Genomic DNA, 57552 nt, shown 5'->3' on the forward strand with positions numbered 1-57552 from the left:
CGAAAAGACCGGGGTTCCAGCCTTCATTCTTTGCCCAGCCGATCAGCGTCTTTGCTTCCTCCTCTGTCAATCGACGGATTTCTGTAGTCATGAGGTCAAAAGCCGTGAGGGAGAGAAGTCTTCCATCGAACCTCTATAGAGCTTGTCTATCGGGGTGGCGTATGCACCACGTTTGGCGGTGGAGAGGCCGAGCGAAACAAGCGTTTCTGCATGCCTGACGGCTGCAGAAACGCCATCGATCACAGGCACGCCAAACTCTCTGGAAAGGTTCGCAGCAAGATCGGCCATGCCAGCACAACCCAGCACGATGGCTTCGGCCTTGTCTTTCAACAGCGCTGCTGCGATCTCGGCCCGCAGGCGAGGCAGCGCGTCGGAGGAGGGGTCTTCGAGCGAAAGAACCGGGATGTCGGCTGCACGGACCTTGGCGCGCGTTCCCATGCCGTAGCGATGAACGAGATGCTCCACCGGAAGCCTTGAGCGCTCCATGGTTGTAACGACGGTAAAACGCTGGGCAATGAACGCTGCTGTTGCAACGGCCGCTTCACAGATCCCGATCACCGGGATGGTGGCTAGCGCGCGTGCTGCATCGAGCCCGGTATCGTCGAAACACGCGATGACAGCTGCTTTCGCTCCGAGCTTTTCTGCTTTTGCAACTTCGATGAGCATGCCTGGTATGGCGAAAACCTCGTCGTAATAACCCTCAATGGAGACCGGCCCCATGGTGGAGGTTACTGCCAGGATTTCGGTGTCGTTGCTTGCCGCGCGCGTCGCAGCATCGGCAATCGTTGCCGTCATGGATTGCGTGGTATTGGGATTGATGACGAGAATGCGCATGTTTCGTTTCTTTAGCCGCGTGAATGGCGGCGGTTCATGTAGACGATAAGGCCGAGCGTAGCGGAAATCACGATGAAGGAAAACAGGGTGGTGACCGCGCCAAGGGCATAAAGCACTGGCGTGGTGACGTTTGTCGTCATGCCATAGATCTCGAGCGGAAGGGTGTTGTAAGTGCCAGATGTCATCAATGTTCGGGCAAACTCGTCGTAGGAGAGGGTAAAGCCGAACAGCCCTACACCGATCATGCTGGGCGCAATCATTGGCAAGACAACATGCGCGAATGTCTGCCAGGAGGATGCTCCAAGGTCGCGCGCAGCTTCTTCATAAGAGGGCGAAAAGCGGTTGAATACGGCAAGCATGATCAGGACCCCGAAAGGCAACGTCCAGGTGAGATGAGCGCCGAATGCTGATGTATACCAGGACGGTTCCAGTCCAAGCTGCTGGAAAAGCACGCCGATACCGAGAGAGATGATGATTGACGGGACGACAAGGCTGGCGACCGAGAGGTAAAAGAGCGGTGTTGCGCCTATGAACTTGCGACGAAAGGCAAGGCCCGCGAGAAGCGAGACAAGCACAGTTACGACCATAACCATCAAGCCCAGCCCGAACGAGCGACGGAAGGAGCCGCCGAAATCGCCGACGGCCTGCTGCTCAAACAGATTGCCGAACCAATGCAGTGAAACACCATTCAGTGGGAAGGTGAGGCCCCCGTTCGGTCCCTGAAACGCGAGGATCAAGATCGCGGAGAGTGGACCGTAGAGAAACAGCACAAAGAGAATGAAGAAGAAGGACAGGATATAGAATTCGCGGCCACGTTTTTCGGAGTGCATAGATCAGAGCTCCTTGCGGATGTCGACGATACGCAGGATGCCAGCGACCATCAGGAGAACAAGGATAAGCAAAATGACAGCATTGGCTGCCGCAGCAGGATACTGCAGCAGAGACATCTGGTTCTTCATCATCAGTGCTACAGACGCACTTTGTCCCCCGGACATCACCTGAACGGTTGAGAAATCCGCCATGACGAGCGTCACCACGAAAATGGTCCCAATTGCCATTCCGGGTTTGGCGAGTGGAATGATGACGTTGGACAGGATCTGCCAACTGCTTGCGCCTGCGTCCCGTGCGGCCTCTATCAACGATTTGTCGATACGCATCAGCGTATTGAAAATCGGGGTCACCATGAACAACGTATAAAGGTGGACCATCGCAAGTACGACAGCGAAATCCGAATAGAGCAACCATTCGATGGGTGCTGGCACGATGCCGGTGCCGACGAGCGCGCTGTTTACGAGCCCGTTTCGACCAAGCACGGGTATCCATGAGATCATCCGGATGATGTTGGATGTCAAAAAGGGGACGGTGCAGATCAGGAACAGGACCATCTGCATGGTGGTGGTTCGAATATGGAAGGCAAGGAAATAGGCGACCCAGAAACCGCAAAAAAGCGTGATTGCCCAAACGATGGCCGCGAATTTGAGCGTGTTGATGTAGGTCTGCCAGGTGACCCACGACCCCATGGTTTCCGTGTAATTGAACGTTACGAAATCAGGATACATCTGGGCGAAGTCATAATCCCAGAAGCTGACGACAGCGATCATGATGATCGGCAGAAGCAGGAAAAAGCCGAGGATCAGGAATAGTGGTGTCGCCTGAATATAGGAGACCAGTTTTTGCGGCAGCACGAAAGCGCGCTCCGGTCTGTCCTTCTTTTCGCTCACACCGATGAATCTGACTGTCACCAAGGTTTATCTCCCGCAATAGGGCCGGGTTGGGCCAGATACGCGGCGTAAATTCGCCGCGCATCCGTTTTCTTGCTAACCTTTATGATCAGGCTGCGATGAACTCATTCCAGCGGCGGACCATGTAGCGGTCTTCGTCCATGACTGAGTTCCAGCATGCCACCTTGCCCATGCGCTCCTCGAAGGAGCCGCCATCGCGAACCGCACCGGCCTTTTCCATGACCTTGCCGTCGGGCGCAACGATGTCGCCCTGAGCGGGCTTTCCTTCGACCCAGTAGCCCCATTCGTCAGCAGACATGTGCTCCTTAGCCGTCTCCATGGCTGCGGAATAATAGCCTTGGCGGTTGAGGTAGGCACCGACCCAACCGGATGTGTACCAGTTGATGTATTCATAGGCTGCATCGAGCTTTGCGCCTGAGAGGTGCTTGGCAAGACCGAGGCCACCACCCCAGGACCGATACCCCTCCTTCAGTGGCTGGTATTTGCAGGCGATGCCCTTGGAACGAACGGCTGCAACAGCCGGTGACCACATGGACTGGATGATGACTTCGCCCGACGACATGAGATTGACGCTTTCGTCGAAGCTCTTCCAGAAGGCACGGAACTGTCCATCCTTCTTGGCCTTGATGAGGAAATCGATCGTCTTGTCGATCTCTTCCTTCGTCATGTTGCCCTTGTCGGCATATTTGATGTTGCCCATGGCTTCCATGATCATCGCCGCGTCCATGATGCCGATCGAGGGGATGTTCAGAATGGACGTCTTGCCCTTGAACTTCGGGTCCATGATATCGGCCCAGCTCGTGATGTCGCGGCCGACAAGATCCGGGCGGATGCCGAGTGTATCAGCGTTATAGATCGTTGGGACCATGGTGAAGTAGTCTGTCTCGCCCTTCGCGAAAGACTTGTCGCCAGGCTTTTCGACAAACCCGACCGTGTGCGGCGCCGTGCCCTGCGCGACGACGCTGTCCGGCTTCAGCTTGCCGGTTTTAAACAGCGGCACGATCTTGTCGTAGTATTTAAGCTTCTTGATTTCCATCGGCTGGATAACGCCGGCCGGATAGACCTTTTTCAAAATCCAGTATTCGATGTCGGCGATGTCATAGGAGTTTGGCTGGGTGACAGCGCGCTGAGCGGCTGCGTCCGAATCTGTCGCGGTCATTTCAAGCGTAATGCCAAGGTCGGCCTTGCACTTTTCGGCAATGGCATTGAGGTTCGATACGCCGGTACCGAACTGGCGAAGCGTGATCGGGTTTTGCGCCCAGATGGTCGGGAAGCCGGTGATCAGGCCGGAACCGATCGCTGCACCGGTTGCGGCAGCACCCGCTTTAAGCAATCCGCGGCGGGAAAGTCCGCCCTTGGTTTTGGAAGTGTCGGTCATTTCAAAGTTCTCCTCTGGTTATTTTTTCGGGTCACTTCTCTACGCGACCGAGCACAATGGCATCGGCCGTATTCCATGAGAGCGGGATCGCGTCGCCGACCTTCACCGGCGCCTCGAAAAAGGCGACATCGCTCAAAATGACGTTGAAGTCTTCAATACCTGCGCCGGTCACCGCAATCTTGACGCTACCGCCGCGATACTCGACGTTGGACACGATGCCGGTGAAGCCAAGACCAGGTTTTTCAGGTTCGCCGACACGCACACGGTCAGTCCTGACGGCGATATCCATGCGGTCACCATTCGGGACAAGGCCATTACCGACGAAGGTTCCTCCGCCCGCGACCTCCATCGTCACGAACTCGCCGTCGTTGTCCTTAAGACGGCCGGAAATGACGTTGTGGTCGCCCATGAAACGGGCAACAAACGCTGTCGCCGGTCGCTCGAAAACCTCGCGTGGTGTAGCAGCCTGTTCAATACGACCGTCGTTCATGACAACGATGATATCGGCCAGCGCCATGGCTTCTTCCTGGCTGTGGGTGACGTGAACGAAGGTGATGCCGAGCGACGTTTGCAGCTTCTTGAGTTCGGCCCGCATGCGGATTTTCAGAAACGGATCGAGTGCCGAGAGTGGCTCGTCCAGCAACAGGGCTTCCGGATCGGTGATCAAAGCACGCGCCAATGCAACACGCTGCTGCTGTCCGCCTGACAATTGGGCGGGGCGGCGGCTTGCATAAGGCTCCAACTGCATCAGTTTGAGCATGTCGAGTGCCTTGCTGCGACGCGTTTCCTTATCCATCCCCTTCATCTTGAGGCTGAAGGCGACGTTGTCGACGAGATCAAGGTGCGGGAAGAGCGCATAGGACTGGAACATCATCGCGGTGCCGCGTTTGGCAGGAGGCAGGTCCGTAACCACCGTATTGCCGAGCCTGACATCGCCACTGGATATGCTCTCATGGCCGGCAATCATCCGTAGCGTGGAGGTCTTGCCACACCCCGACGGACCAAGCAGGCAGCAATAACTACCCGCCGGTATCTTAAGGCTGATGGCATGGACCGCAGTCGTTGTGCCATAGATCTTGGAAACGGAAGCGATGTCGATTTCAGCGGCCTTGCTCATGCATTTCCCTCTTTTGATCGGTTCATGCGTTGCATAAGTCGTGCCAGTTCGCTTTCCGCGCGCTAAGGCCATGGAATTCCAAGACTTAATTTTTGCGGAAACAGAGGGTGCATTCTCATGGAGGGTTGCATGCACAAAAAACGCGCTTTCGTTTTCACGAGTGCACAAAATTGTATACAATAAATTCGACGATGACTGGACGATTCCTGTTTGCGCCGGGCACGCTTCGCGTTAGAACAGAGGGGAAACAGGACGAACCAATGAGCCTCGCCCAGATTGCCCCACCATCAGATCCGACACAGGAAGACCGTGCACAGGCCATCCGCGACACTTTGCGTGATGCCATCGTTGATCGGCGGCTCGCGCCTGGAACAAAATTGTCTGAGTCAGAAGTCGGAACGCTGTTCGACGTCAGTCGAACGGTGGTGCGTGCAGCCCTCCAGATGCTTGCCTTCGAGGGCCTGGTTCGCGCTGAGCGCAACCGTGGTGCATTCGTATCCAATCCAACACCCGACGAGGCAAGGCAGGTTTTTGCAGCGCGCAGACTAATCGAGCCGGGAATTGTCGATGCTGCCATCGAGCGGTTGACGCCTGCCGCGGTCAAGCGGCTCAAAGATCACCTGATGGAAGAAACGCGGCATCAGCACGAGCGCGGGCCAAGCGCCAGACGAGCGGAAATCAAGGCGTCGGGCGATTTTCATCTGATGCTGGCTGAAATTTCCGGCAACGCGATCCTTGCAAAATTCATGGACGAGCTGGTTGCACGCTCGTCTCTTGTCATTGCGCTTTACGGCCGATCAGGCGTTTCGAGCTGCGGACACAATGACCATGCTGATCTACTTGACGCACTTGAAACAGGCGATGTGGAAAAAGCCCGCTCATTAATGCTGCATCATATCGACCACATCGAGGCAGATCTCGACCTCCGCATGAAGGAGGGTCTCGCACTCAAGGATGCGCTGGCGCTCTAGACTGATGTCATCCTCGGAATGAACCCGAGGATGCCACAACGTCTGGCGTAACGCTCAATCATGCCGCATAGCGACTGATCGCAAGATCGTGCGTGTCGATTTCCGGCTTCTCGCCGCTGATGAGATCGGACAATACCCGGGCGGAACCGCACGACATTGTCCAGCCGAGCGTGCCGTGACCGGTGTTGAGATAGAGGTTGTCGTAGCGCGTCGCTCCGATAACGGGCGTACCATCAGGTGTCATCGGGCGAAGTCCACACCAGAATTTTGCTTGTGACTGATCGCCTGCGCCACCAAAAAGGTCCTCAACCGAATGAGTTAGCGTTTCTTTCCGGACGGCCGGCAGATCCTTGCTGAACCCGGCAATCTCCGCCATCCCGCCAACACGGATGCGTGAGCCGAGGCGTGTAATGGCAACCTTGAATGTTTCATCCATGACGGTCGAAACCGGGGCCCGTTCCTCTTTCACGACCGGCACGGTGATGGAATACCCTTTCACCGGATAGACTGGCAGGTCGAGCCCAAGCTGGCGAACGAACTGCGGTGAATAACTGCCAAGCGCTGCGACGAAGACATCGGCCTCTATCAGCCCTTTTGTAGTCTCCACTGCCTTTATACGGTTTGCTTCAACGATGGGGCGCATGACACCCGTATCGTAGATGAAGGTGACGCCCGCCTCTTCGGCCATCCGGGCAAGTTCTGTCGTGAACATGAAGCAGTCGCCGGTTTCATCGCCGGGCAAGCGCAATCCACCGACAATCTTGCCCTTCGCAGGCGAAAGTCCGGGCTCGATCGCAGCGCAGCCATCCCGGTCGAGAATTTCGAAAGGCACGCCGCCAGCTGTAAGAACATCGACATCCTTTCCGATAGCATCGAATTGCTTCTGGGTGCGGAAAACCTCCAGTGTTCCCTGCATGCGCTGGTCGTACTGAATGCCCGTCTCGTCACGCAATGCCATCAGGCAATCGCGGCTATATTCTGCAATGCGGACCATCCGGCTCTTGTTGATTGCATATCGTGCTGATGTGCAGTTCCGCAGCATCTGGGTCATCCAGCGCCATGCGGCAGGGTCTGTTGTCGGGCGAATGATAAGGGGGGCATGTTTCATGAACAGCCACTTCATCGCCTTGACCGGAATGCCAGGTGCTGCCCAGGGAGACGAATAGCCCGGGGAAACCTCGCCTGCATTTGCGAAGCTTGTCTCCAGTGCTGCCGCCGGCTGGCGATCGATTACCGTTACCTTGTGGCCCGCCTTTGCCAGGTACCAGGCGGAGGTCACGCCGACAACGCCGGCTCCCAGAATTGTGACGTTCATGATCGTCTCACTTGTCTTTTGTTGTCGTTGAAGCAGAGGCTGCGCTCGAGCGCGGTTGAATATAATGTCGGCGGTAGCGGCGTCCGAGGCCGGTCAGGATTTCGTAGGCGATGGTGCCCGCAGCCTCGGCAATGTCTTCAAGCGTCTGGTCAGGGCCAATCATCTGCACCAGACTGCCTTGCGTCAATGTCCCTTCTGGCAGAGCAGAAATGTCGACAATGATGCTGTCCATCGATACACGGCCGATAATGGGCAGGCGGACGCCGTTGAACCATACCGCGCCGCTGTTGCTGAGCGAACGGGGAAGGCCATCGGCATAGCCGGCCGCAATCGTCGCGAGGCGCTTTTGCGCCTCGACGCGGTATGAGCCGCCATAACCGACCAGCGAGCCCGCAGATACTGTTCGGGTTTGGATGACTGCGATGTCCAGTTTTACGACTGGTTTCATCGGGTTGGGTCGGGTCGTGGACGGAGCCCCGCCATATAGAGCGATACCAGGCCGCATAAGTTGATGGTGGTAACCGGCGCCCAGAAAGATACCTCCGGAGTTAGAAAAGCAGACGGGTGCTTGTGGGAACGAGGCTGAGGCTTCGTGCATCGCAGCAAGCTGTGCGGCGTTTGCGCCATGTTCCGGCTCGTCAGCACAAGCGAGATGGCTCATCACAAACTGGATTGCGATTTTCTCCAGCGGCTTTGGATTTGACAGGAGGAATGCGAGTTCATCGGGCGACAGGCCGAGGCGGCTCATGCCCGTATCGATCTGCAAGGCTGCGGGAAGGGGGACGCCCTGCTTTTCTGCAAGCGTCGACCATTGCGTGAGTTGCTCAAGCGAATTGAGCACGGGGATGACATCCATTTCGACACAGGACGCCTCGTTTCCGGGCTGAAGGCCATTCAGGACGAATATTCGAGCGTCCGAAGGAATGCGCAATCGAAGGGAAAGTGCCTCATCAATGTGGGCGGTGAAGAAGTTTCGGCATCCGGTATCATAGAGCACGCCTGAAACGGTATCGGCCCCGAGCCCATAAGCATCGGCCTTCACAACGGCTGCAGTAAGTGCCTCGGGCGCCATCGCGCAAAGTGCCAGATAATTATCCTGTACGGCGCCGAGGTCGATCGTCAGATACCCACTCGCTCCACCGGCAGCCTGTTGGCGGCTGATCTGCATGTCCATGGTTGTTCACCCTCATTATTATCCGAAGAGGGTATTGCAACGATTGTCGAATATCTTGGTAATTGTCAGAATAAAGTGCGAATGATGATAATTATGCGCAATTTTCGTCTAAGAATTGGAAGGATCTATGCCCGTACTCGATGCTACCGATCGCCACATCATTCGTCTGCTTCGGCTGAATGCCCGTATCAGCAACGCCAAGCTCGCATCAGAGGTTGGGCTCTCCGCTTCAGCCTGCCTGCGTCGCGTCGATATTCTCGAACGCGAAGGCATCATTCGTGGCTATACCGCACTGACGAGCGGGCTTGCGGGAGGCGAGGTCATCTCGGTTATCGTTCAGATTACCCTCGATCGTCAGACCGAGGACTATCTCAACCGTTTTGAACATGCCGTGCGCCGCTATCCGGAAATACGTGAATGTTATCTGATGACCGGCGGATCTGACTATTTTTTGCGCTGCGAGGCGGAAAGCGCCGGTGACTTCGAACGGATTCACAAGGAAATCCTCTCGAAGTTGCCGGGCGTTTCGCGCATTCATTCAAGCTTTGCCATTCGCAACGTGCTCGCAACACCGAAGCCAAGATGACGATCATCGGAGGCCGGAGCGGCTCGACGATCCCGTTTCACCTCCACATGCGATAGAAGTGATGCACCGGACCTCGTCCTTGCCCAACAGCAAGATCTCGTCCGGCTTCAAGCGCGCCGTGCAGATAGTCTTTCGCCAGGCCGACTGCGTCGTGCAACTGATGACCTAGCGCCAGATACGCGGTGATTGCAGCAGCGAGTGTGCAACCGGTGCCGTGGTCGTTTTTCGTTTCAAGACGTGCTGCTGAGAGGGCGTGCATCGCTCCATCGGTGAAAAGATAGTCCGTGCTTTCCTCGCCGGTGCTGTGTCCTCCCTTGATGAGGACGGCTTTTGCACCAACCTGCAATATGGCTTCAGCCTGCTCGATGATCTCATGTTTTGACGCGGCGAGCGGCCTTCCTGTCAAAAGGGCGGCTTCTGGCAGGTTCGGTGTGACAATGGTGGCGATTGGCAACAGTTGCTGGCGAAGCGTTTGAATTGCATCCTGGTGCAGCAGCCTGTCACCTGAGGTTGCCACCATCACAGGATCGAGCACCACGGGCTGGGGCTGCACGCGAAGCCGTGCGGCGATCGCTTCGATGGTTTCAATGCGCGATACCATGCCGATCTTGACCGCATCGACCTTCAGATCCGAAAAGACCGCATCCATTTGGGCGCTGATGGTACTAACGGATATATCCTCGACGGCCGTTACGCCCTTCGTATTCTGGGCTGTGATTGCAGTGATGACACTGGCGGCATAGACACCGAGCGCCGAGAAGGTTTTGATATCCGCCTGGATACCAGCGCCGCCACCGCTGTCTGAGCCTGCAATTGTCAAGGCAATGGCGGTCATGACGCCCTCTCTTTTAGCGAATTGTCGATCAGGGCACGGAAGTCACCGGCAGCCTTGGAGATGTCGGTGGCGCGGAATATCGCCGATATGACCGCGACGCCGTCGGCGCCTGCGGCAATTACGGCTGGAACGCGTCCAAGATCAATGCCCGCAATTGCGCCTACCGGCATGTCCGGCCTTTGCTCGCGCAAATAGGCTCGGAGTGTTGAGAGACCCTCAATGCCGACGGGCACATCGGGATTGACCTTCGAGACGGTTTCAAAAACGCCTCCAATGCAAGCGTAGTCGGCCGGCATAGCAGCAGCCCGAACCGCATCCGCCATGTTCTTGACCGTGAGACCGATGATGGCGCTACGACCTAGAATTTGTCGTGCAGTCTTTGCGTCCATGTCGTCAACACCAAGGTGTACACCGTCTGCTCCCGAGGCGAGCGCTACATCCACGCGATCGTTGATAACCAGGGGAACACCCGTGCCAATAATAGCTTCGCGGATCGCCCGTGCATTTTCGATCATGGCACGGGTGGAACTGGTTTTATCGCGATATTGCAGGATGGTTGCGCCGTTGAGCGCTGCACAAAGGGCAAGTTCCGATAGCGGGGCAATGTCAGAAAGACTGGCGTCGACCAGCGCGTTAAGGCGGTAATCAACTTGGGTCATGTTCGATCCTCGCGTGCGTTAGAATGTCGTTGCCGGAAAGAGCTGAAAGCGCGTCCAGAAATGCCGGCTCAAAGCTGCCCGGCCCATTGGAATATTGTGCTGCAAGCTCAGCGGAAACGCCCGTCACGCTAAGGGCTGCGCTGGCTGCGGCGAGCGGATCTTTTTCAACCGCCATGAATGCAGCGATGACGCCACCGGAAAGGCAGCCGGTTCCGGTCACCTTTGCCATCCATGGGTGGCCGTTTACGATCTTTGCGGCCCGATCTTTGGTTCTCAGGCGGTCGACTGGCCCAGTTTCGATGCTGACTATGCCAGGTAGATCGCCGATAAGGCTCATTTCGGCGTGATTACCACGCACGATGGTCGGCCCGAGTGCAATCAGTTCTCGGGCGAAGGCCAATCTGGAGGGCGAGTAGTCGCAATGAACGGGATCGATGATCCACGGCTTTCCTTCAGCATTGGCTATATCGACGGCCAGTCTGATAACTTTACGGCGCTCCGCATCGAGAGTACCGAGATTGATCGTTAAGGCATCCGCCTTGATAACGAAGCTCTCGATCTCCTCGAGCGACGTGGTCATCGATGGAATTCCGCCGACGACTGTGATGCCATCCGCCGTGAATTTCTGAACCACCGTATTCATCAGGCAATGCACACGGGGGCGCATCTGCCTGACGGTTTCGAGAACCTCGGCCGCTTTCGCGGCTGTCGGTATTGTTTCTGCCACGGATGTCGTCATCATTCCAGTTCCACTGCGATGTCACTGACTGCAGGCGCCTTTTTGATCAGCTGCATCTCCTGCATGAATGCGCCAAATTTGGCGTAACGTTTGGTGTCGAGCGCGGCCGGGCGTTTGGCAAAACGCGGCAATGTATCGAAAAATGCGGACTTGTTCAGTTCGTCATCAAGGTTCGGATAGGCCTTGATGAAAAGTTGCCACGATTCCTGCGGGTGGTTGGTGACGAAGATGGAAGCCTGCTCAACTGCGTCGAGGAAACGTGGCAGGCGGCTATCTGAGGCGGTCTCACGGTGTGCGACGAAAATCAGTTCGTCGTAAGCTGGAACACCGTGTTCCTCCGGGAAAAACGAACGGCCCTCATGGCCTTCAAGCTTCATTTGGGTCAGCTCGAAGTTGCGGAAACCGCCAAGCGTTGCGTCGACCTTGCCAGCAATCAGGGACGGGGAGAGCGAGAAATTCACATTAATGAGTTCAACGTCGTCTTTTTTCAGTCCGTCTTTCTCCAGCATTCGCTTCAGCATAGCATCTTCGAAGCCAGAGACCGAGAAGCCGACCTTTTTGCCCTTCAGATCCTTCAGGCTCTTGATCGGCCCATCGGCCAGCACCGTGATCGTGTTCAGCGGTGTTTCGACGAGCGTTCCAAAGCGGACAATGGGCAGCCCTGCGTCATGATCGAGATAAAGGTTCGGTTGGTAATGAACACCGATATCGGCTTGTTTTGCCGAAACGAGACGCGGTACGGCAGACGGGTCGGCAGGCGGGATCAGTTCAACATCAAGCCCTGCATCTGCAAATAGTCCGCGTTCCCTCGCGATTACCATGGGAGCGTGATCGGGATTTACGAACCACTCAAGGAGAACCGTCAGCTTGTCAGCCGCTTGCGACTGGGCTGGCACAAGCAAACTTGCTGCGGCAAAGAGGAGTGGCAAAAAAATTCTTTTCATGGTTCGGATTTCCTCCGCAAGTTTCAAGAATAAATAGGTTTTTTGACTTCGTGCGCCCAGGGAGCGAAGCCCTTGGTGGCTTGGTCGACAATCAGACGAAGCAGCACCGCCATCGCTGCCAGAATTGCCATCGCGGCAAACATGACGTCTGTTTGCATCCGGGCGTTTGACTGGATCATGACGAAGCCAAGGCCAGACGACGCTCCGACCCACTCGCCGATGATCGCGCCAAGCGGAGCAAGTGGCGCAGCAACGCGCAACCCGGAGACGAGCGATGGAAAAGCCAAGGGTACCCTCAACATGGTGAGGATCTGCCAATCGCTTGCCTGGGTCAGGGAGGCAGCATCCAGGATGTCGCGATCGGTTCTGCTGAGACCGTCGCTGAATGCGGATGCGACAGGAAAGAAGATGATCATTGCGGTCATGGCAACTTTCGAGGCCATGCCGAAGCCGAACCAGAGGACAAGGATCGGAGCAAGGACGAATACCGGAAACGCTTGAAGGACAATCACCATTGGCCACACAAGGCGTCCCAAACGTGGCATGGCGGCGATGAAGAATGCCACGGCAATCCCGCTGGCAATGCCCAATGCAAGGCCAATAGCCATCTCCGCCAAGGTCACGGCGGCCTGACTGAATAGGAAGCCGGATTGGCGCATGAAAACGCTGAAGACGTCGAATGGCGTCGGCAATATGTAGCGGGGAGGCGAGAGCAGCCATGTGCCTGTCTGCCATACAATCAGCAGGACCAGCACGCCGTGCAACGCATGAGCGGCTCGCATGTGACTAGCGGCAAACGGATCTAAGGTGTCGCGTGACAAGCAAACGGTAATGCAACATCATCAATCGATCTCCAGACATGACAATCACGGAGACCCAGGCAGAGCGGAGAAGAGAAAGAGTGTCCCATTGTAAGGCGACAGTTTCCGTTCCTACGCCGGTATGACCCGGATCAGGTTCAAGGGTCCGGCTCATCGCCATCTCAGCACCGTTCGGTGCTCCCCTCGGAATGGGTCGGAAACTGTCGCTTTTTTAGCTTTCTGTCAACGGCTCAGATCGTTAGTACGGCTTTGAAAATTGAGCTGAATGCACTTCCGGCGCGATAGAATACTGCTGGCTTGCCGAGTGGGGCATCTACTGTGACATTCTGGCCGCCCGCATAACGCTCACCGCTCCAAAGGTGCACCCAGTCAATATTGCCTGGCAGGTATAGCGATCGTTCATTTTCACCTGCTTTCCATACCGGAGCGACGAGCAGGTCTGCACCATAGAGATAGCTGTCCTGGATGGCGTAGGTTTCTCGATCGCTCTCAAAGTGCAGGAAAAGCGGACGCTGAACTGGCAGGCCGGTCTGTGCTGCCTCCGACGAAAGGGATTTCAAATACGGTGCAAGTGCAACGTAGATCGCCGTCATCCTTGCAAAGTGCTCAAGGACTTCGTCATCTTGGTCAATTTGAATGTTGTCACGGGGTCTGTTGCCTTCATGGGTTCTCATGACGGACGTAAAAGCAGCCATTTCCGCCCAGCGCATGAGCAGTTCCGGTGTCCTCACATTTCCGAACAGACTGGTGTAGCCACCAATGTCGGAATGGTGATAGGCGTTGCCAAGCAGGCCGGAGGAAAGCGCCCCTGACATGACCGTGACAAGGCCATCGTGTCGAGAAAAATCGACCGATTGATCTCCGCCCCACAGAAGCGGGCAGTGTGCCTGAACCCCGGTGAAGCCTGCTCGCATAAAAAACAGTGTCTCACCGGTCTTGCCGCGACTTTCAACAGCTCTGGCATTAACCTCGGCCCAGAGAGTTGGCCAGGCATTATGCATCAGTTTTGCATCCACGCCGTTGGCCAGGTGAATGTCGATCGGCAGGTATTCGCCGAAATCCGCCATCCAGCCGGACAGACCGAAGTCGAGCATATTCTTGCCGATGATTTCTTCGGCAAACCAGGTTGCTGCATCTGCATTGGTGAAATCGACAACGCCGCAGTCGAACTCCCCAAAATCGACCAGTGCAGTCTTTCCGTCATTGTCGGTTGCGAAGTAACCAGCTTTTTCAGCAATCGGAAACAGCGGGCCGTCAACGCAAAGGTAGGGATTGACGTAGCCGAGGAAACGAATGCCTTGATCGGCAAGTTCGGCGATCTTCTGGCGCAGATGCGGATAGCGTGTCTCATTGGCCTGCCAGTCCCAGAACAGGCGCGCACCGAACGAGGTCTGACGAAGGCCAACCCAATCTTCACACCATAGGCCGGAAACCTTGGTGCCAGCAGCCATGATTTTTTCCAGCCGCGCAAGGGAATTCACGCCGTCCTTCAAACCAATGATCGCGCCGTTATAAACCCATTCCGGCAGTTCGGGCTGGCGACCGAAACGCAAAGAGAGCATCGAGACGATATCGGCAAAGCTATCGGCTGAGAAAAACTCGATCTTTTCCGGAATTGCCCAGATCTCCAGCTCGTGAAAATCATCGCTCCGGAAATCGAAGACGGAATATGCGCTGGTCTCTATGTGGAGGGCGTATCTGCGAGACGAGAGGTAGGTCGGTTGGGGGTAATTGGTGTTGTAATAGTCACCCCCTGCCTTGCCACTGACGTCAGACTTGAATGTGATCTCTGTCGTCTTGTCGCGACCGACGCCCGGTTCGGAGGTCCAGAGCGGAAAACGCCGGCCACGCATGTCGAAGTAGGACATTTGCTCGCCACCACCCCACACATGCTCGTCAGTCTCCGCAACAGTCCGCAGCCAGAGGCGATTGATGCTTTCGTCAAGTGTCGTGAAGCGAAGGATGTTGCCGTCCAGCGTCAGTTGCAATCGCGGCGGCTGTCCCTCCGCAGATGCCAGCGAGATGGTATTGCGATCGACATCAGCGTGATGAAGCGGCGAACGTTCGACGACATAGTCTTCGATATCGAAGTTGCCGCGATACATATCCATCCGCTCCTGACCGAAACCGGCAAAGAATGCGGGGTTTTTTTGGGTATGGGTCAGGATCACGCGTCCGTCGATCGACAACGTGAATCCTTCATCAGTCTTTTCAAGTAACATGACTTAACCTTTTAGACCGCCTGCGGTGAGCCCGGAAACAACCCGCTCCTGGAAAATGACGATCAGGATTGCGACAGGCACAATGCCGACCACCAGCGCTGCCGAAATGACAGGCCAAGGGAAAGCGAACTCGCCCTGGTAGAGCTGAATGCCCACCGGAAGGGTGCGAAGAGCCGGGTTCGAGTTGAATGAAAGTGCCAGCAGAAATTCATCCCAGGCGTTGACGAAGGCAAGAATGCCGGCCGTGAAGACGCCAGGTGCACAGAGCGGCACGACCACCTTGAACAATGCGCCGATGCGGGTGCATCCGTCGATCATGGCAGCATTTTCGAGGTCGCGCGGGATACTCTCGAAGAAGGAAACCAGCATCAGTGTACACACTGGAAGCGAAAGCACCGTGTAGGGCAATATGAGTGCCGTCCAGCTGTTGAGCAGGTTGAGCGCGCGCATAATTTCAAATAGTGGAACCAGCAGGGTGACCAGCGGAAACGTCGATACTGCGATGATAAGCGAAAGAATCAACGCCCGGTATTTCAGGTTGAGACGCGCCAAGGCATAGGCTGCCAATACCGAAATCAGGATCGTTAATGCAGTTGAAAGCAACGCTACCATGAAGCTGTTGAAAAGAAACTGGTGCAGCGGTTGGTCGGAGAATGCCTGCATGTAGTTGGCAAGCGTCGGCACATGGGGGAGCCAGGTGATCGGTTTTGCCGTGAGTTCTGCCTCTGTCTTGAGCGATGTGAACAAAATCCAGATCGCAGGAAACAGACCGTTTACCAGAAGGATGGAGGCGGCAATAAAACGTAGCGGCTTGCCGGAAAAGAATGACGCGAGGCCGGAGGTGGCGACTGTGCTCATGATAATTACTCCTTGGCCCGGATAATGCGCAGATAGACGGCCGTCACACACATCGACAGCGCGAACATCATCACCGCAAGCGCCGAACCGTAACCGAGATCAAGGAACGATACCGTGTTTTGGTGGATGTACATGGCCAATGTCGTGGTCGAGGTGCCTGGACCGCCACCCGTCATCATGAACGGAATATCGAATGTCTGAAGCGCCGTGATCGTACGGAAGATAAGAGCCACGACGATGGAAGGCTTCAGAAGGGGCAGGGTGATTTCGAAGAATTGTCTGACTTTACCCGCGCCATCAACGTCTGCTGCCTCATAGAGCGACTTGGGGATGGTTTGCAGGCCGGCCAGGATCATCAGTGCCATGAAGGATGATGTTTTCCAGATGATCGTCAGGCAAATTGCAGCAAACGCCCAGTTAGGCGAATTGAACCAGATAACGCCTTCAAAACCCAGCCGGTTCAGGACATCGTTGACGACGCCATATTCATAATGGAAGAACCACGCAAAAATCAGACCGGCGAATGATAGTGGCAGCGCCCATGGAATGAGTAGCGACAGCCGCATGGGCCACTGCATCGTGAAGGGCAGGTTGGCGAGCAGCGCCAACCCGAGACCAACGAAAAGCGCTCCCGGCACGGTAATCAGCGTGATCAAGACCGTGTTCCAGGTGGTTTCCCAAAATACCGGATCATCGAACATCGCGACATAGTTTTCAAAGCCGATGAATTCTGCAGGCAAACCTGAGGTCAGAGAAAGGCTGAAGAAGCTCGTGTAGACCAGTCGCCCTACAGGATAGACAATGATAAGCGTCAAAAGGATTGCTGCGGGAGCCAGGAGCATCACCGCGAGAGGACCATCGCCGAGATCGAGCAATCGGACCCAGCGGGGTGGCTTTTTCTCGTCGATCCTGACCATGGTTCTTTCCGGCATCGTCACGTCTGCCACTCCTGCAACTGGATTCACGTCAGTCGTCTCCCGATCGGACCGACATGTCGTCTGGTCCGTTTTACCGCGTCTGTCGAGCGGTTGTCTGCTTGAGAAAGTGGGCCGGAAAGATGCGGTTTGTCATCGCGCGCTTTCCGGCCGGGTTTTTATCAGCGAAGAACGCGTCTGAGACGGCTTTCCATCTGTTTGGCGCCATCTTCCGGCGTCATGACGCCCGCGAGCACGCCATTGACAGTGGTGCGGATTGTTTCACTGACTTCATTGTAACGCGGTGTTACGGGACGGGCCTTCGCTGTTTCGACAACCGGCAGCGCATCGGCGAACCAAGGAATGGTCTTGGTCACTTCACCATCCTTGTAGAGCGAGGCATAGGTCGGCAAAAGTGCTGCATTGATTGCCATGAATTTCGAGACGTCCTCGCCCGACAGGTATTCGACCAGTTTCTTGGCTTCATCCTGATGTTCGGAATACGCCGACACGCCGAATTCCCAGCCGCCGAGGCAGGTTGCCTGTTCGCCACCCTTGACGGCGGGAAGGCGCGCAACACCGACATTGCCGGTAACAGCAGATTCCTTGCCCTGGAAATGGTTCCAGGCGTAAGACCAGTTTACTGCAAACAGCGCTTTTCCGGCCTGGAATTCCTTGCGGGTATCATCGGTTGCAACTTCGGAAATGTTTTTCTTGGCAACTCCTTCATCCACGAAGCTCTTCCAGAGCTTGAGCGAAGCGGTCGCCGCATTGCTGTCGAAGTTCAGCTTGCCGTTTTCAACCAGAGACTTTCCTTCGCTCCAGTAGGGAAGGAGGAAAGTGCAAACTGCGCCTTCGATCGCTTTTCCCTGGAAGGACAGGCCCTGCAGGTCGGGGTTCTTTTCACCTTCCATCACCTTCTTGGCAGCATCTTTCAGTTCGTCCCACGTGGTGGGCGGCTGAATGCCGTATTTGTCGAGAAGATCCTTGCGGTAATAAAGGAACATCGCGTCCGCAAAGGCAGGAAGGGCGACGATCTTGCCGTCAACCGTATTGGCTTCCGCGTAGGTCGGCAGATAGGATGACATATCCTTGCCGGAAAAATCGCTGGTCCAGCCGGCGGCTGCGAATTGTGCCGGACGGATGACGTCCAACATCAAGACGTCAAGGCTTGTGTCCTTCGCCGACATGATGGTGTTCAGGTACTGCGCCTGAGCTTCAGAGGTGTTGCCACCCGTCTCGATGGTCACCTTAACGCCTGGCGTTTTTGCCTCGTATTGGTCAAGCGCCTTGCGCCACACGTCGGGCTGGTGCTGGCTGGAGACGAAAATCTTGAGCTGCGTATCCGCCAGGGCCGGTCCTGTGAAGGCAAATAGGCCAGCGCAAAGTGCTGCTCCCGTCAAAGCTTTGAATTTCATGTTTTCCTCCCGTTTTGATATTCTTGCGACAACGGACACAGCCGTATCAGTATTAATGGATCGACCGTTCCGTCTGTGCGTCGAAGAGATGCACCTTGGAGGGGTCTACACCTATATTCATGATTTGCCCGGGTACGGGCCGCTCCTGTGGCGGCATTCTTGCCGTCAATGCAGCGTCGCCGAGGGTGAAATGGACCAGGGTGTCTGAACCGAGCGGTTCAACCACCTGTACGGTGACTGAAAGCTGGCTGGGAAAAGCCTCCGCCGGTCCGAAATGCTCAGGACGGATGCCCACGATGACATCGCGACCCTCAAGTGCCGTCTCACGCGTCTTGCGGACAGATGCCAAGGGTAGTCGATTTCCGTCACTGAAGAACAGGGTGTCGCCGGTCACCTTGGCCCTTGCAAAATTCATTGCCGGGGCGCCGACGAAACCGCCGACAAACACACTTTGCGGATTGTTGTAAACCTCGTCCGGCGTGCCAACCTGCTCGATATCGCCGCCCCGCAAGATGACGATGCGATCGGCCAATGTCATGGCCTCGACCTGGTCGTGAGTGACATAGATGATCGTCGTGCCCAGTTGTTGGTGCAGACGCTTGATTTCCGTTCGGACCTGTCCACGAAGCTTGGCATCAAGGTTGGATAGCGGCTCGTCAAACAGGAACACCTGTGGGCGCCTTACGATCGCGCGACCCATGGCGACACGTTGACGCTGGCCGCCGGAAAGTTGCCCCGGCCGACGATCGAGAAGGTGCTCGATCCCGAGCATCTTTGCAGCCTCGTCAATGCTGGCATTGGCTTGCGATGCGTTCACGCCACGTACTTTGAGGCTGAAACCCATGTTCTCGCGGACTGTTTTGTGCGGGTAGAGCGCATAGTCCTGAAATACCATGGCGATGTCTCGCTCACGTGGCGGCAGTTTGTTCACGACCCGGTCGCCGATCAGAACGTCACCGCCGGTGATGCCCTCGAGGCCAGCGACCATGCGCAATGTCGTTGATTTCCCACAGCCGGACGGGCCGACGAATACCACAAATTCGCCGTCGGCAATTTCGAGGTCGATACCTTTTACGATGCGCAGCGCGCCGTAACTCTTGTCCAGCTTTCGCAGGCTGACCGAAGCCATGTTTTCCTCCTCATGACCTGAAAGTCCGACGTCACGACGACGCTGCGGTCAATTCAAGCCTCCAATAACGGCGCATCGTTCCCGGTCGGAATCTGACCCGTCGCCGGGATGATGCCGTGGGGCGGCGAAACGCCAATCTCCCTTGGCTAGTGATATTACCGTTCGTTAATAGGAAATCAATAGTGTATCAATTTTATTTCTGACAGAAATCAAAAACTTGCAAGTTGTTGAATTATAGAAATATATCCCGGAATTATGTCGCATTGGGGGCGCTCCTTCCCTTGTCGGTAGTCAAATTTCGATATTGCTCTGTGCTGCTGAATTCAGCGCATACGGGACACGTAACGCGCAACGCTATGGTCAAACCATGTCCATGAAACTTCGGCGACTGTTCCGTCCTGTGCCTGGCTGAGGCGCAGGACGCGTGGCACAAGAGAGCCGGCGTTTTGTCCGAAAATTTCCGGTGTCCAGTCCGGCGTCTTGCCGAGATCGATCCGATCCTCGGCCTTCGAGATCCAGAGGTTCAGCCGTGTGCGGTAATATAGGTAGAGAGACTCCGAAAGGTTATCGAGAGTGATCTGGTCAACATATGAGCCGTCCAGCCAGATTTCCTCGATTGCTGCCGGTTTTCCAGAAATGCGGCGCAGGCGCCTGATCCGGTGGCCTTCGCTTGAGGCGCCGAAATCCGGAAGATCAGCGGGTTTTGCAAGTCTCTGCACGTCCAGAACTTCAGCCGTAGGCAAACCGCCGCCATTGATCAGTTCCAGTCGGAAAAACGCATAGACGCTTTGGGGATCGCTGACAGCGCGGATGTAGTTGCCGGACCCTTGAATGCGCTCCAGCAAACCGCGCTCCTGGAGTTCGGCGAGTGATTTACGCAACGTGCCAACCGCAATTCCCAAATCTGCCGCCATGTCCCGTTCCGGAGCGAGCTTTTCGCCATCAATCAACCGGCCCGCAGCGACCTCTCTCACCAGCATTTCTGCAATCTGCAGATACATCGGCAGACTTCCACCCGTGTTCTTCATGTTCGCTAAGCCTCCCGCCAAACAAAAATTGATACATCATTGATTTACATATTTCTTGATGTTATGCAAGAAAAACGAGAGCGGCATTGAGGAGGAAATGAATGACCGTCGTACCCGTAACATCCGCTGACATCGACGCTGCCGAGGTCTCCTGGTTCTCGGCGCTGTGCTCCGATGACTATGCCTATCTCGGCGTACCGGATGGCAGCCTGCGGTCGAGCTGGGAGCATTGCTCGGACATCGTCAAAAAGGCGGAGGAACTCGGATTTCGCAATATCCTTTGCCCTTCATCCTATCAGGTTGGGCAGGACACTTTGAGTTTTGTCGCGGGCTGTGCCCCGATCAGTGATCGTATCAATTTTCTTGCCGCGATCCGTTGCGGTGAGATGCAGCCTATCATGCTGGCGCGTACTGTCGCGACACTCGATCACATGCTGAAGGGCCGGCTGACGCTCAATGTAATCAGTTCAGATTTCCCTGGTGAAGTGGCCGATAGCGCCTATCGCTACAAACGCAGCCATGAGGTTGTACAAATCCTGCGACAGGCCTGGACGCGCGATACGATTGATCACGATGGCGAGATCTACCAGTTCAAGGGCATATCGACTGATCCGGCGCGACCCTATCAGCAGAATGGTGGTCCGCTTCTCTATTTCGGCGGTTATTCGCCTGATGCTCTGGAGCTTTGCGGCGCGCAATGTGATGTGTATCTGATGTGGCCGGAAACAAAGGACCAGCTAGCCGATCGCATGCGCGCTGCCAATGCGCACGCTGCCGCGCACGGGCGTACTTTGGACTACGGGCTTCGTGTCCACATGGTCGTACGTGACACCGAAAAGGAAGCGCGGGAATACGCCGATCACCTCGTCTCTAAACTCGATGACGAGTACGGGCAGCTTATTCGCAATCGCGCACACGACAGCGGATCGCTTGGTGTCTCGCATCAGGCGCGCGCCCGCGAACTTGCAGACAAGTTTGGTTACGTCGAACCCAATCTGTGGACTGGCATCGGACGCGCCCGTTCCGGTTGCGGTGCTGCACTCGTAGGATCCACCGATCAGGTGCTCTCGGCGCTGGAGGATTACCAGAAGATGGGCATCCGAGCCTTCATCCTTTCCGGTTATCCGCATCTTGACGAAGCCGAACATTTCGGCACCAAGGTTCTCCCACAAATGAAAACCTGCTCCCTGCCTCATGCCTATGGCCGGGTGCCCACTGAAACGCCTGCCACGCCGCTCGGCAACGGGGAACGCCACTGATGGAACGCGTCGCTCTTTCTGAAACACTTGAACTCAGCCGCATCGTTTATGGCATGTGGCGCATCGGTGATGATGGGGATACCTCTCCGGCCCATGTTCAGGCCAAGATCGAAGCTTGCCTTGCTCAAGGCATTACGACCATGGATCAGGCCGACATTTACGGCGACTATACCGCCGAAGCGATCCTTGGCGCCGGATTGAAGGCAACACCTTCGCTGCGCGATAAGATCGAGATCGTCACGAAATGTGGAATTGTAGCTCCCGTCGGTCGTCACGCCGCAGCTCGCGTGAAGCACTATGACACGACAGCCGGTCACATAAACGCCTCCGTTGATGCATCGCTAAAGGACATGGGAACAGATCACGTCGATCTCCTCCTGATCCATCGGCCAGATCCTTTGATCGATCCTGAAGAAACAGGCAAGGCGCTTGATGCACTCGTTGCCAGCGGCAAGGTGAAAGCTGTCGGTGTTTCGAACTTCCGTCCTTTTGACTTTTCATTGCTGCAATCGGCAATGAGCAATCGCTTGGTAACGAACCAGATAGAGTTGAGCCTCGTTGCTACGGAAGCCTTCACCAATGGTGATCTCGCCTTCGTTCAGGAAAAGCGGGTTTTCCCGATGGCATGGTCGCCGCTTGGCGGAGGTTCGCTCTTCAGTGCCGAGCGGGGAGAGCTGCTTGCCGCATTGGAACGGATTGGCAATGAGCAGGGTGTCGATGCCACTGCTGTCGCCGTCGCATGGCTTCTACGTCACCCGGCCAGGATCATACCTGTACTGGGAACCAACAATCTGGCGCGAATTGCTGCAGCATCTGACGCAACGCGCGTGACGCTCGATCGTCAAACGTGGTTTGAACTCTACACACTTGCAACCGGACGTGAGGTGCCGTGATGACAATGGTTGAAGCAGTCAGCATGCCCAACGAACATGTTTTTGTTCCAGGTGGTGAAAATAGTCGCAGTTTCCGCAATGCGCTTGGCGCATTCACGACGGGTGTCACAGTTGTGACTGCCACGACGGCGGACGGACCGATTGGTATCACCGTAAACAGCTTTGCGTCGGTGTCCCTCGATCCGCCTTTGGTTCTCTGGTCGCCAGCCAAGAGTTCGTCGCGCCATACCGCCTTCAACGACGCGACGCATTTCGCCATCCATGTGCTTAGCGCCGATCAGGATGCACTCTCCATGCGCTTCGTCAAAAGCGGTCGGGCTTTCGACGATCTGGCGTGGGAAACGAATGAGGAAGGTGTTCCGGTCATACCGGGCACTCTTGCTCGGTTCGAGTGCCGTCGCTCGGTGGCGCATGACGCGGGTGATCACACGATCATCATTGGCGAGGTGCTGCGGGCCGCACATCGAGATGGCGACCCGTTGTGTTTCTCCGGTGGTACCTTCGGCCGGTTTTCGAAGCAGTAATATTGGGCATTACCCACGGCCGCCGCTTTCTTGACCCTGGGTCAGGCGGCGACCGTTTCCGGTCGCTCGGGAAGATCCGTTTTTTCGGGCGCAGCCTGCTGCTCTTGCCTTTTTTTCCTGGAGAACCTCCGCTTCAAGAAACCGCCAAAGCGGTCCATCTCCACGAAAATCACAGGCGTGATAAAGAGTGTCAGCAGTTGTGAGACGATAAGTCCGCCGACGACTGCAATCCCGAGCGGCTGGCGCAATTCAGAGCTTGCGCCTGACCCCAGCGCGATAGGCAACGCTCCGAGCAGGGCACAAAACGTTGTCATCATGATCGGCCGGAAACGCCTTACACAGGCTTCGTGGATTGCACGGGGCGCCGGTTCACTTTTGTTGCGCATCAGTTCAACGGCAACATCGATCATCATGATCGCATTCTTCTTCACAATGCCGATCAGCATCAGTAGCCCAATCAACGCGATGATCGAGAAGTCCATCCCCATGACCTTCAGCGCTATCAACGCGCCAAATGCCGCTGCCGGTAAGCCCGACAAGATGGTCAGTGGGTGAATGAAGCTTTCGTAGAGCACTCCGAGAACGACATAGATCGTTAGAACTGCAGCAAGGATAAGTATCCCGGTATTGCCTTGGCTTTGCTGAAAAATTGCGGCTGTTCCGCCGTAACTGGTGAACACGTCCTGTGGTAGTCCGATTGTTGCCTTGATCTCATCGATACGCTTGGTCGCGTCAGACAGTGCAGCACCCTCCGGCAGGTTAAACGAGATTGTGGTGGAAACGAGCTGGCCTGTTTGGTTGATGGTCACCGGCGCCTGAGTTCGGGTCAACATCGCGAAATTGGAAAGCGGAACCAGCGCTCCCGATTTTGTGGAAAGAATGTTTATGTCGCTCAGGAAATCGTCATTCCAAGGTTTGGAACTGTCGAATTCAACGATCACATCGTAGCTGTCGCCGGTCGATTGGATCTGTGCGGCTGTGTAGCCGCCGAAGGACATTTCAAGGGTCTTGCGCAACTGGTCATTGGTAATGCCGAATGCGGCGGCCTTTTCCGGGTCGACCGTGATTGTTGCCGCGATAGCGCCATTCTGGGCGTCCGATGTTACGGCTGTGAATGCGTGGTCGCGGCGCATCGCTTCCATGAGCTTGCCTGACCACTCGTTCGTGGTATCCGCGTTCAGCCCTTGTACGACCAACTGGTACTGGCTGGCTGAACTTCGGCCGCCAAAACGCAGACTTTGCTGCGGGTTGATGTAGGTCCGGATACCGGCAATCTTGGAAGTTGCTTGACCAAGTTCGGCAAGTATCTGTGACAGAGGTGCGCGCTCCTCCTTCGGTTTCAGTTCGACGAACATCGAGCCGTTGTTCAGCGGATTGCGTGAGTTACCGCCGACAATTGAGGTCACATGCACGACAGCAGGATTCTTGCGGATCGCATCTGCGACCTGTGCCTGCAGATCGCGCATTGCACTATAGGAAATGTCTTCGCGTCCCTGCGTCGAGACAGAGAGACGCCCGATATCTTCTTGGGGGAAGAAACTTGAGGGCAGGGTTTGAAACAGTAGGGCTGAGGCGGCGATTGAAGCCAGAAAAGAAGAAAGGACGACCACGCGGTGAGACAGGCACCAGCCAACGGCTTTGCCGTAAAGACGTAAGGTACGTTCAAATCCCTGATCGAACCATCGGATGATAGCTGGTGGCTTGGATGAATGGCCAGAAAGTCGAGAGGCCAGCATCGGTGTCACAGTCAGTGAGACGAGTGCGGATGCCATGATCGCGAGAGTGACGACCATGCCGAACTCGTTGAACAATCGGCCGATAACGCCACCCATGAGGAGGATGGGGATGAAGACGGCAACAAGAGAGACGGACATGGAAAGGATTGTGCCGCTCACTTCGGCGGCGCCCTGCAGCGCTGCCTCACGCATAGGTAAACCCTCTTCATGGAGGCGCAGAATATTTTCCAGCATCACGATCGCATCATCCACGACGAGACCTACCGATAATGTCAACCCGAGCAGAGAGATGTTGTCGATACTGTAGCCGAGGACATACATGGCCCCAAAAGCGGTAATCAACGACAATGGTACGGCGAGGCCTGGAATGATCGTCGCAGTCAGATGGCCTGTGAAAAGATAAATGACAGCCACGACAAGGCCGATGGTCAAGAAGAGCGTGAATTGAACGTCCGAAATGGCGTCTTTGATCGCAGTCGAGGCGTCGTTCATCACGTTGATATTGACGGACGGTGGCAATTGTTGACGAAGCGAGGGGAGCTTCGCTTTGATCGCGTCCACAACGTCTACCGTGTTGGCATCCGGTTGGCGTTGCACGGCGAGAATGATGGCCTGTTCGCCGTCGAACCAGCTTCCGGCGTCGGTGTTGGCGATGCTGTCTGTTACTTTTGCGACGTCGCCAAGATGGATCGGAGCGTCATTATGAGTTGCAATTACCAGTGAACGGAAGGCGTCGGCGTCGGTGCGCTGTGTGTCTGCCTGTATCGTCAGTCGCTGAGCATCGTTTTGCAATGCTCCGACCGGGGCCTGATTGTTTGCCTGTGCGATTGCCGTCGTCACCGTATCGACACCAAGCCCACGCGCCTGGAGCTCTGCTGGGTCGAGCCCAACGCGCACCGCGTAGGTTTGTGCGCCGTAGATTGAAACCTGCGCGACACCCGAAATTGTGGACAGAAGTGGCGAGATGATATCCTCGGCGATCTCGTCCACCTTGCTCGTCGGCATCTCCTTGCTGTTGACTGCCAACAACAAAACTGGAGCATCCGCAGGGTTCGTTTTGCGGTAACTCGGCGTCGTTGTCATGTTGCTCGGCAATTGCCGTTGCGCGCGAGAAATGGCTGCCTGAACGTCGGCCGCGGCAGCATCGATGTCGCGGTTCAGATCGAACTGCAGCACGATGGAACTGTTGCCAAGTGTATTGGTTGCGCTGATTTCACTCACGCCCGGAATGGTATCGAACTGCTTGACCAGAGGTGTTGTCACCGACGTTGCCATCGTCTGCGGCGACGCACCGGTCAACGATGACGAAACACTGATTGTCGGAAAATCGACCTTAGGCAGTGCCGCAACAGGCAGAAGTCGGAAACCGGCAAGGCCGGCCAGAATGAGCCCGATGGCAAGCAAGGTCGTCGCAACAGGGCGATTGATGCAAAAGCTGGGTATCATTGGTCACCAGCCGTTTTCCGGGAGAGATTGTCGGCAAGCGTGTTGTGATCACCCGCCTTGCCAGAGAACTGCTCATTGACGAATTGTCCGTCTGTCAGTTCTGACTGGCCTTCGACGATGACATGTTCGCCACCGTCAAGGCCGCTTGCGATTGCGGTGAGGTCAGCGTTCGAGCGGGCTACCTTCACTTCGTTCATGTGAACATGATGGCTTTCATCAACTGTATAGACGAAATCACCTTTCGGTCCCGGGCGCACCGCGACCGTCGGCAAGACGATCATCTCCTTGTTTGACGTGAAGTGGGTGGTAACGTTGACAGACTGGCCGGGCCACAAAAGACCGCGATCGTTCTTGAATTCGGCCTTGGCGAGAACTGCGCCTGATGTCTGGTCGACCGTGTTGTCGTAGAAGCGCAGAGTGCCGTGCAGAGCTTCGCCGCCGGTTGCTGCAGGATCAACATCGACGACCGTATCCTTCTGAAGACCTTCTCTAAGTTCTGGAAGATAACGCTGAGAGAGCCGGTAGCTTACCGAGATGGGATCGTATTTGGTGATTGTCACAACGCTGACGCCGGCACTTAGATAGGCTCCGGGACTGACACTGATATCGCCGAGCCTTCCGTCGAAAGGTGCGCGAATTTCCATGTGCTCAAGGGACACCTGATCGGCGGCAAGTGTAGCGCGATCAGCACCAATCTTGGCGTTCGCCGAGTCACGCGCTGCCCGAGCCTGGTCGAGTGCCTGCTGTGATTCCGCGCTTTGTTTGACGAGGTTGGCAGCGCGTTGGAATGCTGCCTCCGTCTGTTCAAGTGTCGCCTGGTCGGCTGCGATATTTGCCTTGTCTTTATCGACTGCTGCGCTCGCGATGCGATCATCCATTTTAAGGATGAGATCACCTGCCTTGATGTGCTGCCCATCATTCGCAGAAATCTGCGTTACCAATCCTGCCTGAAGCGGCGCAATGTTGGTTATGTCTGCGGCCACCGCCCAGCCTGTTGCTGACACGTCCATCGGCAGTGTGTCTTTGCCGGCTGCGATGGTGCTGACGGTCGGCGGACCGCCGTTGCGACGGCCTGCGCCCTGCCTTTGACCGCCTTGCTGGCGTCCACTTTCCGTCGTTGCCGCCTGCTGACTTGTTCCAGGAACGGTGTGATCCGTATCAGGTAGCTGTTGGTGAGAGGCTGGTTTGGCAAAATTCTTGAGGTAGGGGATCTCGTCAAGAGGTAACCGATCCCTGTAGGTCCATGCGCCTGTCGCCACAACAGCAACGACGCAAACAGTGGTCCAGAAACGTTTCATCTGGCAATTCCGCTAGATCAGCAGGTCATGCTTCCCGAACATGCGCGGCAAGCCTTTGTGTCGGCTTTATTGCACAAGACACCCAAAGGCCCGCGAAATCACCTTAAACTTTTGTAATGGCTCGCACCCGAGGATATGCGTGAAGGACCCGGCCTAGCAGCATGAACCGATGTTCTCGTAGGTGCTGCCCACAAAGAACCTCTATTTCGTCATGCGCGTGGACGTTTCAACGACATCTGTAGAATCCACGATGCCGGGGATATCTGTCGTAAAAAAGGGCACTTTGTATCCTTGCCGCACACCCTCGTTTTCGGCAATGTTTCGGTACCATTGTAGAACATGGGGAAACTCTGAAAGTTCGATCTTGTGACGTGCGAAGCGGGACACCCATGGCCAAAGTGCGATGTCGGCGATGGAGTAACTGCCGGCAACGTAATCGAAGCCCGCCAGTCTATCGTTCAAAGTTGCATAGAGCCGGCGTGTATCGAGTGCGAAACGGTCTTCCGCGAATGGCGCGCTTCCGGCGTTATACGTCAGAAAATAATGGGCGTAGCCCAGCGTAGGGCCAAAATTTGAAGATTGCCACATCAGCCATTCTATGACGGAAAGCCGTAATGTGTCGTCGCGTGGCAAGAGGCGACCGGTTTTCTCTGCAAGGTAAAGCAGAATTGCATTCGATTCCGTGAGAACCGTTCCGTTGTCATGATCGACGATCGCCGGGATTTTGGCGCCAGGATTGATCCTCAGATAATCAGGCGAAAATTGCTTCCCCTTCTCAATATCTATCGCATGTACGCAGTAGGGAAGGCCGAGTTCCTCCAACGCAATTGATATCTTCAGTCCGTTAGGGGTGATCCAGGTGTAGAGATCGATCATGGCTTAGTCGAACATCGGTTCGTCCATCCGGAAATCCCGCAACGACTTCTTTCCGGTCACATCGGATAAATCGTTGTAGAATCCGCGCAATGTCGAGACCAGATCGACAATACGGGGGTCGGTCACCCGGTAAATCACTGCTTTACCCTCACGCGTCCCGTCTATTACGCCTGCTGCGCGCAATTCCGATAGCTGCTGCGACAAGGTCGGTTGTTGTATCCCGAGTTCGAACTCAAGAGCTGAAACAGAAGCCTCCCGTTCCATCAGGTAACAGACGATCGCCAAGCGGTTGGCATTGGCAATCAATTTCAAAAGGTCGCTCGCTTCGCCGACGCTGCGACAAATGCGATTTGAGATCGGTTTTGTCATTTGAATAGCCGCTTTTCACATTATAAAAACATAGATTGTATTTCCTTTAATTTCAACGTGCTGATTTCCGTTTCGATCCGGTGCGGTAACTTTTTTAAAATCGATAAAGAATATGGATTTCTCTTTCCTTTGTTGCTCACTTCCCGCGAAAATGTTCCTCGCAAACGATCTATAAAAAAGTAGATTGATCTGGAAATGAGGTGGCGTCATGAAAATCGGGGTACATCCCAATAATCTCCATTTGCGGCTCGCCCGGCTTTGGCCGGATGCGTTCAAGTCGTTCGATCCTGAGTTCGTACTTTACAAGGAAGGAAGGGATACAGCGTCCTTGCTTGAAAAGGGTGATATCCACTTCGGTGGAACCGGATCGACCCCACCAATTGAGGCCGATGCCCGAGGGCTTGGAGTAGCCTATATCGCTGCATCCGCGCCAAGGCCCGCCAACGGTGCGATACTTGTCCGCAAGGACAGCCACATCCGCTCTGTTGCCGATCTAGTGGGGCGGGATATTTCACTGATTGACGGCTCGTTCCATACTTACCTTCTTGCTCGAAGTCTCGAAGGCGAAGGACTGGGCTTATCCGACGTAACAAGGATCGAAAGCGGTGACAGCGATTCACTGCGAGATCTCGTAGACGGGCGGGTCGATGCATGGGTTACCATGTCTCCACGGCTTGAGAAGGCTCTTGATCACGAGGCTTTGCGTGTCCTTGTTCGTTGCGGCTCCACAATTCCGAACCGTTCCCTGTTCTGGACGCTTGGGCATCACGAATTTTCTGCCGAAAAGGTCGCGGCCGTTGCCTGCGAACTTGATCGCATTGGTCAGTTGGTTATGGCGGATATAAAAGGAGCGGCTGCCCTTCTTGCCAACCAATCAGGCAGCGAAGGGGATGCACAATTCTGGGAAAAAGTGCTTCGCTCTCGAGATCTCTCTGTTGGTCCGGCAACGCCGGAAATCCTTGCTGAACAGCAGCAGGAAGCCGACACGCTCTACCGACATGGACATTTCAAGTCACCGGTGCAGACCGGGGTGTCGCTCGAAAGCCTTGGAGTGAAAAATTGAACGTTTTCTGGTACATGTGCGCTCCAGATGGTGCCTATCCCTGGCAGCCCGAAGGTTCCCGCAAGGTTGATCTCGGCTATTACAAGCAGTTGGCGCTTGCTTATGACCAACTCGGTTACACCGGCGCCTTGTTTGCGACGGGGGCCCATGATGTCTGGGTCCTGGCTGGTGCACTTCTGTCCTATACGGAGCGGTTGAAGCTCCTGGTCGCGATCCATCCAGGGCTCGTTGCGCCGACACTGCTTGGTAAAATGGCAGCAACCTTGCAGGAGTTTTCACGCGGGCGGTTGTTGATTAACGTCGTCTCAGGCGATGCGAAAATGCTTGGCGCTTACGGGATGACGATGCCGCATGACGAGCGCTACGACATGGCCGACGAATACCTGCAGATTTGGCATCGGCTGTTTTCTGGCGATACGGTGAATTTCGACGGAAAGTATTTCAAAACCGAGGGAGCAAAGCTTGCACTGCCGGTTGGACAGGGAATTGAGCCACCGCCATTGTGGTTCGGCGGATCGTCAGACAAGGCGATCGAGGTTGCCGCAAAACACGTTGAAACCTATCTTTCCTGGGGTGAAACGCCGGAACAGATCGGAGCGAAAATCGAGATCGTAAAGGCACGCGCCGAAAAACTCGGGCGTAACCTGGAATACGGTATACGCCTTTATGTTATCGTGCGTGATACGGACGAAGAAGCATGGGAAGCGGCTGCCGACCTTTATAAAAGGATGGACGCAACTGCGATTGCCGCCAATCAGCGCTTTGTCGGGAAAACGGATTCTGTTGGCCAGCAGCGTATGACTGCGCTTCATGGTGGCAACAAGCCACAGGATCTCCGCGATCTGGAAATCGCGCCAAACCTATGGGCAGGTATCGGCCTTGTGAGACCAGGTCCTGGGACAGCCATTGTTGGATCACCTGACACAGTTATCCGCACACTTGAGGCTTATCGCAAGGCGGGCGTAGAGACCTTCATCCTGTCCGGGATGCCGCTGCTTGAGGAAGCGTTTCGCTTCGGCGAAAAGGTTTTACCGCGACTTGACGTTTCGCGAGAGATATCTGCTGCAAAACAGTTTACCTGGTCGACCCTGTTTGATCGTGACCTTACTGCGACAAAAGCATCGTGAAACAGAGATTGCTAAACCGGAACTCCAATCATGACGGCAACCCCAGTGAGCACTACAACACCGAAACATTTCTCGATTGCCACCATATTGGGTAGATCGCTCGCTTTTTTTGATTCCGTGCTTGGCGCGGTTGCGGCCGCACTGCTCGCTGCCCTCCTTATTGTCGTGCTGACCAATGTTGCACTCCGATACATATTCCATACAGGCTTCATCGGAGCGGAAGATCTGGGTATCTGGCTGCATGTCGCCATGATCGCTGTCGGCGCTCCGCTCAGCCTGAAAAGCGCGCTTGCCATGCGCCTCGATGTGTTCGTGCGCTTTTTGCCTGATCGACTTCATCCGGCCACCGAAATGCTAGCTGACGCCTTCTCGTTCGTCGCTGCCCTGATATTGTTGTTTGGCGGATCGGAGATCGCCACGATGCTGGGTGGTACGTCGCCTACACTCGGTCTACCGGAATGGATACGTTTCGGTTTTCTGGGAGCGGGAGGCGGACTTATCCTTACCTATCTTGCCTTGCAGCGTGCCTCGGAAGGAAAGTCACTGCAGGTTATTCTATCGCTGGTCATCTCAGTGATCGCCTATTTCGGTTTGCCATTCGTTTTCTTCGATACGACACTTCCCCCGAGCCTTTTCCTGGCTCTGACAGCGGCTCTCGGGCTAATTCTCGCCGCGCCGCTCGCCCATGCGTTTCTCGCTGCAGCCTACGTCGCGATCGCATTTGGCAGTTCACTGCCTGAGCCTGCGATTGTCTCCACGACTGTGACGGGAATGTCGAAATTTCTGTTGCTTGCTATCCCGTTCTTCCTGCTTGCGGGAAGCCTCCTGACAGAATCGGGTGTTGCAAACCAACTCGTACGTTTTGCCGCCTCGATGGTCGGTCATCGCCGTGCTGGTCTTGCACAGACAACCTTGCTGACGAGCGTGCTGTTTTCTGGCGCCTCCGGCTCGTCGGTTGCGAACGCAGCCTTCGGTGCATCGACATTTCAGCCGGAACTCGTGCGGCACGGTTATCCACCCGCGCAGGCTGGTGCGATTATCGCCGCAACATCAGTCCTTGATAACGTCATCCCCCCGTCCATCGCCTTTCTCATTCTGGCAACCGCGACAAATCTTTCCGTCGGTTCTCTTCTCGTGGGCGGTTTTTTCGCCGGTGGATTGATGGCTTTGTGCCTTGCTGTTGCTATCCATTTCAGCGTGCGCACGGTTGATACGTTGCCGAGGGCAAATGGGCAGGAACGCTGGCGTTCTGCCGTCGCTGCAATTCCGGCGTTCGGCCTTGGAATAATTGTTGTCGTCGGTATTCGTATTGGGATCGTGACGACGACCGAGGCCGCTGCACTGGCGGCACTCTACACGCTTTTTCTTGGTTTCGGTTACAGGCTTGGTGCCAAACGCATATTCACAACGTTTCGCCAGTCCGGGGCCGAAGCTGCCGCCATCGGTTTGTTGATCGGTACGGCTGGGCCGTTTGCTTTCCTGCTCGCAGTGGATGATGTGTCCGGCCTTGTCACCGATTTCGTCACGATGCTGGGGGGGAGCAAGATCGCAGTGCTTCTGCTTTCGAACGTGATCCTTCTTGTCGTTGGACTTGTACTGGATATCGGTGCTGCAATTCTATTGTTTGGGCCGATCCTATTGCCGGCCGCCGTTGCAGCAGGGATCGACCCCATACACTTCGGTGTCATTCTCGTGGTCAATCTGATGATCCATGGCCTGACGCCACCGCTCGGGATGCTGATCTTCGTCGTAAGCGGTGTAACGCGTGTTCCGGCGACTGCGCTTTTCAGGGCAGTTGTTCCCTATCTTCTTTCTCTTCTCGTTTCCCTCGCGATTCTGTGCGTTTGGGCGGTTCTTTTCTGAAATCGGGGCTTTTGATAACGATGATCAACAGACGTAAACTTCTCAAACTATCTGCCGCCAGTGTGGCGACGTTTGGCGCACCTGGTTTGGTTCGCAGTGCGAACGCAAGAACCCGTAACGTTACGGTCGCCTCGCTCTTCGCCGACGACAAGCCGGAGACCAAGATTTGGTTGAAGATCAGCGAACTTGTGGAGGCAAAGCTTCCGGGCCGTTTCAAGTTCAATATCGTTCGCAGCGGAGCACTTGGCGGTGAGAAGGAAGTTGCTGAGGGCGTCCGGCTCGGGTCAATCCAGGCCAGCCTCTCGACCGTATCTTCGCTTTCCGGCTGGGTGCCGGAGTTGCAGATCCTCGACCTTCCATTTCTTTTCCGCGATGGTGAGCACGTTCGCAGGGTCGTCACCGGAGACACAGGTGCCGACCTGAAAAGCAAGTTGGCGTCACAACAGTTCGTGGCCGTTGATTTTATCAATTACGGCGCTCGTCATCTTCTTACCAAAGAGCCCGTGACAAAGCCGGTGGAACTCGAGGGAAAGAAAATCCGCGTCATTCAGAGCCCGTTGCATACCAAGCTTTGGAGTGCATTCGGCACAACGCCGGTCGGCATTCCAATCACAGAAACCTACAACGCGCTGGCGACAGGTGTCGCGGATGCCATGGATCTGACGAAATCCGCATATGCCGGCTTCAAACTTTATGAAGTCGTTCCATACATGACGGAAACCGGACATATATGGGCTTCCGGCGTTGTCTATTATGGCGCGGCATTCTGGAGCCAGTTGGATGACGAGGAAAAGAAGGTGCTGTCGGATGCATCGAGCGAAGGGGCGCTTTACTTCAACCAGCTTATCGTTGAGGACGAGGCAAAGTCGGTCGAGTTGGCGCTTTCGAAAGGCGGCAAGCTTCTGAAGCCGGAAGACTATGACGCATGGCAAAAGGGTGCGCAGGGTGTCTGGCAGGATTTTGCGGGGACCGTGGGCGGCATTGATAGGATCCACGCAATCCAGGCAGCCTGACTAATTGATATAGGCGTTCCCTACGGGGAGCGCCTAAACGGTTCTATTCGGCAATATGCAGGTGACGTCGCGCAAAGCCAATGAGGCTTTCGACGTGTGAGGCAACGGAGGCTCTTACCGCATCTGCATCCTTGTTCTGCAAGGCGGTGACAATGACCAGGTGTTCGGTTGAGTCCGGCGTGAGCCGATCCTTGAGATTGCCAATCTCAAACAGTCTCGTGGTCGACCGCAACCCTCGTAATACCCCCGCCATGACATCGTTACCGCAATAGTCAATGATCAGGTTGTGTAGGCGGTCGTCGGAAAACCAGTGTGCATCCGTGTGATAGGCTGTCGCACCCATCAGGTCATCGATCTCGCGACGTACCTCGACGAGCTGTCTGCCAGGGATTGCTTCCATAGCTTGCACAGCTGCTTCCGGCTCAATCAATATCCGCAGTTTCAGGCTCTGGATATATTCACCTATGTCTACTTGCCGGACGACATATTTGCGGCCGTCGCCCTTGTGGACCATGCCTTCACCTTCAAGTCGCTGCAACGCTTCTCGCAGCGGCGTCCTCGAAACCCCAAGCGTTTCCGCGAGTCTTGCTTCGGTGATGACCTGTCCTCCACGCAGTCGCCGATGACGTATCATGTCGGATACAGCGTTGTAGGCGAGAGCGGCCAGCTTGTGACCGCCGATGTCCGGGGCTGTTTCGGCAGGCTGTTTTTCCGTCTGTGTCACGCGGCTCGTCATCCCTTGTTTGCTTTGGCGGTGTGATTTGTTTTCGTCACGACGAAGTCTTCCCAAAGACCCATAGCATGTTGCATAGCTGTCATGATCGCCAACACGGCTGGAGAGTGTGAGATATGAATGACGACATCACGGTCGTGGGGGAAACCAGTCTGGCGGATGACACCTATCGCACGCTTCTCGATGACATTCTGGCAGCAAGGCTGACGGGCGGTGCTATTGTTCAGGAGCGCCGTCTTGCCACCAAGCTTGGCGTCTCGCGTTCGCCGATGCGTGATGCGCTGGGTCGGCTTGAGGGGCAGGGGCTTCTGGTTCGTAACAGCAAAGGTGTTCTGACGGTCCGTGTCATTACCTTGCAGGATTACCTTAACAGCCTTGCCATGCGCCTTTTGGTGGAGCCGTCGGCTGCCGCGCTGGCCAGTGCATCCATGGATGTTTCTCAGATCAACAACCTGCAAGCTATGCTCGACCGGCTCGACGCTGACGTCGATCCAGATCCCTCGCTTGTCTGGCAGTTCGATGATGCGCTTCATAACGGGATTGGTACAGCCAGTGGAAATCCTTTCATGGCTGAGACCATCATTCAGATGCGTCGTTACACGACGATTTTCGAGCGTCAAAGGCGGCTTGCGCAACGCAAGCCGGGCATATCCGATCACCACGCCATTCTCGCGGCCCTGAGGGCGCGCGACGCAGATGCTGCCCGTGACATTATGGGGCTGCATCTGGAGCGCGTCCGTGAGGGCGTTCTGAGCACCTACTGACCTCATCCTCTATCCTTGTTGAAGTGTGATGCCTGTTTTTTGGCTGTGCTGAAAAATGGGGCTTGCATCACGTTTCTTCGCTGTGTATGAAAATGGTATACCAGTTGGATGCAATATTGGCAAGCAGCCACTTGGACTGAAGAAAAAGATAACTCCAGAGGAACCAATATGAATTTTCGTCTAGTAACGCTTGCGGCCGTGGCCGTCTTTCAATTGTCGTCGACGGCGTCTGCGCAGACCTGCGCGCCAAAAATTGCCGACGCAGAGCTTATCAAACCAGGTACTCTGGTGATGTCTACCAATCCCACTCTTCCGCCATTGCAATTCGTCGATTCCAAGGGTGAGCTTCAGGGAATGCGCGTTGAGTTGGGCAAGGAGATCGCAAAGCGGCTTTGCCTCACCCCTGAGTATGTCCGTATCGAGTTTTCCGCCATGATCCCTGGCCTCCAGGCAGGTCGGTGGGACATGATCAATACGGGTATTTTCTTCACGCCCGAGCGCGCTGCCATGATGCAGATGATCCCTTACGAAGATCAGGCAATCAGCATTTCTGTCGCTCCGGATACGAAAAAGGAATTCAAGTCGAAGGAAGATCTCGCAGGCATGCGTGTCGGCGTTGAGCTCGGTGGTTTCGAAGAGAAGAAAGCACGCGAACTGGATGCGGAATTGAAAAAAGAGGGCAAGGAAGGCCTGACGATCCAGACATTCGACAATTTCGCACTGGCCTTCCAGTCTCTGCGGGCAGGACAGGTTGAGGGTGTCGTTGCGATTGATGCTGTTGCCAAGGAGTATGACAAGCGAGGCGACTTCAAACGGGCAGTCCATGGCCTCTATCCGGCTCCAGTGTCGATTGCCTTCAAGAGTCCCGCTCTTGCAGATGCGGTCTCAGTCGTTCTCAAGGAGATGAAGTCTGACGGCTCGCTCGCAAAATTGTTCGACGACTACGGTCTACCGATGGTCGAAGGTGACTACTCCGTCAAAGGTCCGAACCGCTAACATCCGATGAGACAGGCGAGCGTCATTACTCGGGCGCTCGCTATCCACAAGACTGGAGAGGCTTCGACATGTCATTCTGGAACTGGTCAGGTTTTTTTGAATACCTGTTCAATCCCTTCATCCTCGAGGGTGTTGCTACAACGATCTGGCTGACATGTGTCTCGCTGGTCTGTGGTCTTGCACTGGGTTTTATTCTGGCGCTCATGCGGCGATCGCATGCGATGCCGGTACGCGGACTGGCATCGTTCTACGTATGGCTGTTTCGTGGCACGCCGCTTCTTGTGCAACTCATTGTAATTTACACGGCACTGCCGCAACTTGGAATCCGTTTCAGCGTTGTCCAGGCGGCATTGATTGGCCTTGCTCTCAATGAGGCAGCTTATCTGGCCGAAATCATTCGCGCCGGTATTGAGGCTGTCCCGGAAGGTCAATCCCGTGCGGCAAGAGCGCTCGGAATGACGGAGCGGCAGATCATGCGCCGGATCGTCATGCCCCAGGCCTTCAAGGTTATCATTCCGCCGCTCGGAAATTCGGTGAACGGTCTTCTCAAGACGACCTCCGTAACCTCGGTCATTTCCATGGAAGAACTGCTGCGCCGCACGCAGGTTCTGATCCAGGAGAAGTTCATGGTGCTCGAGCTCTTCGCCGTCGCCGCCATATATTATCTGCTACTCACAACCGCATGGGATTTCATCCAGCGGCGTATCGAAAAGCGCTTCGGTCAGGCGACGGCAACAGCCCGCTTTGCTGACAAACGCTGAAATCTCGAAGGACAAGATGATGACGAAGAAATTTCGCGGTGTATTCACCGTGATGATAACGCCGCTCGACAATACGGGTTCTGTCGATCTCGTCGCGCTCAAGGCTTTTGTAAACTGGCAGGTAGATGAAGGAATTCATGGCCTTATCCCGCTTGGTTCAACCGGAGAATTCCTCTCTCTTTCTCAGGAAGATCGTGACGCGGTAGCGCGTACAGTGATTGAGACGGCTGCAGGGCGCGTCCCCGTTCTCATCGGGGCCGGTGCCGAGGATACCCGGGAGGCAGTACGCCTGAGCCGCCAGGCAGAAGAAATGGGCGCCGATGGCGTAATGGTCATTCCGCCGTTCTATTCTACCCCGACCGATGACGAACTCGTCGAGCACTACCGGACAATTGCCGCGTCTATCAACATTCCCGTCATGGTCTATAACAATCCAGCGACGGCAAACGTCGATATGAAACCCGAACTTCTGGCACGTATCGCCGAAATCAAGGGTTGCGATTACGTCAAGGAATCGACACTGGAGGTGACGCGAGTCCGCGACATCGCGCGCCTCGCAGGCGAGAATATGACTGTATTTGGCGGCATTCTCGGGTTTGAATCATTTGTCATGGGTGCCGAGGGCTGGGTGGCAGTCGCCTCCAATGTTGCCCCAGGGGTTATGGCGCGTATCTTCACACTCGCTGCCGACGAGAAAAGATATGATGAAGCGCGAGCGCTTTATCTAGAATGGCTACCTGTCATTCAGGCCGTCGGCGGACAAGCCTATGTGGCTGGATCGAAGTCGCTTCTCAATCATATGGGCTTTGCCGCAGGCGAACCTCTGCCGCCGAGGTTGCCGCTTCCCACCGCACAGGACCAGGCGATGAAGGCCCTTGTAGACCGGTTTAACCTGAAGTTCCCAAGCTAAGGAAAGTTACCTGAATGCCACTTTCCGCCGGTTCCGCAGAAAAGCTTACGCTTTACATTGACGGTGCTGAATGCCGTGTCGAAGCGGGAGCCAGCATTGCAGCCGCAATGGCGCAATCGGGCCGGCATGGGTTTTCCTGTGATACGAGTGGGAAAGCGCGTGGGCTCTTTTGCGGGATGGGTGTTTGTCACGACTGTCTTGTAACGGTTGATGGTCGCACCAGCCAGCGAGCCTGCATGACACAGGTATCACCGGGCATGCATGTGGAACGTCAGTCAGCCCGGCCAGATATCCTTGACGAGCGCCTGAAAGAGATTGCACCGCGACCTCTGGCGGTTGGCGAAAGGCGCATGGATGTGCTCATCATTGGCGCAGGTCCTGGCGGCCTTTCCGCGGCACTTGTTGCGGCGGAGGCAGGTGCATCGGTTGTTGTTCTGGATGAGCGGCATAGCGCCGGTGGCCAATTCTATAAACAACCGAACACACCGGTCGCCGCCGACGTCCTCAGAACAGACACGCAGGCTTCCGATGGTGCCGCTCTGATTGATCGAGCCCGCAACGCGGGTGTTACACTTGTGGCGGGCGTTACTGTTTGGGGCGCGTCGCGCAACGATGACGGTGAATTGTCGGTAGGTTGCTACGGGCCCGACGGTGCGTTTTATGCCGTCCCGGATATGATGGTGATTGCCACGGGCGCTTTCGAGCGCCCCGCACCCATCCCCGGATGGACGCTCCCGGGTGTCATGACAGCAGGCGCTGCGCAGACGTTGTTGCGCAGCTATGCCACACTCCCTGGCAAGCGGATCGTTGTTGCCGGCAACGGACCACTCAACATTCAGGTCGCGATGGAAGTCCTGAAAGCAGGAGGGCAAGTGGCCGCTCTCGTCGATCGCGCTTTGTCCCCCTTTCATAATCCCGCGGCCGCGCTTGCTGTCCTTAGATGCGACCCTGCCTTGGCTCTCAAGGGTATGCGCGAACTCGTCAGACTGACGAAGGCACGTATACCGCTTTTCTGGAGAAGTCGCGTTCTGGCGGTCGAGGGCGACACACAGGTGGAGCGTGTGGCGATTTCAACGCCCACTGGACCCCGTTATTTCGAGGCCGACACTGTGCTCCTGGGTGGAGATTTTACGGCGTCGAACGAGGTTTCAAGGTTGGTGGGTTGCGCGCATGACGTTGCCGCTGACGGCTCACTTGTCGCCCGGTGCGGCAAGGACGGAGAGAGTTCGTTGCCCAACGTTTATATTGTTGGCGAGGCTTCGCGTTTTGGCGGCGCTTACGTTGCGATGTCTGAAGGGCGGCTTGCGGGCCTCGCAGTTGCTCGAAAGCTTGGATTGAGTGAGAGGTCGGACGCCAAGGCTGCAAACAGGCTTCTGCGATCGAGACGGTTTCAGGGCGCTTTGTGGTCGCTATTTGCCGATGGCGCTGAGAAAAAGTCAGAACTCGAAGACAGCACGATCGCCTGTCGGTGTGAGAATATCACTGTCGGTCGCTTGCGAGAAATTTCAGGCGAGGGACCGCCCGACATCGCAACCTTGAAACGCCTGACGCGTGCCGGCATGGGGCGTTGCCAGAGCCGCTATTGTGGTCGAACCTTGACGGAACTTGCCGGCAAACCTCAATCGCAGACGCAAGGCTTACTCGCACCGCAGATGCCCCTTCGCCCGGTGCCGCTTGCAGCCTTATCTGTCGAAAAGGCGGAATGGGGCGGCCATAAGCGCGCACTCTTGCCGGAACGCCCGCCTCTTTCGAACCAGGAGCCATTGCCAAGAACCGAGGTTGGTACACTCGTCATCGGTGCCGGTATAGCTGGCCTTTCCACAGCCTACTTTCTTGCAGAGAGCGGTGACGATGTCGTCGTCGTGGAGCGTGGCTTTCCCGGAGGCCTGGCGTCCGGCGGAAATGCAGGCAGCTTGCATGCGCAACTTCTCTCCTTCGATCATGGCGCTCGTGCTGAAGGCGGCGGTGGTCCTGCCGCCCGCACGCTCTCACTGCAGCGCGATTCCATCGATCTCTGGCTGAGCCTTGAGAAGCGCTTTGGTGTCGACTTCGAGATGAAGATAACCGGTGGACTGATGGTCGCCGAGACGGAGGCCCATCTCCGGTTTCTTGAGGAAAAGACGGCCATGGAACGGGCCTCGGGGATCGATTGTCATGTCATCGGAAAACAGGATCTCCACCGGCTTGAACCAGCCCTCTCGTCCGCGATGATCGGTGCTGCGTATTGCCCTCAGGAGGGGAAGATCAATCCGTTGATCGCGACGCGTCACATGGCAGATGCCGCCAAGAAGGCCGGTACGTCCATTTTCGATCGTACTGAAGTCCTCTCAATTGAGGCCGCCGGCAATCGCTTTCTTGTCAAAACGTCACGAGGTACGATTTCGGCCATGCGTATCGTCAACGCAGCCGGCGCGTTTGCGTCGCGCATCGGCGCCATGCTTGGCCTCAACGTGCCCGTTTTCGGTGCGCCATTGCAGATGGTTGTTACAGAGGCTGCAGCTCCGGCAATTTCCCATCTGGTCGCTCATGCCGACCGCCACCTGACACTGAAGCAGGCGGCCAACGGTAATTTTCTGATTGGGGGCGGCTGGACTGCCGGCCTTGACCCTATTCATAGCCATCCGCGCCCGCTGTTTTCCAGCCTTGAAGGTAACCTCTGGGTGGCGCAGCACGTGGTGCCTGGACTCCGCAAACTGCATGTGATCCGCAGCTGGGCGGCGATGAACATCAACATCGATGGTGCGCCAATCCTCGGCGAACATCCCGCCATGCCCGGTTTCTTCAATGCCGTTACGTCCAACGGCTATACGCTAGGGCCGCTCGTCGGCCAACTCACGGCTGCAATGGTTACAGGCCGTGACCCAGGCCGCGATCTGTCGGCATTTTCCATTTCCCGTTTCCAGTGAGGCGACAATGATCGAAATCACCGAGGTTTCAAAGTATTACGGCGAGTTCGAGGTTCTGAAGAACTGCACGACCACCGTCAAGAAGGGCGAGGTTGTGGTCGTTTGTGGCCCCTCTGGCTCTGGAAAGTCGACGCTCATCAAATGTGTCAATGCTCTGGAGCCGTTTCAGAAAGGGTCCATCCGCGTCGACGGCATCGAAGTCGGCGATCCGGCGACAGACCTTCCGGAGTTGCGTTCCCGTGTCGGCATGGTTTTCCAGAATTTCGAGCTCTTCCCGCATCTGACGATCGAGGGGAACATCATGCTCGCACAGCAGATCGTGCTTGGTCGCCATGAAGATGCCGCCCGCAAAAAGGCAATGGAATTGCTGGACCGGGTTGGTCTGACGGCACATGCGCTGAAGTATCCCGGTCAGCTCTCCGGCGGTCAGCAGCAGCGCGTGGCGATAGCCCGCGCCCTGGCGATGAACCCGATGGCAATGCTGTTTGACGAACCGACATCCGCGCTCGACCCGGAAATGATCTCAGAGGTTCTCGATGTCATGACCGGGCTTGCCCGTGACGGGATGACAATGATGGTGGTTACCCATGAAATGGGCTTCGCGCGCCGTGTAGCCACCCGAATGATTTTCATCGATCAGGGCGAAATCGTTGAGGATCGTCCCACGGAGGCGTTTTTCAACGAACACCACAATCCGCGCACTGAGGCGTTTCTCAGCAAGATTCTCCAGCATTGACGAAAATTGGAAAGGAGTACGCCATGGGTGAACTCGATCTCATCGTACGCAACGGAACCATCGCAACAGCGTCTGACGTTTTCCGTGCCGATATTGGCATCAAAAATGGGCGCATCGTACAGATCGCCGAACATATTGATGCCAATGGAACGGTTGTCGATGCTGAAGGAAAATTTGTCCTGCCGGGTGGAATAGACAGCCACGTCCACATCTCGCAGCCTTCGGGTGATGGAATTGTCATGGCTGATGACTTCGAAAGCGGCACGCGTTCGGCACTGTTCGGTGGAAATACCACGCTTATGCCCTTTTGCCTGCAAGAGAAGGGAAAATCCTTGCGCGAGGCACTAAAGGCGTACCACGCTCTAGCTGATGGCAACTGCTACACAGACATCAGCTTCCACCTTATCGTCAACGAGCCAACCGAAGCTGTCCTCGGTCAGGAACTTCCAGCATTGATAGAGGATGGATATTCGTCGCTGAAAGTCTTTATGACCTACGACGATCTCCGTCTCAGCGATGCCGAGATCCTTAGGACACTGGATGTTGCTCGTGAGACCGGGGCAACGGTCATGGTCCATTGTGAAAATGAAGACGCGATCCGTTTCCTCATCGAAAAACACGAGGCTGCAGGTGATGTCGCGCCGCGTGCCCATGCCACGACGCGTCCAGCTGCTGTTGAACGCGAGGCGACGCACCGGGCGCTCACACTTGCAGAAATCGTCGATGTGCCGGTTGTTATCGTTCACGTCTCGAACGGGCAGGCGATGGATGAGATTGGTCGTGCGCGGGCTCGCGGGGTGAAGGTTGTCGGCGAGACCTGCCCGCAATATCTGGTGCTGACGGCAGACGATCTTTCGGGCATGGATTGGGAGGGTGCAAAATTTGTCTGCTCTCCACCGCCACGCGATCTGGCTGCACACGATGAGTGCTGGCTTGGTATCGAGAACGGCGTCTTCGATCTGTTCTCTTCTGACCATTGCCCATTCCGTTATGACGACGAGCGCGGCAAGCTCAATCCGAGAGGGCGCCTGAGCTTTCGCCATATCCCGAACGGTATTCCCGGCGTGGAAACAAGGATGCCGATCCTGTTTTCCGAAGGCGTCATGAAGGGTCGGATTGATTTACAGCGCTTTGTTGCCCTTACAGCGACAAATCACGCGAAAACATACGGTTTGTATCCGCAGAAGGGAACCATCGCCATTGGCTCCGATGCCGATCTTGCAATCTGGGATCCGAAAGAAAAACGTACAATCCGCCATGCCGAACTCCACGATGGGGCAGACTATTCGCCCTATGAGGGAATGGATGTCGCGGGCTGGCCGACGACCGTCATTCTGGGCGGACGCATCATGGTCGAGGACGGGGTGCTTAAGGGCAAGAAAGGCGACGGTGTTTATCGCGCCGCGAGTACCCGCCGAAAGGCTTGAATAATTTTAAACTGACACACTGGAGACAATAACTGATGAAGCTGAAGGTAACCGCCGGCCCCTACGTATTCGACGCTGTGCTGGAGATGGAAAAAGCCCCTAAAACCTGTGAGGCATTCCTTGCTCGCATGCCATTCGAAGGCCAGATCGTCCACGTGCGCTGGTCCGGTGAAGGTGTCTGGATTCCGCTTGGAGACTATGAGTTTGGCGTCGGATACGAAAACCATACCAGCCATCCGGCCCCTGGACAGTTCATTCTTTATCCAGGCGGTATCAGTGAAACGGAAATCTTGTTGGCGTATGGAGGCGTGGATTTCTCCTCGAAAGTCGGACAGCTCGCGGGAAACCATTTCATTACGCTGACGTCCAATCTGGACAAGCTGGCGGAACTTGGGCCGAAAGTTCTTTGGGAGGGGGCACACCCGATCCGCTTCGAAGTGGCGGAGTGAGCGTTTGAGAAATGGCGGACAGGGTGACCTGTCCGCCACATAGGCAATTTTTAGTGCGAAACTCCCGAACCGCCAACTGCGACGATCGAGAACGGTTGGCCTTCCACGGGGATCGTGCGCGTTTCTTTCAGGGTCTCGGCGTCCACCACCCGTATCAGCGAGTGGCGTGGATCCGAAAGAGCGATCTTGCCGTCGGCGACTGCAAGGCGCGGGCGCGCGTCACGCCAATGGCCGTCTTTGCTGTAAGGCTCGGTTATCTTCGATTTTCGTACGATAGCCGCCTCAAGAATATCAAGGACGTGCAGATCCCCGTCTTCTGTCAGGATGTAGGCATTGCGCGGGTTGGCGGGATCGAGGATGAAGTCGACACGTCGTGTTGGTAGCTCGATGAGACGGAACTTTTCCTCGCCGTCCGGATCGATGAGAACCACTTTGTTTTCGCCGTAGTTGCCGAGGAAGAACTGCATGGATTTACCGCCAAGCAGCGTACCGGTGTTCGCCTTCGGGAAATGCTCCGGGTATGGGAGCATTTCAAATTCTGGACCATCGATGCCGCCAGGCCGGGCAACCAGAACGCCTTCTTTGCAACCGAATGCGACTAGTCTGGCGGAAGTTGCCTCGCCATGCAGATCCGTGCACTTTGCTTGCTGACCGACTTCTTTTCCGTCCTTGTCGAGGACGCGCACTCCGACACGTGGCGGCAAGGCATCGGGCTTCAATTCAGCGTTCTGATCGGGGACTGATACAAGGACGTAGCGCCCCATCGTGACCGCGACACCGTGATGGGCTGCCGTTGTGTCGATTGTTCGGACCTTTGCCTTTCCTTCCAGTAGAGCTGCCTCGTCGATAACGTCGGCCTTGCCGCCGCGATCGTAAAAGAGAATAGCGTGATCATCGTGGGGTACCACGTGGAACGGACGTTTTCCTTCGAAAATCACAGGCAGGAGGGCGGTCTCTTCCACATCGAGATCTCGGTGCTCACCGTGGTCGGATAAAATAATGCCGGTTTTGATGATGTTGACGACGTCTGCGTCCGATTGGGTCGCGAACACCGTCTGTCCGGTGGCACTTGCAGTGAGTGCTGCGTAACCCTTCAAATCATAGCGCGCCAGTTCCTTCCCGTCTTCGAAATTGATCGCGCGGACAATTGGTTGGGAATGGTCTGCGACGAAAAGGCGCCACTCCGTGCGGCTGTCCTGGCTTTCCTCTGCTGATGCATTGAGTGTGGCAAAGGGCGCAAACAGTAGAGAAGACGCAAGCGCAGACATGAGGAAATTATGAAGAGGAGGTGCCATGAGTGTCCTTCCGACAGTTAAGGTCCGATCGCGATAGCGAGGTATCGGTTCTGTAATGTTATTACATTCAATCTGAAATGTAATAACATTACGATAGCGCGGACTGTCAACCCGTGCGGCGCCAGATGTGGAAAAACGGACTCAAAAAATGTTGGAAAATTAGAAAGGCAACGACGCCGTCAACGGGCGGAGCGCCCAGATGCCATTTTAGATAGGCGAGGGGAGGTGTGGCCACGTATGTTCTGCGCGCCGAGGATGCGGGATCACGCCGGCAAACTGTTTTGCCGGCGTGAACTCAAAAATCAACCGATGTCGGACGGGAGAACGTCAGCCGGAATGTTCTGGTAAGAAACCGGGCGCAGGAAGCGACGGATCGACATGGTGCCAACCGAGGTCGCACCGAAGTTGGTCGAGGCCGGGTAGGGGCCGCCGTGAACCATGGCATCAGAGACTTCGACACCCGTCGGGAAGCCGTTGGCGAGGACACGACCAGCCTTGCGCTCGAGGATCGGCAGAAGCTTGCGACCCAGTTCAGCGTCACCCGCATCGAGATGAAGCGTGGCGGTAAGCTGACCTTCGAAGCTTTTTGCCACTTCGATCATTTCCTCGGCGCTGTCGACCGTCACGATAAGGCCGAGTGGCCCAAAGACTTCTTCCGCAAGTGCATGGTTGGCAAGCCAGTCCTTAGCAGAAACGCGGAACAGGTAAGGTGTGGCGTTGCGCAGATTGCAGGTGGTGGTCAGAACGTCGCGAACGCCGTTACCGGCTGCGATGCGGTCGCGGCCGTCGCGATAGGCAGAGGCAATCCCGTCCGTCAGCATGACTTGTGGGCCGACCTCGGACAGTGCAGCACGTGCCGTCTCGGCAATGGCGTCAGCCTGAGACGACAGGACGACAGCGATGCCGGGGTTCGTGCAGAACTGGCCAGCACCCATGGTGAGCGAACCTGCCCAGCCCTTTGCGATGGCTTCGCCGCGTGCGTTGATCGCTTCCGGCAGGAGGAACATCGGATTGACAGAGCCGAGTTCACCGAAGAACGGGATCGGCTCTGGACGCTGTGCACACAGGTCGAACAGGGCGCGTCCACCGGCCAGCGACCCTGTGAAGCCGACTGCCTTGATGCGTGGATGCTGGACGAGGGCAGAGCCAACGTCACGACGGCCGCCCTGGATCAGCGAGAAAACGCCTGGGTGAAGGTTGTGCTTCTTGACGGCAGCAAGCACGGCTTCTGCAACGATCTCGCCAGTGCCAGGGTGAGCTGAGTGACCCTTGACGACCACCGGGCAACCGGCAGCAAGTGCTGCTGCGGTGTCGCCACCGGCAACAGAGAATGCCAGCGGGAAGTTGGATGCGCCGAAAACGGCAACCGGGCCGATTGGACGCTGCATAAGGCGAATATCCGGTCGGGGCAGCGGCTGGCGATCCGGCAGTGCCACGTCATGGCGGCGATCGAGATACTCGCCATTGCGAATGTGCGATGCGAAGAGGCGCAACTGACCGGTCGTGCGGCCACGCTCGCCCTGAAGACGGCCTGCCGGCAGGCCCGTTTCGGCAGAGCCGATTTCGGTGATTGCGTCGGCGCGGGCTTCGATCTCGTCAGCAATGGTGTCGAGGAACGCGGCGCGCTCTTCCCGAGTGGTGTAACCGTAGCTCCAGAAGGCGTCTTCTGCGGCCTCGCACGCCTTGTTTACCAGGTCGACCGTACCGACCGAAAAGTCGAATGCTTCGCCTTGAGCCGGTTCACTACGAAACTTTGTTTCCGTTGCGACCCATTCTCCTGCGACGAGATGTTTGCCATGCGGCTTGAAACTCATTGTGCTCTTCCCTGAAAATCGAAACCTGTGTGGAACGTCCACCCGAGACCGTACGACTGGACCGCAGGCAGCAGGCAATTTGCCGACCTGACGATCCTTGTCCGGTTGCCCTCTGCCTTAACCCTTGTGGGGCTCTGGCGAAAGACGCTTTGTACTTTATTTGCTCGAAAAGTGTGATTATTTGACGACAACGTACAACAGCCACCGCCACACCTTCCTGCGTATGCCTGCAGGAAGGTGTAGCTGATTGGCTGGCCTTTTCCACGCAGATCCGGTCTTGAGTGAATATGACGGATGGTGGATCAGGTTGTGGATGTGTCGCTCAGGCCGAAACGGCTGTGCATCAGGGTTCGTTCGATCCCGCGCAATTCCGCCAGCCCCTTCAGGCGGCCGATGGCAGGATAACCTGGCTGGGCACCTCGCCTGAGATCGTCGAGGATTTCCTGTCCATGGTCCGGTCGCATTGGTATCTGGTGATCCTGGCGCCCTTCAGCGCGGCGTCGCGATTCCTCCTGGATGAGCGCCGCAATGACCGCCACCATATCCGTGCCCCCTTCCAGATGCTCGTCTTCAAAAAAGGAGCAGGGCACCGTATCGGTGTCGCGCGTTACATTACGCAGGTGAACGAAGTGAATGCGATCAGCAAAGCGTTTGGCGATGAAGGGAAGATTGTTGTCTGCACGTGCACCGAGCGAACCGGTACACAGAGTTACACCGTTTGCCCGGCTGTCGACCTGAGACAGCATGTGGGCATAATCCGCCTCGGTCGACAAGATCCGTGGCAGGCCGAGCAGGGGCCACGGCGGATCATCGCCGTGGGCGCAAATATTGATGCCGACTTCTTCTGCCACTGGAACGACCTCCGACAGGAAGTCGATGAGGTTCTGTTGCAGTCTGGTACGATCAATACCTTGATAGGAGCTGAGTTTTTCCAGGAGTTGTTCTAGTGTATAACCATCTGCGGAGCCGGGCAGGCCGGCACCTATGTTCTTGCCGAGTGCCGCGATCTTTTCATCGGCCATTCCCGAAAACCGTTGTGCAGCCTGATCGTGGAGCCAGTCGGGGTAGTCAGCTCGAGCGTCTGGCCGCTTGAGAATGTGGATATCGAAGGCTGCGAAGTCGACAAGGTCGAACCGCATGGCTCTCGCGCCATGCCTGGTCTCCCACCGCAAATCAGTTCTGGTCCAATCCAGAACCGGCATGAAATTGTAGCACACAGTTCGAATACCGGAGGCCGACAATCGGCGCAGTGTTTCCTGCCAGTTCAAGACGTGGCGTTTCCATTCACCCCTTTGGGTCTTGATATCCTCAGAGACAGGCACACTTTCCACCACGTCCCAGACCAGCCCGCCTGCCTTGATCGCCTCATGCCGCTTGCTGATCTCCTCCACCGGCCAGACATCACCCGTCGCTATGTGGTGCAATGCACTGACAATGCCTTGTGCACCCGCCTGTGCTGCATCTTGCACTGTCACTTTGTCGACCGGTCCGAACCACCGCCACGTATGTCTCATTGTATGTCCTTCGATGTCATGCTTGGGAAAAAGTGAGCTGCACCTTGCAGGCGCGGGTCCTGTCGCCGGCCTGCTCGAAGGCCGCCGCCGCTTCTTCCAACGGAAAGCTGTGCGAGATGATTGGCCGCACATCGATCTCACGGGATGAGATCAACGCAGCAGCTATTGCGAACTCTTCGTGGAAACGTTGCGATCCACGCCAGAGCACTTCCTTCCCGACAAGCGCATTGAGCGGGATGGTGATGTCACCTGTCACTCCCACCTGAACGATGGTACCACGCGGCTTTATTGCGGCAAATGCGCTCCTCAGGGCGGGCGCGGCAGCAGAGCAATCGAAAATGATGTCGAAGTAACCCTTGTTGTCCTGGTAGGGGATGAGGTTTTCGGCATTGGTGGCAACGTTGATCGTACGATCCGCGCCCATCGCAGGAGCCCGTGCAAGGGCTCCGTCCGCCAGGTCGGTAACAACGATCTCAGACGCTCCAGCGTGGCGCACGGCCGCAACGGTCAATAATCCGATCGGTCCAGCGCCGGTCACCAGAACGTTTAGACCGGCGAGGTCGCCTGCTTGCGCGACGGCATGCAGGCAGACCGCAAGCGGTTCGGTGCAGGCCGCTTCTGCAGCCGTCACATCCTTGCCAACTAGAGCGCATTGTTTGGCCGACACAACCAGCCTGTCCCTGAACATGCCCTGTTCATGTGGCATGCGCATGGCACTTCCCATGAACCGCATTTCGAGGCAGTGAATTGGCTGGTCCTTCTTGCAAAAAAGACAATGGCCGCAGGGCTGCGATGGGTTGACGGCCACAAGTTGGCCGATCACCAGATTGCTTATGCCGCTTCCAAGCGCCCGAACATAACCTGAGGCTTCGTGACCTGAGATGATCGGTTCACGCACGCGCACCGGTCCGAACCCGCCATCCTGATAATAATGAAGATCCGATCCACAGATCCCACCCGCGGCCATCTGCAGTAGGACTTCGCCTGGTCCTGGACCTGGGACACTTTGAGTTTCTATTTCCAGATGCCGCCTGCCGTGAAGACGTGCCACGCGTGTCTGCATGACTGATTCCCTTCTCTCATGAAATAAGGAGGGACGCGGGATAGCCGCGCCCCATTGTCTTAACGGATCAGACCGAGCTGTGTCGGTAACCAGAGGGTGACCGCCGGAATGAAGGTAATCAGTGCCAGGGCAATGAAGAGCGGGATCATCCATGGCAGGATCGCCAACGTTGTCCGTTCAACCGACATCTTCGATATGCGGGACAGGACGAAAAGCACCATCCCGACAGGCGGCGTGAGGAGGCCGATCATGAGGTTGAGGGTCACGATCAAACCAAGCTGGACAGGATCGATGCCGTAACGTGCCGCAACCGGCATGAGAATAGGCACGAGAATGCTGATTGCCGCTATTGTGTCGAGGAATGCTCCCACCACCAGAAGCAGAACGTTGACGATGATCAGGAACGTCCACCAATTGCTGGTCATCGAAAACATGAAGTCTGAAAAGAGCTGGGCCGCCTGGCTGACCGTCAAAAGCCAAGCAAAGATTGACGCTGCTGTCACGATGAAAAGAACGGATGCAGTTGTCTCGATTGTGTCGAACGTTGCCTTCGACAAGGTTTTGAAAGTCATCGTACGATAGCGCACAAGCCCAAGAAAGAGCGACCACAGCACAGCCGCTACCGCAGCTTCTGTCGGCGTGAACCACCCCATCGTCATGCCGCCGATGAGGAGGACGGGCGTCATCAAGGCCATCACTGCCGAAAAGTCATAATACCAGTCGAGTGCAACAAGGACGACAAGTCCAAGCAGGACGGCCACATTGATAGACAGTCCAGCGACGATCATAAGATAAACAGCAACAGGAAACGCGAGAACGATCACAACTTCTATCGATGCTGAAAGGAGCTGTTTCAGTTCAAAGGGCGTATCCGACCCCCAGCCCTTGCGCTTGGCAAAGACATAAACCGTCAGCATCATGAGGACGGTCATGACAACACCGGGTATGATGCCAGCCATGAATAGAGCACCGATCGAGGCGTTCGCCATCATTCCGTAGATCACGAAGGGCAGGGATGGAGGGAAGATTGGCCCAAGCGTGGCCGAGGCTGCAGTCACGCCTACGGCTGCCTCAACCGGGTAGCCGTGATCTTTCATTGCTTTGATTTCGATCGTCCCGATGCCGGCGGCGTCGGCAAGTGCCGTTCCAGACATGCCGGAGAAAACGACGGAGCCAATAATGTTCACCTGAGCAAGACCACCCTTCATCCAGCCGACCAAGGCAAGCGCAAATCGGTAGATACGACTTGTCACGCCCGCGATGTTCATCAGATTTCCGGCAAGAATGAAGAAGGGAACCGCGATCAGTGGAAAGCTCTCCACACCTGCGATCATGCGCTGGGCGGCGATGATGTCGGGCGCGACGTCGTAAATGACGAGATAAAGTAGCGACGAGACAGCCATTGAAACCGCAACGGGCGTACCGATGATGAGAAGCAGAAGAAAGGAGCCGATGAGCAGAAGCATAATCTATATTCCCTGTGTGCTAACGGCTTCCTGAGCCTTCTCACGGATTGTCTGTTTGCTTGTGATGTCCTTGATGAAATTGTGCAGGGCGCGAACGAACATCAGCACGAAGGCTGCAAAAACGGTGTAGAAAACGATGCCACGCGGGAGGTCTACAGTGACCATGCGCTCGTCGCCGACGATTTCGAGATACCGCCACATAAGCCACGTTATGTAGGCAAAGAAGCTGATGGTGATCAGGTCGACGACAAGCTCCAAGGCGCGACCGACAGGTTTTGACAGGAAACGGTAAATCAGGTCGACGTGAATGTGCCGGAACATGCGCACGCACATGACCGAACCGAGAAAAACCACGACAACGAGACAATTGGCGGCAATTTCTTCCGTCCATGCGAAACTATCGTTAAGGACATAGCGGGTGAAGAATTGCAGGAAGACGCACAGCCCCATACCCCAGAAGACGGCAAGGGTCAGCCAGTCCTCTAGCGCATAGGGGGAAAGATCAACCGGGCCGACTTCTTCCTCGAAAGCGTGCGCCATTTCTTCGACGCTGACAGGGGCGTGCTGATGGTCAGTCATTGAGGGACTCCAGGCAGAAGGTCTTGATGGGGTGCATCCCGGCCCAGTCGGAGCCGGGATGCTCACATGCATCACTTGATGGCGCGAATTGCGTCCCAGTCGGCTTTTTCGTAGCCGAAGTCTTCGAGCTTCACCTTTTCGATGACGTTCTTCTCGAAGTCTGCCTTGTCGACTTCAGCGACATTGATACCCTTGGATTTGAACTCGTCGACGAGTGCGAGTTCACGGGCTTCGATTGTCTTGGTTGTACGCGCAGCCGCTTCCTGCATGACCTCGGTGAAGATCTTTTTGTCTTCATCCGAGAGGCTTGCCCAGCGTGTCTTGGAGACCAGGGTGTTGAGGTGGTCAACGATGTGACCGCTGAGGACGATGTTTTTCTGAACCTCGTAGAATTTTTTCGCCTCAATCGTCGTCAACGGGTTTTCCTGTGCCTCCACAGTTCCGTTTTGAAGCGCGAGATAGACTTCTGCAAAAGCGATCGGCGTCGTGTTCGCACCGCAAGCGCGCGGCATCGCGAGATAGGCAGGAACGTCGGGAACGCGCATCTTCAACCCGGCCATATCCGAGCATTTCGCAATCGGCTTGTTCGAGGTTGTATGTCGAGTACCGTAATAGCTGACCGCGACGATGTGGTTGCCCGTCTTGTCTTCATAACCCTTTGCGAGTTTTTTGAAGACGTCACTCTTGGTGTAGGCAATAAGGTGGCTCGGATCACGGAAAATGTAAGGGAAATAGGTGACGCCGATCGGCTTGTGATCACGGGCGGCAAAGCTTGAGCCGGAAATGATAATATCGACCGTGCCGAGCTTCAGACCCTGGTTAATATCGGCTTCCTTGCCGAGCTGGGATGCCGGAAACACGTCGATTTTGTAGCGACCATCGGTACGCTTGGCGATCTCTTCTGCCGCCCAGACCGAGTCCGTGTGGAACGGTTCGGATGTTTCATAGACGTGTGCCCACTTAAGAGCGGTTTGAGCTTGTGCAGCAAAGGTCGACAATAGAATTGCCGCTGTTGCACCCATCAAGGTTGTCAATCTGATTTTCATTCTTAACTCCTCCCGAATTAAAGTCAGACCAGTTGCATTCTCCCGCCACCGCGTGCGCTGGCGATCAGTCCTCTCCGATTGTTTCCTCCCCGAAACTTTCGGAAAATCTCCTTTGAGACAAGGTCAGGTGCTGCCGCATTGCCTCACGCGCGCCCTCCGGGTCATTGGCCGCGATTGCTTCACGGACAACCCGATGCTCATCTACCGCGAGGTTCCAGCTGTGGGGGCCTTCAAAATAGCTGGCGAGCTTCTGGAAATAGGGGGACAGACTGCGCTCGTCATAAATCAGGCCTGTGAACCTGTTGAGCGCGGAATTGCCGATTATATCGGCGATAGCTGTGTGGAAGGCGCGGTCTAAATGAAGTGCCTGCGGCGAATTGTTGACTGAATTGGCCATGCGTTCGATGATGTCATCCAGTCTGGCGATGGCATCGGGACCCGCAATGCGCGCCGCCTCTTCAGCGATCGCGCTCTCGATGATGCATCTCGCCTGCAGGATCTCGAAGGGGCCATGGGCGTCGGGGACCGGGGAAGCCTGCTCCTGCGGCCGTCCTGCTGCGTTGACGTAGACGCCTGAACCCATACGAATGTGGATATGGCCTTCCACTTCGAGAACAATAAGCGCTTCGCGGACCGTCGGACGGGAAACGCCAAATCGTTCGGCAAGATCACGCTCCGCCGGCAGACGCTGACCGTCTACCAACTCTCCAGTTTCGATGAGTAAACGAATTCGCTCCGCGACCAGCCTGTAAAGGCGGCGCGGCTCCAAAGCCACGAACATGATTTCCTCCCGACGCGAAAGTCTCCCCCCTTCGCGCAAGCGGTAAGATTGTCTTACCAATTTAATTTGTGATCGTTCAGCTCGATAAAGTCAATCCGAGAGATGTTAAAAAATTAGATCGATACAAGTCATTGTTATAAATAGGTATTTACGAAATTCAGACGTCTTGTTGTTGTTCGTCCGTTGCGGAAATTGGTCAGGTGGCTAGGCCGCCATACGACTCGTAAGCCTTATGACGGCTGCACCAAGACGCGTCAGGTGGTGGCCGACGTAAGCTTCAGTTTCCCGTCCTCGCTGACGATGAGGCCAAGTTCGGCGTAATCGCCGATCGAGAGATGCGGCCCGTCGGTGGGGTGGGAGTGTGTTGTGTTGATAACGACAACAGTGGCTCCCATACGCTCTCCCGCTTCAATACCCGCAGGCGCATCTTCAAAGACAACACAGTTCTCGGGCAGTATTCCAAGCAACGCCGCCGCTTTTTTATAGCCCTCGGGATCCGGCTTTCCGTCTACAACATCTTCGGCGCATATCATGACTTCGGGCGGTGTCAATCCGGCCGCCGCCAGCCTGCGTTCGGCAAGTACACGCGCTGCAGAGGTGACGATGGCCCACGTGCCGACAGGGAGTTTCTTCAGGAACTCGGCCGCACCCGGGATCTGGATGATGCCATCTACGTCATCCATTTCCTTTTGGAGTAGGATGGCCGCCTGTTCATCGACATCAAGGCCAGGCACTGCTTCGCGTCGAACGACCTCTGATGCCCGCATGCCGTGGATGCGATTGAGAAAGGCGTTGGGTTCGATGCCGTTCGCGACAGCCCATTCACGCCAGACACGTTCCACAACGGCAATGGAATTGACCAACGTTCCGTCCATATCGAAGAGGAACGCGGAATGTTCGCGCGTCAAGGCGGCCTCAGCCTTTGTTACTTTGTTGTGCATGTGAGTTCCTGATGTTCTTGCCTGTTCGTTGACGGACTGCGCTCCTCTCTAGCGTATAGCTCAGAGCGACGGAATCATTTTCATCTACCTCCCCGTCAACCGCAGTCTCTGATGGGCAAGATTTAACCCAAGCCTGGCGCAAGCTTGCCGTCCCAGAATCGGACAATTGATGATACCTCTGACTCGACACGCTTCGTTGCCCTTTGCACGGGTTCAGTGTTTCAGGTTGCGAAGAGATGCGCATTGACTGAGCTTGGTCATGCTCGTTTCAAAATGAAGATATGGAATTAAAATCAATGGATGAGCCGGGTTTTTCGATGTTTTTAAAGAAGCATTCTGGCGCGGCGATTTCTTAACGGCGAGATCATTTTCGCCATGACGTTAACCTTTTGTTAACCAAATTAGAGCTACCTGATGTCAACGATTTGTTTACCAAGATGACCGAAGTGCTAACAGACCAACGTTCGATCCGCATTAAAGGCCGCTCCTTTCTGGCCGTTGTCCTATCGCCTGAGGCGCCCGTCGAGCAGTGGCTGGAGAGGCTTGACGATCTGGCGGCTCGCTCAGCCGGCTTTTTCCTGGCGCGGCCCGTCGTGCTTGATGTAGCAGATCTCCAGGTCGACAAAGCGGGCCTGAAGGCGCTTCTCGCCGCGTTGACGGAACGCAACGTCGGTATCATGGGCATTGAGGGTGTGCGTCCCTCGATGATCGAGCCCGGTATGCCTCCTGCCTTGAAGGGCGGCAAGCCTGCATCCGATGTCGAGGTTGAGCCTGTAGCGTCAGCACCTGTTGAGGCTGAAGAGCCAAAACCGCGATCGATCAACGAAGTTCGTGCCGTCGTCCAGTCGCTTGTCATCAACGAACCTGTCAGGTCCGGCCAGTCGATCATGTTTCCGGAAGGCGATGTGACGATTATTGGCTCGGTTGCCTCAGGAGCCGAGATCATCGCGGGCGGCTCTATCCACGTTTATGGGGCCCTGAGGGGCAGAGCCATGGCGGGATCACTTGGCAATGTTACGTCACGCATCTTTTGCCGCAAGCTTGAAGCCGAGCTTCTCGCAATCGACGGCGTCTATAAGGTCGCTGAAGATATAGACGAGAAGCTGCGCGGTCAGCCGGTCCAGCTTTGGCTGGAGAACGATACAATCAAAGCAGAAAAACTCAATTGAGCCAAAATGGCCAGAAAACAGGACAGGAGAGCAATATGGGGAAGGTAGTCGTCGTAACTTCCGGAAAGGGCGGGGTCGGCAAGACCACCTCGACTGCTGCGCTGGGCGCTGCTCTGGCACAGAACAAGCAGAAAGTCGTCGTCGTGGATTTTGATGTCGGCCTGCGCAACCTGGATCTCGTCATGGGTGCCGAGCGTCGCGTCGTCTATGACCTCGTCAACGTTATCCAGGGTGATGCGAAGCTGACCCAGGCGCTTATCCGTGACAAGCGCCTCGAAACGTTGTTTCTCCTGCCAGCCTCCCAGACAAGGGACAAGGACAATTTGACACCGGAAGGCGTCGAATGGGTCATCAACGAACTCAGAAAACACTTCGACTGGGTAATTTGTGATAGTCCTGCGGGTATCGAGCGCGGTGCAACGCTCGCAATGCGCCACGCCGATGTCGCGGTCGTTGTCACCAATCCAGAAGTGTCTTCCGTCCGCGATTCCGATCGCATCATCGGGCTGCTCGATTCCAAGACCGTGAAAGCAGAACGGGGCGAGCGCATGGAAAAGCACCTTCTGCTTACCCGCTATGATCCCGCTCGCGCCGAACGGGGCGATATGCTGAAGGTCGATGACGTCCTGGAAATCCTCTCCATTCCTCTGCTGGGCATCATTCCAGAAAGCTCGGATGTTCTTCGGGCGTCGAATGTCGGTTCCCCGGTAACGCTGGCCGATGCACGCTGCGCACCGGCGATGGCCTATTTTGATGCCGCGCGGCGCCTCTCCGGTGAAGAGATCCCTGTTGTCGTACCAGGTGAGAAGCGTGGTATCTTCTCGAAGATCTTCGCAAGGAGGGCTGCATGAGCATCTTCAGTCTTTTTCGCAAGCAGAAGTCTGCGCCACTTGCGCGCGAACGTCTGCAGGTTTTGCTCGCGCATGAGCGGGCATCGTCAGGGTCCGATCTTGTCGCAATCCTGAGAGAAGAAATCCTCGCAGTGATTTCAAAACATGTGCAAATCGACAACGACAAGGTTCAGGTTCGAATGGACCGCGACGAGCACGTATCTGTGCTGGAAATCGATGTCGAGATCCCGCTTGGGACAGACCTGAAGGCGGCTTGATTGACCGTTCGTTCAGACAACGCCGCCGGTTCATCAATCGGCGGCGTGTGCTTATTCAACGGTCGTATCAATCGGGTTTCGGAACGTGGCAGCAAGATCGTCGGGCAAGGGACGCCGGAGGTTCAGTCCGTGCGGCGGGATCGGTGCATTGAACCATTTGTCGTAGATCTTGTCGATCTCGCCACTGGAATAGATTTTAGCCAGAGCGCCATTTACTGTATCTCTAAAGTCAGTGTCACCATGCCGCATCATCAATCCATATGGTTGGGGAGGGGCAAGGTAGTCACTTGAAATGGTGTAGTCGGCAGGTTTTCCGGTCTCTGCGACGAATGACCTCAACAGTATGTCGTCCATAATGAAGGCCGACGCACGACCTTCTGTCACCATATCGAAGCCACCCTTTGTGCTGTCGTTCTGAAGGACGGCGATGCTCATGTTCTTGCGCCGGTTCAAGGCGTTCAATTGACTGATATTGATCGTTCCCGTTGTCACGGAAACGGTCCTCCCGGCAAGATCGTCGACCGTCTTCAACTGGCTTGAGCTGAGGGACACGTACCGGGTACCTGTCAGAAAAATGCCGTACGAAAACCAGACGGCCTTGCGCCGTTCTTCCGTATTGGTGCTGGCGACACATTCGAGGTCGATCGCTCCGCTGTTGAGCATCATGACCCGGTTACTTGGTGTCCGTTCGACGAATTCGATCCTGATGTCCGGGCGGCCGAGCTTTTCCCTGATTGTCGCAGTCACAAAGAGACAAAGATCGATACTGTAGCCGATGGGGCTCGCGTCGGCCGCGAGATAGGAAAACGGCATGTTGTTGTCGCCGTAGCCGATTTTGATGATGCCGGTCCGCGCTATCGTATCGAGGGTAGGGGGCTGTGCCTCGACGTCAGACGCGATAACTGGTGTAGCGGGGATTATGATTAAGGCAACCCACAATGCA

The 57552-nt window shown here is 55.9% G+C and carries 54 protein-coding genes and 1 riboswitch (2 of these 55 cut by a window edge); of the genes, 20 read left to right on the forward strand and 34 right to left on the reverse strand.

Translation table 11 applies throughout. From position 1 onward, the window contains the following. The 6 genes from FY156_26430 to FY156_26455 all read right to left on the reverse strand — a co-directional run. Window positions 1–91 carry the beginning of a GNAT family N-acetyltransferase gene (locus FY156_26430; GenBank protein ID UXS04976.1) on the reverse strand. The gene continues 740 nt to the left of window position 1, outside the view, so 91 of the gene's 831 nt are visible here — the first part of the coding sequence; the start codon lies at window positions 89–91; its stop codon lies off the left edge, out of view. Continuing rightward, entirely contained in the window at window positions 88–834 is a 747-nt protein-coding gene (locus FY156_26435; protein ID UXS04977.1) for an aspartate/glutamate racemase family protein, read from the reverse strand. The genes FY156_26430 and FY156_26435 overlap by 4 nt, the downstream gene beginning before the upstream one ends. Before the next feature lie 11 nt (window positions 835–845). Continuing rightward, window positions 846–1664, reverse strand: a complete 819-nt coding sequence (locus FY156_26440; GenBank protein UXS04978.1) for an ABC transporter permease — start codon at window positions 1662–1664, stop codon at window positions 846–848. 3 nt (window positions 1665–1667) lie between these two features. Then, window positions 1668–2579, reverse strand: a complete 912-nt coding sequence (locus FY156_26445; GenBank protein UXS04979.1) for an ABC transporter permease — start codon at window positions 2577–2579, stop codon at window positions 1668–1670. Window positions 2580–2664: 85 nt separating this feature from the next. After that, window positions 2665–3954, reverse strand: a complete 1290-nt coding sequence (locus FY156_26450) for an extracellular solute-binding protein (protein UXS04980.1) — start codon at window positions 3952–3954, stop codon at window positions 2665–2667. Window positions 3955–3985: 31 nt separating this feature from the next. Beyond that, the gene (locus FY156_26455) at window positions 3986–5071 is read right to left on the reverse strand and encodes an ABC transporter ATP-binding protein (GenBank protein UXS04981.1); all 1086 of its coding nucleotides are present in this window, start codon (window positions 5069–5071) and stop codon (window positions 3986–3988) included. Between the two features lie 260 nt (window positions 5072–5331). Between FY156_26455 and FY156_26460 the strand changes: the two genes are divergently transcribed. Further along, the gene (locus FY156_26460; protein ID UXS04982.1) at window positions 5332–6042 is read left to right on the forward strand and encodes a GntR family transcriptional regulator; all 711 of its coding nucleotides are present in this window, start codon (window positions 5332–5334) and stop codon (window positions 6040–6042) included. A 58-nt stretch (window positions 6043–6100) separates the two neighbouring features. Here FY156_26460 and FY156_26465 read toward each other — a convergent pair whose 3' ends face one another. Both FY156_26465 and alr read right to left on the reverse strand, forming a co-directional pair. Continuing rightward, window positions 6101–7357 (reverse strand): D-amino acid dehydrogenase, encoded by a 1257-nt coding sequence (locus FY156_26465; protein ID UXS04983.1) that lies wholly within the window; start codon window positions 7355–7357, stop codon window positions 6101–6103. 7 nt (window positions 7358–7364) lie between these two features. Further along, entirely contained in the window at window positions 7365–8531 is a 1167-nt protein-coding gene (alr, locus tag FY156_26470) for an alanine racemase (protein ID UXS04984.1), read from the reverse strand. A 127-nt stretch (window positions 8532–8658) separates the two neighbouring features. Between alr and FY156_26475 the strand changes: the two genes are divergently transcribed. After that, window positions 8659–9117: an Lrp/AsnC family transcriptional regulator gene (locus tag FY156_26475; protein ID UXS04985.1), complete on the forward strand. Its 459-nt coding sequence runs from the start codon at window positions 8659–8661 to the stop codon at window positions 9115–9117. A 37-nt stretch (window positions 9118–9154) separates the two neighbouring features. Here the strand turns inward: FY156_26475 and thiD are convergent, their stop codons facing one another. From thiD to FY156_26530, 11 genes are all read right to left on the reverse strand, one after another. Further along, window positions 9155–9952 (reverse strand): bifunctional hydroxymethylpyrimidine kinase/phosphomethylpyrimidine kinase, encoded by a 798-nt coding sequence (gene thiD, locus FY156_26480; GenBank protein UXS04986.1) that lies wholly within the window; start codon window positions 9950–9952, stop codon window positions 9155–9157. Next, the gene (gene thiE / locus FY156_26485; GenBank protein ID UXS04987.1) at window positions 9949–10611 is read right to left on the reverse strand and encodes a thiamine phosphate synthase; all 663 of its coding nucleotides are present in this window, start codon (window positions 10609–10611) and stop codon (window positions 9949–9951) included. The genes thiD and thiE overlap by 4 nt, the downstream gene beginning before the upstream one ends. Continuing rightward, the gene (locus FY156_26490) at window positions 10598–11350 is read right to left on the reverse strand and encodes a hydroxyethylthiazole kinase (GenBank protein ID UXS05260.1); all 753 of its coding nucleotides are present in this window, start codon (window positions 11348–11350) and stop codon (window positions 10598–10600) included. Before FY156_26490 ends, thiE begins: the two co-directional genes overlap by 14 nt. After that, complete coding sequence (locus tag FY156_26495; protein ID UXS04988.1) at window positions 11350–12294, reverse strand: ABC transporter substrate-binding protein; 945 nt, start codon at window positions 12292–12294, stop codon at window positions 11350–11352. Before FY156_26495 ends, FY156_26490 begins: the two co-directional genes overlap by 1 nt. Window positions 12295–12317: 23 nt before the next feature. Beyond that, complete coding sequence (locus FY156_26500; protein ID UXS04989.1) at window positions 12318–13076, reverse strand: ABC transporter permease; 759 nt, start codon at window positions 13074–13076, stop codon at window positions 12318–12320. 130 nt (window positions 13077–13206) lie between these two features. Then, window positions 13207–13309, reverse strand: a riboswitch (TPP riboswitch). Window positions 13310–13345: 36 nt separating this feature from the next. Next, window positions 13346–15337, reverse strand: a complete 1992-nt coding sequence (locus FY156_26505) for an alpha-glucosidase (GenBank protein ID UXS04990.1) — start codon at window positions 15335–15337, stop codon at window positions 13346–13348. Window positions 15338–15340: 3 nt separating this feature from the next. Beyond that, on the reverse strand, window positions 15341–16195 hold the full coding sequence (locus FY156_26510; GenBank protein ID UXS04991.1) for a carbohydrate ABC transporter permease: 855 nt from the start codon (window positions 16193–16195) through the stop codon (window positions 15341–15343). Window positions 16196–16200: 5 nt separating this feature from the next. After that, the gene (locus tag FY156_26515) at window positions 16201–17112 is read right to left on the reverse strand and encodes a sugar ABC transporter permease (protein ID UXS05261.1); all 912 of its coding nucleotides are present in this window, start codon (window positions 17110–17112) and stop codon (window positions 16201–16203) included. Window positions 17113–17291: 179 nt separating this feature from the next. After that, the gene (locus FY156_26520) at window positions 17292–18527 is read right to left on the reverse strand and encodes an ABC transporter substrate-binding protein (GenBank protein UXS04992.1); all 1236 of its coding nucleotides are present in this window, start codon (window positions 18525–18527) and stop codon (window positions 17292–17294) included. A gap of 52 nt (window positions 18528–18579) precedes the next feature. Continuing rightward, window positions 18580–19656: a sn-glycerol-3-phosphate ABC transporter ATP-binding protein UgpC gene (gene ugpC / locus FY156_26525; protein ID UXS04993.1), complete on the reverse strand. Its 1077-nt coding sequence runs from the start codon at window positions 19654–19656 to the stop codon at window positions 18580–18582. A gap of 323 nt (window positions 19657–19979) precedes the next feature. Beyond that, window positions 19980–20684, reverse strand: coding sequence for a GntR family transcriptional regulator (locus tag FY156_26530; GenBank protein ID UXS04994.1), 705 nt, complete (start codon window positions 20682–20684; stop codon window positions 19980–19982). A gap of 101 nt (window positions 20685–20785) precedes the next feature. Here FY156_26530 and FY156_26535 point away from each other — a divergent pair, with 101 nt between their 5' ends. From FY156_26535 to FY156_26545, 3 genes are read left to right on the forward strand one after another with little or no spacing between them, the layout of a single operon-like run. After that, window positions 20786–21943 carry an LLM class flavin-dependent oxidoreductase gene (locus FY156_26535; GenBank protein ID UXS04995.1) on the forward strand — a complete coding sequence of 386 codons (1158 nt, stop codon included), beginning with the start codon at window positions 20786–20788 and terminating at the stop codon, window positions 21941–21943. Beyond that, window positions 21943–22836, forward strand: coding sequence for an oxidoreductase (locus tag FY156_26540; protein UXS04996.1), 894 nt, complete (start codon window positions 21943–21945; stop codon window positions 22834–22836). The genes FY156_26535 and FY156_26540 overlap by 1 nt, the downstream gene beginning before the upstream one ends. Beyond that, window positions 22836–23360: a flavin reductase family protein gene (locus FY156_26545; protein UXS04997.1), complete on the forward strand. Its 525-nt coding sequence runs from the start codon at window positions 22836–22838 to the stop codon at window positions 23358–23360. Before FY156_26540 ends, FY156_26545 begins: the two co-directional genes overlap by 1 nt. Window positions 23361–23401: 41 nt before the next feature. Here FY156_26545 and FY156_26550 read toward each other — a convergent pair whose 3' ends face one another. From FY156_26550 to FY156_26565, 4 genes are all read right to left on the reverse strand, one after another. Beyond that, the gene (locus FY156_26550; GenBank protein ID UXS04998.1) at window positions 23402–26542 is read right to left on the reverse strand and encodes an efflux RND transporter permease subunit; all 3141 of its coding nucleotides are present in this window, start codon (window positions 26540–26542) and stop codon (window positions 23402–23404) included. Further along, complete coding sequence (locus FY156_26555; protein ID UXS04999.1) at window positions 26539–27840, reverse strand: efflux RND transporter periplasmic adaptor subunit; 1302 nt, start codon at window positions 27838–27840, stop codon at window positions 26539–26541. Before FY156_26555 ends, FY156_26550 begins: the two co-directional genes overlap by 4 nt. Window positions 27841–28041: 201 nt before the next feature. Beyond that, window positions 28042–28716 carry a glutathione S-transferase gene (locus FY156_26560; protein ID UXS05000.1) on the reverse strand — a complete coding sequence of 225 codons (675 nt, stop codon included), beginning with the start codon at window positions 28714–28716 and terminating at the stop codon, window positions 28042–28044. Between the two features lie 3 nt (window positions 28717–28719). Then, window positions 28720–29085, reverse strand: a complete 366-nt coding sequence (locus FY156_26565; protein ID UXS05001.1) for a winged helix-turn-helix transcriptional regulator — start codon at window positions 29083–29085, stop codon at window positions 28720–28722. Between the two features lie 208 nt (window positions 29086–29293). On the opposite strand from FY156_26565, the gene FY156_26570 reads away from it, so the two are divergent. The 4 genes from FY156_26570 to FY156_26585 are packed head-to-tail and all read left to right on the forward strand — an operon-like array spanning window position 29294 to window position 34151. Continuing rightward, window positions 29294–30148: an ABC transporter substrate-binding protein gene (locus FY156_26570; GenBank protein ID UXS05002.1), complete on the forward strand. Its 855-nt coding sequence runs from the start codon at window positions 29294–29296 to the stop codon at window positions 30146–30148. After that, window positions 30145–31275, forward strand: a complete 1131-nt coding sequence (locus FY156_26575; GenBank protein ID UXS05003.1) for an LLM class flavin-dependent oxidoreductase — start codon at window positions 30145–30147, stop codon at window positions 31273–31275. The genes FY156_26570 and FY156_26575 overlap by 4 nt, the downstream gene beginning before the upstream one ends. Window positions 31276–31320: 45 nt before the next feature. Beyond that, window positions 31321–33138 carry a TRAP transporter large permease subunit gene (locus tag FY156_26580; protein ID UXS05262.1) on the forward strand — a complete coding sequence of 606 codons (1818 nt, stop codon included), beginning with the start codon at window positions 31321–31323 and terminating at the stop codon, window positions 33136–33138. Between the two features lie 14 nt (window positions 33139–33152). Then, window positions 33153–34151: a TRAP transporter substrate-binding protein gene (locus FY156_26585; GenBank protein ID UXS05263.1), complete on the forward strand. Its 999-nt coding sequence runs from the start codon at window positions 33153–33155 to the stop codon at window positions 34149–34151. Window positions 34152–34194: 43 nt separating this feature from the next. Here FY156_26585 and FY156_26590 read toward each other — a convergent pair whose 3' ends face one another. After that, on the reverse strand, window positions 34195–34887 hold the full coding sequence (locus FY156_26590; GenBank protein UXS05004.1) for a GntR family transcriptional regulator: 693 nt from the start codon (window positions 34885–34887) through the stop codon (window positions 34195–34197). Window positions 34888–35000: 113 nt separating this feature from the next. Here FY156_26590 and FY156_26595 point away from each other — a divergent pair, with 113 nt between their 5' ends. From FY156_26595 to FY156_26630, 8 genes are all read left to right on the forward strand, one after another. Beyond that, window positions 35001–35648 (forward strand): GntR family transcriptional regulator, encoded by a 648-nt coding sequence (locus FY156_26595; protein ID UXS05005.1) that lies wholly within the window; start codon window positions 35001–35003, stop codon window positions 35646–35648. Window positions 35649–35816: 168 nt separating this feature from the next. Further along, window positions 35817–36644 (forward strand): ABC transporter substrate-binding protein, encoded by an 828-nt coding sequence (locus tag FY156_26600; GenBank protein UXS05006.1) that lies wholly within the window; start codon window positions 35817–35819, stop codon window positions 36642–36644. A 68-nt stretch (window positions 36645–36712) separates the two neighbouring features. Then, entirely contained in the window at window positions 36713–37405 is a 693-nt protein-coding gene (locus FY156_26605) for an amino acid ABC transporter permease (GenBank protein UXS05007.1), read from the forward strand. A 19-nt stretch (window positions 37406–37424) separates the two neighbouring features. Further along, window positions 37425–38315, forward strand: a complete 891-nt coding sequence (dapA, locus tag FY156_26610) for a 4-hydroxy-tetrahydrodipicolinate synthase (GenBank protein UXS05008.1) — start codon at window positions 37425–37427, stop codon at window positions 38313–38315. 14 nt (window positions 38316–38329) lie between these two features. After that, a complete protein-coding gene (locus FY156_26615; protein UXS05009.1) occupies window positions 38330–41221 on the forward strand; it encodes an FAD-dependent oxidoreductase in 2892 nt (963 codons plus the stop codon). Window positions 41222–41228: 7 nt separating this feature from the next. Beyond that, a complete protein-coding gene (locus FY156_26620) occupies window positions 41229–41957 on the forward strand; it encodes an amino acid ABC transporter ATP-binding protein (protein UXS05010.1) in 729 nt (242 codons plus the stop codon). A gap of 23 nt (window positions 41958–41980) precedes the next feature. Next, window positions 41981–43384, forward strand: a complete 1404-nt coding sequence (gene hydA, locus FY156_26625; protein ID UXS05011.1) for a dihydropyrimidinase — start codon at window positions 41981–41983, stop codon at window positions 43382–43384. 35 nt (window positions 43385–43419) lie between these two features. After that, window positions 43420–43833: a DUF3830 family protein gene (locus FY156_26630; GenBank protein UXS05012.1), complete on the forward strand. Its 414-nt coding sequence runs from the start codon at window positions 43420–43422 to the stop codon at window positions 43831–43833. A gap of 50 nt (window positions 43834–43883) precedes the next feature. Here FY156_26630 and FY156_26635 read toward each other — a convergent pair whose 3' ends face one another. The 9 genes from FY156_26635 to FY156_26675 form a co-directional block, all read right to left on the reverse strand. Continuing rightward, window positions 43884–45128, reverse strand: a complete 1245-nt coding sequence (locus FY156_26635; GenBank protein ID UXS05013.1) for a hypothetical protein — start codon at window positions 45126–45128, stop codon at window positions 43884–43886. A 302-nt stretch (window positions 45129–45430) separates the two neighbouring features. Continuing rightward, complete coding sequence (locus FY156_26640) at window positions 45431–46942, reverse strand: aldehyde dehydrogenase (NADP(+)) (GenBank protein UXS05014.1); 1512 nt, start codon at window positions 46940–46942, stop codon at window positions 45431–45433. Window positions 46943–47244: 302 nt separating this feature from the next. Then, a complete protein-coding gene (gene uxuA / locus FY156_26645; GenBank protein ID UXS05015.1) occupies window positions 47245–48456 on the reverse strand; it encodes a mannonate dehydratase in 1212 nt (403 codons plus the stop codon). 16 nt (window positions 48457–48472) lie between these two features. Beyond that, window positions 48473–49519: an L-idonate 5-dehydrogenase gene (locus tag FY156_26650; protein UXS05016.1), complete on the reverse strand. Its 1047-nt coding sequence runs from the start codon at window positions 49517–49519 to the stop codon at window positions 48473–48475. Window positions 49520–49578: 59 nt separating this feature from the next. After that, window positions 49579–50985 (reverse strand): TRAP transporter large permease, encoded by a 1407-nt coding sequence (locus tag FY156_26655; GenBank protein UXS05017.1) that lies wholly within the window; start codon window positions 50983–50985, stop codon window positions 49579–49581. A gap of 3 nt (window positions 50986–50988) precedes the next feature. Then, window positions 50989–51564, reverse strand: a complete 576-nt coding sequence (locus FY156_26660; GenBank protein UXS05018.1) for a TRAP transporter small permease — start codon at window positions 51562–51564, stop codon at window positions 50989–50991. Window positions 51565–51635: 71 nt separating this feature from the next. Then, window positions 51636–52610: a DctP family TRAP transporter solute-binding subunit gene (locus FY156_26665; protein ID UXS05019.1), complete on the reverse strand. Its 975-nt coding sequence runs from the start codon at window positions 52608–52610 to the stop codon at window positions 51636–51638. A gap of 64 nt (window positions 52611–52674) precedes the next feature. After that, window positions 52675–53391, reverse strand: a complete 717-nt coding sequence (locus FY156_26670) for a FadR family transcriptional regulator (GenBank protein UXS05020.1) — start codon at window positions 53389–53391, stop codon at window positions 52675–52677. A 254-nt stretch (window positions 53392–53645) separates the two neighbouring features. Continuing rightward, window positions 53646–54332: an HAD family hydrolase gene (locus FY156_26675; protein ID UXS05021.1), complete on the reverse strand. Its 687-nt coding sequence runs from the start codon at window positions 54330–54332 to the stop codon at window positions 53646–53648. Window positions 54333–54769: 437 nt separating this feature from the next. Between FY156_26675 and minC the strand changes: the two genes are divergently transcribed. Genes minC through minE form a run of 3 tightly spaced genes read left to right on the forward strand, consistent with a single transcriptional unit; the run spans window position 54770 to window position 56609 of the window. After that, entirely contained in the window at window positions 54770–55501 is a 732-nt protein-coding gene (minC, locus tag FY156_26680) for a septum formation inhibitor MinC (GenBank protein ID UXS05022.1), read from the forward strand. A gap of 35 nt (window positions 55502–55536) precedes the next feature. Beyond that, entirely contained in the window at window positions 55537–56352 is an 816-nt protein-coding gene (gene minD, locus FY156_26685; GenBank protein UXS05023.1) for a septum site-determining protein MinD, read from the forward strand. Beyond that, entirely contained in the window at window positions 56349–56609 is a 261-nt protein-coding gene (minE, locus tag FY156_26690; GenBank protein ID UXS05024.1) for a cell division topological specificity factor MinE, read from the forward strand. Before minD ends, minE begins: the two co-directional genes overlap by 4 nt. Before the next feature lie 51 nt (window positions 56610–56660). Here minE and FY156_26695 read toward each other — a convergent pair whose 3' ends face one another. After that, window positions 56661–57552, reverse strand: the 3' portion of a protein-coding gene (locus FY156_26695) for an amino acid ABC transporter substrate-binding protein (protein ID UXS05025.1). It continues 11 nt past the right edge of the window; the window shows 892 of its 903 coding nt (coding positions 12–903); its start codon lies beyond the right edge, outside the window; it ends in the stop codon at window positions 56661–56663.

Origin of the sequence: Agrobacterium tumefaciens (assembly GCA_025559845.1) — a bacterium.
In the GTDB taxonomy this organism is placed as follows: Bacteria; Pseudomonadota; Alphaproteobacteria; order Rhizobiales; family Rhizobiaceae; genus Agrobacterium.

What these genes read in the sequence shown, in the direction of transcription:
- FY156_26435 (UXS04977.1), bottom strand. Translation starts at nt 834, where the DNA reads ATGCGCATTCTCGTCATCAATCCCAATACCACGCAATCCATGACGGCA.
- FY156_26440 (UXS04978.1), bottom strand. Translation starts at nt 1,664, where the DNA reads ATGCACTCCGAAAAACGTGGCCGCGAATTCTATATCCTGTCCTTCTTC.
- FY156_26450 (UXS04980.1), bottom strand. Translation starts at nt 3,954, where the DNA reads ATGACCGACACTTCCAAAACCAAGGGCGGACTTTCCCGCCGCGGATTG.
- FY156_26455 (UXS04981.1), bottom strand. Translation starts at nt 5,071, where the DNA reads ATGAGCAAGGCCGCTGAAATCGACATCGCTTCCGTTTCCAAGATCTAT.
- FY156_26460 (UXS04982.1), top strand. Translation starts at nt 5,332, where the DNA reads ATGAGCCTCGCCCAGATTGCCCCACCATCAGATCCGACACAGGAAGAC.
- FY156_26465 (UXS04983.1), bottom strand. Translation starts at nt 7,357, where the DNA reads ATGAACGTCACAATTCTGGGAGCCGGCGTTGTCGGCGTGACCTCCGCC.
- alr (UXS04984.1), bottom strand. Translation starts at nt 8,531, where the DNA reads ATGGACATGCAGATCAGCCGCCAACAGGCTGCCGGTGGAGCGAGTGGG.
- FY156_26475 (UXS04985.1), top strand. Translation starts at nt 8,659, where the DNA reads ATGCCCGTACTCGATGCTACCGATCGCCACATCATTCGTCTGCTTCGG.
- thiD (UXS04986.1), bottom strand. Translation starts at nt 9,952, where the DNA reads ATGACCGCCATTGCCTTGACAATTGCAGGCTCAGACAGCGGTGGCGGC.
- thiE (UXS04987.1), bottom strand. Translation starts at nt 10,611, where the DNA reads ATGACCCAAGTTGATTACCGCCTTAACGCGCTGGTCGACGCCAGTCTT.
- FY156_26490 (UXS05260.1), bottom strand. Translation starts at nt 11,350, where the DNA reads ATGACGACATCCGTGGCAGAAACAATACCGACAGCCGCGAAAGCGGCC.
- FY156_26495 (UXS04988.1), bottom strand. Translation starts at nt 12,294, where the DNA reads ATGAAAAGAATTTTTTTGCCACTCCTCTTTGCCGCAGCAAGTTTGCTT.
- FY156_26500 (UXS04989.1), bottom strand. Translation starts at nt 13,076, where the DNA reads ATGCGAGCCGCTCATGCGTTGCACGGCGTGCTGGTCCTGCTGATTGTA.
- FY156_26505 (UXS04990.1), bottom strand. Translation starts at nt 15,337, where the DNA reads ATGTTACTTGAAAAGACTGATGAAGGATTCACGTTGTCGATCGACGGA.
- FY156_26510 (UXS04991.1), bottom strand. Translation starts at nt 16,195, where the DNA reads ATGAGCACAGTCGCCACCTCCGGCCTCGCGTCATTCTTTTCCGGCAAG.
- FY156_26515 (UXS05261.1), bottom strand. Translation starts at nt 17,112, where the DNA reads ATGGTCAGGATCGACGAGAAAAAGCCACCCCGCTGGGTCCGATTGCTC.
- FY156_26520 (UXS04992.1), bottom strand. Translation starts at nt 18,527, where the DNA reads ATGAAATTCAAAGCTTTGACGGGAGCAGCACTTTGCGCTGGCCTATTT.
- ugpC (UXS04993.1), bottom strand. Translation starts at nt 19,656, where the DNA reads ATGGCTTCGGTCAGCCTGCGAAAGCTGGACAAGAGTTACGGCGCGCTG.
- FY156_26530 (UXS04994.1), bottom strand. Translation starts at nt 20,684, where the DNA reads ATGAAGAACACGGGTGGAAGTCTGCCGATGTATCTGCAGATTGCAGAA.
- FY156_26535 (UXS04995.1), top strand. Translation starts at nt 20,786, where the DNA reads ATGACCGTCGTACCCGTAACATCCGCTGACATCGACGCTGCCGAGGTC.
- FY156_26540 (UXS04996.1), top strand. Translation starts at nt 21,943, where the DNA reads ATGGAACGCGTCGCTCTTTCTGAAACACTTGAACTCAGCCGCATCGTT.
- FY156_26545 (UXS04997.1), top strand. Translation starts at nt 22,836, where the DNA reads ATGACAATGGTTGAAGCAGTCAGCATGCCCAACGAACATGTTTTTGTT.
- FY156_26550 (UXS04998.1), bottom strand. Translation starts at nt 26,542, where the DNA reads ATGATACCCAGCTTTTGCATCAATCGCCCTGTTGCGACGACCTTGCTT.
- FY156_26555 (UXS04999.1), bottom strand. Translation starts at nt 27,840, where the DNA reads ATGAAACGTTTCTGGACCACTGTTTGCGTCGTTGCTGTTGTGGCGACA.
- FY156_26560 (UXS05000.1), bottom strand. Translation starts at nt 28,716, where the DNA reads ATGATCGATCTCTACACCTGGATCACCCCTAACGGACTGAAGATATCA.
- FY156_26565 (UXS05001.1), bottom strand. Translation starts at nt 29,085, where the DNA reads ATGACAAAACCGATCTCAAATCGCATTTGTCGCAGCGTCGGCGAAGCG.
- FY156_26570 (UXS05002.1), top strand. Translation starts at nt 29,294, where the DNA reads ATGAAAATCGGGGTACATCCCAATAATCTCCATTTGCGGCTCGCCCGG.
- FY156_26590 (UXS05004.1), bottom strand. Translation starts at nt 34,887, where the DNA reads ATGACGAGCCGCGTGACACAGACGGAAAAACAGCCTGCCGAAACAGCC.
- FY156_26595 (UXS05005.1), top strand. Translation starts at nt 35,001, where the DNA reads ATGAATGACGACATCACGGTCGTGGGGGAAACCAGTCTGGCGGATGAC.
- FY156_26600 (UXS05006.1), top strand. Translation starts at nt 35,817, where the DNA reads ATGAATTTTCGTCTAGTAACGCTTGCGGCCGTGGCCGTCTTTCAATTG.
- FY156_26605 (UXS05007.1), top strand. Translation starts at nt 36,713, where the DNA reads ATGTCATTCTGGAACTGGTCAGGTTTTTTTGAATACCTGTTCAATCCC.
- dapA (UXS05008.1), top strand. Translation starts at nt 37,425, where the DNA reads ATGACGAAGAAATTTCGCGGTGTATTCACCGTGATGATAACGCCGCTC.
- FY156_26615 (UXS05009.1), top strand. Translation starts at nt 38,330, where the DNA reads ATGCCACTTTCCGCCGGTTCCGCAGAAAAGCTTACGCTTTACATTGAC.
- FY156_26620 (UXS05010.1), top strand. Translation starts at nt 41,229, where the DNA reads ATGATCGAAATCACCGAGGTTTCAAAGTATTACGGCGAGTTCGAGGTT.
- hydA (UXS05011.1), top strand. Translation starts at nt 41,981, where the DNA reads ATGGGTGAACTCGATCTCATCGTACGCAACGGAACCATCGCAACAGCG.
- FY156_26630 (UXS05012.1), top strand. Translation starts at nt 43,420, where the DNA reads ATGAAGCTGAAGGTAACCGCCGGCCCCTACGTATTCGACGCTGTGCTG.
- FY156_26635 (UXS05013.1), bottom strand. Translation starts at nt 45,128, where the DNA reads ATGGCACCTCCTCTTCATAATTTCCTCATGTCTGCGCTTGCGTCTTCT.
- FY156_26640 (UXS05014.1), bottom strand. Translation starts at nt 46,942, where the DNA reads ATGAGTTTCAAGCCGCATGGCAAACATCTCGTCGCAGGAGAATGGGTC.
- uxuA (UXS05015.1), bottom strand. Translation starts at nt 48,456, where the DNA reads ATGAGACATACGTGGCGGTGGTTCGGACCGGTCGACAAAGTGACAGTG.
- FY156_26650 (UXS05016.1), bottom strand. Translation starts at nt 49,519, where the DNA reads ATGCAGACACGCGTGGCACGTCTTCACGGCAGGCGGCATCTGGAAATA.
- FY156_26655 (UXS05017.1), bottom strand. Translation starts at nt 50,985, where the DNA reads ATGCTTCTGCTCATCGGCTCCTTTCTTCTGCTTCTCATCATCGGTACG.
- FY156_26660 (UXS05018.1), bottom strand. Translation starts at nt 51,564, where the DNA reads ATGACTGACCATCAGCACGCCCCTGTCAGCGTCGAAGAAATGGCGCAC.
- FY156_26665 (UXS05019.1), bottom strand. Translation starts at nt 52,610, where the DNA reads ATGAAAATCAGATTGACAACCTTGATGGGTGCAACAGCGGCAATTCTA.
- FY156_26670 (UXS05020.1), bottom strand. Translation starts at nt 53,391, where the DNA reads ATGTTCGTGGCTTTGGAGCCGCGCCGCCTTTACAGGCTGGTCGCGGAG.
- FY156_26675 (UXS05021.1), bottom strand. Translation starts at nt 54,332, where the DNA reads ATGCACAACAAAGTAACAAAGGCTGAGGCCGCCTTGACGCGCGAACAT.
- minC (UXS05022.1), top strand. Translation starts at nt 54,770, where the DNA reads ATGACCGAAGTGCTAACAGACCAACGTTCGATCCGCATTAAAGGCCGC.
- minD (UXS05023.1), top strand. Translation starts at nt 55,537, where the DNA reads ATGGGGAAGGTAGTCGTCGTAACTTCCGGAAAGGGCGGGGTCGGCAAG.
- minE (UXS05024.1), top strand. Translation starts at nt 56,349, where the DNA reads ATGAGCATCTTCAGTCTTTTTCGCAAGCAGAAGTCTGCGCCACTTGCG.